The 57,671-nt window shown below is 38.6% G+C and carries 43 protein-coding genes and 1 tRNA gene (2 of these 44 cut by a window edge); 24 read left to right on the top strand and 20 right to left on the bottom strand.

Annotation, left to right across the window (positions count from 1 at the left end):
• On the bottom strand, window positions 1-1,820 hold the 5' portion of the coding sequence (locus LT090_RS06745; RefSeq protein ID WP_068545174.1) for a thrombospondin type 3 repeat-containing protein. 1,309 nt of this gene lie to the left of the window's left edge; only the first 1,820 of its 3,129 coding nucleotides appear in the window; the start codon lies at window positions 1,818-1,820; its stop codon lies beyond the left edge, outside the window.
• A 771-nt stretch (window positions 1,821-2,591) separates the two neighbouring features.
• Here LT090_RS06745 and LT090_RS06740 point away from each other — a divergent pair.
• The 3 genes from LT090_RS06740 (at window position 2,592) to LT090_RS06730 (ending at window position 8,301) form a co-directional block, all read left to right on the top strand.
• Window positions 2,592-4,262, top strand: coding sequence for a sulfatase family protein (locus tag LT090_RS06740; RefSeq protein WP_068545173.1), 1,671 nt, complete (start codon window positions 2,592-2,594; stop codon window positions 4,260-4,262).
• A 10-nt stretch (window positions 4,263-4,272) separates the two neighbouring features.
• Window positions 4,273-5,913, top strand: a complete 1,641-nt coding sequence (locus LT090_RS06735; RefSeq protein ID WP_068545172.1) for an alpha-L-fucosidase — start codon at window positions 4,273-4,275, stop codon at window positions 5,911-5,913.
• Between the two features lie 135 nt (window positions 5,914-6,048).
• Window positions 6,049-8,301, top strand: coding sequence for a right-handed parallel beta-helix repeat-containing protein (locus tag LT090_RS06730; protein WP_068545171.1), 2,253 nt, complete (start codon window positions 6,049-6,051; stop codon window positions 8,299-8,301).
• Between the two features lie 85 nt (window positions 8,302-8,386).
• Here the strand turns inward: LT090_RS06730 and LT090_RS06725 are convergent, their stop codons facing one another.
• Window positions 8,387-9,967: an alpha-L-fucosidase gene (locus tag LT090_RS06725; protein WP_226996529.1), complete on the bottom strand. Its 1,581-nt coding sequence runs from the start codon at window positions 9,965-9,967 to the stop codon at window positions 8,387-8,389.
• Window positions 9,968-10,335: 368 nt separating this feature from the next.
• On the opposite strand from LT090_RS06725, the gene LT090_RS06720 reads away from it, so the two are divergent.
• Together LT090_RS06720 and LT090_RS06715 are read left to right on the top strand one after the other, a co-directional pair.
• Entirely contained in the window at window positions 10,336-12,168 is a 1,833-nt protein-coding gene (locus LT090_RS06720) for an arylsulfatase (RefSeq protein WP_068545170.1), read from the top strand.
• 19 nt (window positions 12,169-12,187) lie between these two features.
• Complete coding sequence (locus LT090_RS06715) at window positions 12,188-16,408, top strand: CBM96 family carbohydrate-binding protein (protein WP_068545169.1); 4,221 nt, start codon at window positions 12,188-12,190, stop codon at window positions 16,406-16,408.
• Window positions 16,409-17,121: 713 nt separating this feature from the next.
• On the opposite strand, the gene LT090_RS06705 is transcribed toward LT090_RS06715, so the two are convergent.
• The 8 genes from LT090_RS06705 to LT090_RS06670 form a co-directional block, all read right to left on the bottom strand.
• A complete protein-coding gene (locus tag LT090_RS06705; protein ID WP_068545167.1) occupies window positions 17,122-17,451 on the bottom strand; it encodes a hypothetical protein in 330 nt (109 codons plus the stop codon).
• Window positions 17,452-17,461: 10 nt separating this feature from the next.
• The gene (locus LT090_RS06700) at window positions 17,462-17,806 is read right to left on the bottom strand and encodes a hypothetical protein (protein ID WP_157726593.1); all 345 of its coding nucleotides are present in this window, start codon (window positions 17,804-17,806) and stop codon (window positions 17,462-17,464) included.
• A 327-nt stretch (window positions 17,807-18,133) separates the two neighbouring features.
• Entirely contained in the window at window positions 18,134-19,171 is a 1,038-nt protein-coding gene (locus tag LT090_RS06695; RefSeq protein WP_068545165.1) for a glycoside hydrolase family 18 protein, read from the bottom strand.
• Between the two features lie 32 nt (window positions 19,172-19,203).
• Complete coding sequence (locus tag LT090_RS06690) at window positions 19,204-20,643, bottom strand: sulfatase family protein (RefSeq protein WP_089152986.1); 1,440 nt, start codon at window positions 20,641-20,643, stop codon at window positions 19,204-19,206.
• A gap of 129 nt (window positions 20,644-20,772) precedes the next feature.
• Window positions 20,773-23,124, bottom strand: a complete 2,352-nt coding sequence (locus LT090_RS06685) for a right-handed parallel beta-helix repeat-containing protein (protein WP_068545164.1) — start codon at window positions 23,122-23,124, stop codon at window positions 20,773-20,775.
• Between the two features lie 87 nt (window positions 23,125-23,211).
• Window positions 23,212-25,395: a hypothetical protein gene (locus LT090_RS06680; RefSeq protein WP_068545163.1), complete on the bottom strand. Its 2,184-nt coding sequence runs from the start codon at window positions 25,393-25,395 to the stop codon at window positions 23,212-23,214.
• Between the two features lie 30 nt (window positions 25,396-25,425).
• A complete protein-coding gene (locus tag LT090_RS06675; protein ID WP_226996528.1) occupies window positions 25,426-27,057 on the bottom strand; it encodes a sulfatase family protein in 1,632 nt (543 codons plus the stop codon).
• A 23-nt stretch (window positions 27,058-27,080) separates the two neighbouring features.
• The gene (locus tag LT090_RS06670) at window positions 27,081-28,583 is read right to left on the bottom strand and encodes a sulfatase family protein (protein ID WP_068545162.1); all 1,503 of its coding nucleotides are present in this window, start codon (window positions 28,581-28,583) and stop codon (window positions 27,081-27,083) included.
• Between the two features lie 497 nt (window positions 28,584-29,080).
• Here LT090_RS06670 and fucP point away from each other — a divergent pair, with 497 nt between their 5' ends.
• The 9 genes from fucP (at window position 29,081) to LT090_RS06625 (ending at window position 39,643) form a co-directional block, all read left to right on the top strand.
• Entirely contained in the window at window positions 29,081-30,499 is a 1,419-nt protein-coding gene (gene fucP, locus LT090_RS06665; protein WP_068545161.1) for an L-fucose:H+ symporter permease, read from the top strand.
• Window positions 30,500-30,750: 251 nt separating this feature from the next.
• On the top strand, window positions 30,751-32,295 hold the full coding sequence (locus LT090_RS06660) for a sulfatase family protein (RefSeq protein ID WP_068545160.1): 1,545 nt from the start codon (window positions 30,751-30,753) through the stop codon (window positions 32,293-32,295).
• Window positions 32,296-32,643: 348 nt separating this feature from the next.
• A complete protein-coding gene (locus LT090_RS06655) occupies window positions 32,644-33,657 on the top strand; it encodes a zinc-binding alcohol dehydrogenase family protein (RefSeq protein ID WP_068545159.1) in 1,014 nt (337 codons plus the stop codon).
• A 27-nt stretch (window positions 33,658-33,684) separates the two neighbouring features.
• Window positions 33,685-34,515 (top strand): amidohydrolase family protein, encoded by an 831-nt coding sequence (locus LT090_RS06650; protein ID WP_068545158.1) that lies wholly within the window; start codon window positions 33,685-33,687, stop codon window positions 34,513-34,515.
• A 78-nt stretch (window positions 34,516-34,593) separates the two neighbouring features.
• On the top strand, window positions 34,594-36,108 hold the full coding sequence (locus tag LT090_RS06645; RefSeq protein ID WP_068545157.1) for a UxaA family hydrolase: 1,515 nt from the start codon (window positions 34,594-34,596) through the stop codon (window positions 36,106-36,108).
• A 19-nt stretch (window positions 36,109-36,127) separates the two neighbouring features.
• A complete protein-coding gene (locus LT090_RS06640; RefSeq protein WP_068545156.1) occupies window positions 36,128-37,600 on the top strand; it encodes a mannitol dehydrogenase family protein in 1,473 nt (490 codons plus the stop codon).
• The gene (eda, locus tag LT090_RS06635) at window positions 37,594-38,244 is read left to right on the top strand and encodes a bifunctional 4-hydroxy-2-oxoglutarate aldolase/2-dehydro-3-deoxy-phosphogluconate aldolase (RefSeq protein ID WP_068545155.1); all 651 of its coding nucleotides are present in this window, start codon (window positions 37,594-37,596) and stop codon (window positions 38,242-38,244) included. The genes LT090_RS06640 and eda overlap by 7 nt, the downstream gene beginning before the upstream one ends.
• Window positions 38,241-39,197, top strand: a complete 957-nt coding sequence (locus LT090_RS06630) for a sugar kinase (protein ID WP_068545154.1) — start codon at window positions 38,241-38,243, stop codon at window positions 39,195-39,197. The genes eda and LT090_RS06630 overlap by 4 nt, the downstream gene beginning before the upstream one ends.
• A 92-nt stretch (window positions 39,198-39,289) precedes the next feature.
• On the top strand, window positions 39,290-39,643 hold the full coding sequence (locus LT090_RS06625) for an L-rhamnose mutarotase (RefSeq protein ID WP_068545153.1): 354 nt from the start codon (window positions 39,290-39,292) through the stop codon (window positions 39,641-39,643).
• Window positions 39,644-39,722: 79 nt separating this feature from the next.
• Here LT090_RS06625 and LT090_RS06620 read toward each other — a convergent pair whose 3' ends face one another.
• The 3 genes from LT090_RS06620 to LT090_RS06610 form a co-directional block, all read right to left on the bottom strand.
• Window positions 39,723-41,636, bottom strand: coding sequence for a M48 family metallopeptidase (locus LT090_RS06620; RefSeq protein WP_068545152.1), 1,914 nt, complete (start codon window positions 41,634-41,636; stop codon window positions 39,723-39,725).
• Between the two features lie 43 nt (window positions 41,637-41,679).
• Entirely contained in the window at window positions 41,680-42,276 is a 597-nt protein-coding gene (locus tag LT090_RS06615) for a LemA family protein (protein WP_068545151.1), read from the bottom strand.
• Window positions 42,277-42,543: 267 nt separating this feature from the next.
• Entirely contained in the window at window positions 42,544-42,888 is a 345-nt protein-coding gene (locus LT090_RS06610; RefSeq protein ID WP_068545150.1) for a rhodanese-like domain-containing protein, read from the bottom strand.
• Window positions 42,889-43,038: 150 nt separating this feature from the next.
• On the opposite strand from LT090_RS06610, the gene LT090_RS06605 reads away from it, so the two are divergent.
• From LT090_RS06605 to LT090_RS06595, 3 genes are all read left to right on the top strand, one after another.
• Window positions 43,039-43,671, top strand: coding sequence for a sulfotransferase (locus tag LT090_RS06605; protein ID WP_068545149.1), 633 nt, complete (start codon window positions 43,039-43,041; stop codon window positions 43,669-43,671).
• Window positions 43,672-43,838: 167 nt separating this feature from the next.
• On the top strand, window positions 43,839-44,411 hold the full coding sequence (locus LT090_RS06600) for a septation protein A (protein ID WP_068545148.1): 573 nt from the start codon (window positions 43,839-43,841) through the stop codon (window positions 44,409-44,411).
• A 5-nt stretch (window positions 44,412-44,416) separates the two neighbouring features.
• Window positions 44,417-44,719 carry a YciI family protein gene (locus LT090_RS06595; protein ID WP_068545147.1) on the top strand — a complete coding sequence of 101 codons (303 nt, stop codon included), beginning with the start codon at window positions 44,417-44,419 and terminating at the stop codon, window positions 44,717-44,719.
• Window positions 44,720-44,828: 109 nt separating this feature from the next.
• On the opposite strand, the gene LT090_RS06590 is transcribed toward LT090_RS06595, so the two are convergent.
• A complete protein-coding gene (locus LT090_RS06590; RefSeq protein WP_068545146.1) occupies window positions 44,829-45,926 on the bottom strand; it encodes an AI-2E family transporter in 1,098 nt (365 codons plus the stop codon).
• Between the two features lie 194 nt (window positions 45,927-46,120).
• Here LT090_RS06590 and LT090_RS06585 point away from each other — a divergent pair, with 194 nt between their 5' ends.
• A complete protein-coding gene (locus LT090_RS06585) occupies window positions 46,121-47,011 on the top strand; it encodes a TIGR01777 family oxidoreductase (RefSeq protein WP_068545145.1) in 891 nt (296 codons plus the stop codon).
• 59 nt (window positions 47,012-47,070) lie between these two features.
• Here the strand turns inward: LT090_RS06585 and LT090_RS06580 are convergent, their stop codons facing one another.
• Both LT090_RS06580 and LT090_RS06575 read right to left on the bottom strand, forming a co-directional pair.
• Window positions 47,071-49,569: an ABC transporter permease gene (locus LT090_RS06580; RefSeq protein WP_068545144.1), complete on the bottom strand. Its 2,499-nt coding sequence runs from the start codon at window positions 49,567-49,569 to the stop codon at window positions 47,071-47,073.
• Between the two features lie 3 nt (window positions 49,570-49,572).
• Window positions 49,573-50,304, bottom strand: a complete 732-nt coding sequence (locus LT090_RS06575; RefSeq protein ID WP_068545143.1) for an ABC transporter ATP-binding protein — start codon at window positions 50,302-50,304, stop codon at window positions 49,573-49,575.
• Between LT090_RS06575 and LT090_RS06570 the strand changes: the two genes are divergently transcribed.
• The 3 genes from LT090_RS06570 to LT090_RS06560 all read left to right on the top strand — a co-directional run bounded on the left by LT090_RS06570 (window position 50,303) and on the right by LT090_RS06560 (window position 52,268).
• Window positions 50,303-50,932: an arylesterase gene (locus LT090_RS06570; protein ID WP_068545142.1), complete on the top strand. Its 630-nt coding sequence runs from the start codon at window positions 50,303-50,305 to the stop codon at window positions 50,930-50,932. The genes LT090_RS06575 and LT090_RS06570 overlap by 2 nt on opposite strands.
• Window positions 50,932-51,198 carry a hypothetical protein gene (locus LT090_RS06565; protein WP_068545141.1) on the top strand — a complete coding sequence of 89 codons (267 nt, stop codon included), beginning with the start codon at window positions 50,932-50,934 and terminating at the stop codon, window positions 51,196-51,198. Before LT090_RS06570 ends, LT090_RS06565 begins: the two co-directional genes overlap by 1 nt.
• A 569-nt stretch (window positions 51,199-51,767) precedes the next feature.
• Window positions 51,768-52,268, top strand: coding sequence for a hypothetical protein (locus LT090_RS06560; protein ID WP_068545140.1), 501 nt, complete (start codon window positions 51,768-51,770; stop codon window positions 52,266-52,268).
• A gap of 44 nt (window positions 52,269-52,312) precedes the next feature.
• On the opposite strand, the gene LT090_RS06555 is transcribed toward LT090_RS06560, so the two are convergent.
• From LT090_RS06555 to LT090_RS06545, 3 genes are all read right to left on the bottom strand, one after another.
• Entirely contained in the window at window positions 52,313-54,412 is a 2,100-nt protein-coding gene (locus LT090_RS06555; protein ID WP_068545139.1) for a hypothetical protein, read from the bottom strand.
• Between the two features lie 205 nt (window positions 54,413-54,617).
• Complete coding sequence (locus LT090_RS06550; RefSeq protein ID WP_068545138.1) at window positions 54,618-54,884, bottom strand: MipA/OmpV family protein; 267 nt, start codon at window positions 54,882-54,884, stop codon at window positions 54,618-54,620.
• Between the two features lie 79 nt (window positions 54,885-54,963).
• The gene (locus LT090_RS06545; protein ID WP_157726592.1) at window positions 54,964-55,866 is read right to left on the bottom strand and encodes a TatD family hydrolase; all 903 of its coding nucleotides are present in this window, start codon (window positions 55,864-55,866) and stop codon (window positions 54,964-54,966) included.
• Between the two features lie 191 nt (window positions 55,867-56,057).
• On the opposite strand from LT090_RS06545, the gene LT090_RS06540 reads away from it, so the two are divergent.
• From LT090_RS06540 to LT090_RS06525, 3 genes are all read left to right on the top strand, one after another.
• A complete protein-coding gene (locus LT090_RS06540; protein WP_068545137.1) occupies window positions 56,058-56,306 on the top strand; it encodes a type II toxin-antitoxin system Phd/YefM family antitoxin in 249 nt (82 codons plus the stop codon).
• Complete coding sequence (locus LT090_RS06535; RefSeq protein WP_068545136.1) at window positions 56,296-56,583, top strand: type II toxin-antitoxin system RelE family toxin; 288 nt, start codon at window positions 56,296-56,298, stop codon at window positions 56,581-56,583. Before LT090_RS06540 ends, LT090_RS06535 begins: the two co-directional genes overlap by 11 nt.
• Before the next feature lie 360 nt (window positions 56,584-56,943).
• Window positions 56,944-57,483: a hypothetical protein gene (locus LT090_RS06525; protein WP_082897059.1), complete on the top strand. Its 540-nt coding sequence runs from the start codon at window positions 56,944-56,946 to the stop codon at window positions 57,481-57,483.
• A 122-nt stretch (window positions 57,484-57,605) separates the two neighbouring features.
• Here LT090_RS06525 and LT090_RS06520 read toward each other — a convergent pair.
• Window positions 57,606-57,671: transfer RNA gene (locus LT090_RS06520), tRNA-Glu, on the bottom strand (it continues 10 nt past the right edge of the window).

Raw genomic sequence — 57,671 nt, 5'->3', positions numbered from 1 at the left:
AACCATGCTTCAATTTCTTCATAGTTTGCAGTACCTGCTTCATCACCTTCAGGTAAGCCTACACTTGCACTAACCGGTAGACGCATGATATCTAAACGTTGACCTAATATATCGTATGCTGACCAGTAATCTCGTCCGGCTCGATTGCCATAAGAATCAGTTTTTGAAAGTTTAGAACCTGCTGGCTCTGCTGATAAGTTTGGATCATATGGGTAGTAATCTAAATCATTTTCTATACCATCACCATCGATATCTGTATCAGTCACATCAGAAATAAAATCACCATCTAAATCGGCAGGTACATCATCAACAAGTAAAGGATCTGTGCCAGCAGATATTTCATCGTCATTAGTAAATCCATCGCCATCAATATCTGTATCTGTAACATCTGAAATAAAATCGCCATCTAAGTCGGCGGGAACATCATCAATAAGCAAAGGGTCCGAACCGGCAGCTGTTTCATCTTCATCGGTAAAGCCATCATTGTCGTCATCGGTATCTTCCCAGTCATAGGTGCCATCTAAATCGGTATCTAAAGGAAAACTTGTGTCTAAAAATGGATCAGTACCTGCCGCAACTTCGTCAACATCACTAACACCATCATTATCATCATCAGTATCAGTTACATCAGAAATAAAGTCACCATCATTATCTGCTGGTGTATCTAAAGGGTCTTCAGGGTCTGATTCCGCAGCTATTTCATCACTATCAGAATAGCCATCGTCATCGAAATCATCTTTGCCAACTAATGGATCACGAGGGTCGCCATCTTCGTCATTTAGAACACCATCGCCATCAATATCAGGATCAGTCACATCAGAAACAAAATCACCATCTAAATCATCTGGAACATCACTATTATTAAGAGGGTCTGTACCCGCAGCTATCTCATCAACGTCTGTAAAACCATCATTATCATCGTCTTCATCTATGTAATCTAATTCTTCATCACCATCCGTATTTGCCGGAATACTGGTATCATCCAAAGGATCAGAGCCTGCTAATATTTCAATATCATCATTGTAAGTATCGTTATCGTCATCAGGATCACTCGCATCAGGAATAAAGTCGCCGTCAAAATCGGCAGGTTTATCTTGATCATCTAATGGGTCGGTACCCGCAGCAAGTTCATCGACATCAGAAAAACCATCATTATCATCATCAGGGTCAATTGAGTCAGGCAAACCATCTTCGTCGGTATCAACTTCAACGTCGTTACTTACAATCACGAGATCATCTAAGTAAATATTAACGTTTTTAGTGTCACCGCTACCCGCTGATTTTGGAAAGATCTTGATAGGCTTGTCTGCTGCAGCGTCTGCAGGAATATCGATTTGTAATGTATATGGAAGCCATACACCATCAGAGTCTACTTTGTCGCCATTGACCGTTGAAGTCACATAAGCATCGACGACTAAACTTTGATAAGAATAACTAATCATTACTTTAGTAGTGGTACCGTCTACAGCGTCAATTTTCACCATGCCTGTTAATGTATATGACCCACCTGGCACCAATTCAACGGCTAGTTTTGCCGCCTTTGAATGTCCATCGCGACCGCCCTCACCAAAAATTTGCAATACGAAACTTTCTTGTGCGCCTTCATAACCAGTATCCATTATTATCGAAGGAACAATATGACTATGAGTAGGCACCCAATTGACGTATTCAACAGGATCGCTATCAGGAACCGTTTCTATAACGCCAGTTTCAAAATCACCATTTGTTACATAGTTAAATGCAGCCATTGATGAAAAACTAGTCATCGATAATACCGCCCCAATGGTTACAGCAATTTTGTTATATTTAAATTTATTCATAATCTTCCCCACAGCTTAACCTAATAATTTTATAGGTAAAAAACCATTGCTTATATCTATACAAATCACTATACAATGCTTTAAATCATTGTTAAGTCCCTGCTGCCCCCTTGTTAAAAAGATGTTAAATTCACGTTAATAACAATTTGGCAAACGAAATAAAATAACTCTTAAAGTGTTTTTTTCTTATAATATTCACTTTGTAATTATATTTTTAGCACTTGGTTGATAAGTAGTCAACCCTTAATCACTCCATATGTAAGTTTTTTGTAAAGAGCCATATTTAAGCAACAACAGTAATTCCAAATCAACAGTAAATAATCAATTTATTGTTAGCTGCGGTATTTGTATACAGCCGTTGTCTATATTTCACTCTTCCCCCTTACTTTTGATTAGTTTAAAACCCAACGAAAAAACTGTTCATACGCCAAAAAAAGCACTTTATAAATGGCGTTTAACGTTTGTAAACGTCTGATTAAAGGAAGTTTGTATTCTTGATTGAGCATGGCAACAGAAACAAGGGTTCTATTAGTTAGATAAAGCGGAAGGCTAAATAATAGGCACTTGCATGCAAATTATTCTTAATACATGAACATAAATACTACGTGGTAACTCTTTTTGCAGAGATTTACAACTTATTTGCAATTGCCTTTAATAACAATTTACAAACTCTTTACAAGGAATACTATTTACAATAAACACTTATTCGTTGATTATAAGTTACATAATGAATAAATGTAATTTTAAAATATATAAGAGCAGATGAGTATTATGAAAAAGCAATACCACAAAATACAAAAGTTGTTACTCCCGTTGTTAGCAGTAAGCTCGTTCGGACTTGAAGCTGCTGAGGTCAAAACAGCTGATAAAGCTGAGCGACCAAATATCATATTATTATTAACTGATGATCAAAGTTATCATTCCGTTGGCTACTCTGGTAACCATCAAGTTAAAACACCGAATATTGACGCATTAGCAGAGCGTGGGGTTATTTTCGATAGAGCCTATGACACCACATCTATTTGTATGGCGAGTAGAGCGCAAGTTTTTACCGGCATGTATGAATATAAAACTGGTGCCAACTTTACCCATGGACCGCTAGCACCTGAAAAATGGCAGCAGTCTTATCAGGTACTTTTACGTGATGCTGGCTACTTTACTGGTTTTGTAGGTAAATTTGGTTTTGCCGTAAAGGATGTTGAAAAAGGTAGCTCTTATAAGAAGGACGACGATTTACCTATTAACGATTTTGATGTTTGGTATGGCTGGCCGTCGCAAGGAAACTACGCAACGGCGAAAAACAAGTCTGTAGCAAAGTTTGCTAAACAATATCCTCATACAACAAAAGCTGTTGGCGCAGCATCGATAGACTTTATAGAACAAGCGAAAAAAACAGATAAGCCTTTTCTTTTATCAGTAAGTTTTAAAGCACCGCATAAAGCATTTACACCGGATCCAGCATATGACCACGTCTACGCTGACACCGTTTGGGAAGAGCCAAAGAACTTTGGTGAGAATGGCGCAAAACATATACCTGAACAAGCGAAAGGTGGTCGTCAGTACCGCACTATGAAAGATTTCGTTCCTGAAAAGTTTCAGACTAATATGCGAAAATATCACCAATTAGTATATGGCGTTGATCAAGCTGTAGGTATGATCACTGAAGCACTTGAGCAACAAGGTTTATCAGATAACACCGTGATCCTATTTTTAAGTGACAATGGTTACAGTCTTGGCGCGCATAACATGAGTGGTAAAGTTCTGCCTTACGAAGAGCCATCTCGTACCCCTATGGTTGTTTACGATCCACGCTTACCTTCATTAGGAAAAAATAATAGAGTTCAAAGTGTTACCAGTAACTTAGATATGGCACCGACAATATTTGAACTTTCAGGTGTTAAAACACCGAGCAATGTTGACGGTAAAAGTTTACTGCCTCTGCTTAAGAATCCAGATCAAAAAGTTCAAGACAATGTCATGCTAATCAATGCGTGGGGAAGCTCTCCAACGCACTCACTTACCGTAGTCACTGACAAATACAAATATATCTACTGGCCTTTTTCACACGGTATGGAACCAGCTGAAGAATTGTATGACCTTAGCAAAGACCAACATGAAATGGTAAATCAATTAAATAACCCTGAGTATGCAAAGCAATTAAAAATGATGCGTGAAAAGTTTGACGCTGGTGTTGTTAAGTGGCAAACAGAAACCGTTAGTACGGGTAACTACCCAGCCTTTGGTAAAATGTTTGATCGCAGCCTAGCCTGGGAAGAAAAGTTAAGCCATTTGGATTCACGAATGCAAAGAAAATACGTTGACTGGCAAGCCTCTGAAAAGTCAGAAAAAGACAAGAGTAAAAAAAATAAAGATAAAAACAGAAAAAATAAGAAAGACAAAAAAAACAAGAACTCTAAATCAACGTCTATAGAAACCAAATAGGACAAATTGGATGAAATTATCTAAATTAACACTAGCGACTTTACTAGTATCAGCTCAACTTGCTTCATTTAATGCTAGTGCTCAAAACTATGATGCAAACTGGGATTCTTTATCTGAAAAACCATTACCAGAATGGGTAGTCGATGCTAAGTTTGGTATTTATACTCACTGGGGTGTTTACTCTGTGCCAGCTCACGGTGGCCCCGATTACGCGCCTAATTTATATAGTCATAAAAGAGACGTCAAAGGCGCGTACAGCTACCATAAAGAAAAATATGGTGACTTAGATAAAGTTGGCTATACCGATCTAATTAAAAAATTCACGGCGCCAAAATTCGATGCAAAAAATTGGGCAGCAGTTATGCACAATGCCGGCGCTAAATTTGGTGGCATAAGTGTCGTTCACCATGACGGTTTTTTACTGTGGGATTCAAAAGTAAGTCGTTGGAATTCAAAAAAAATGGGGCCTAAACGTGACGTTTACGGCGAAATTGCCGAAGCGATTCGCGAATATCCAGATATGAAATTAGTTGCAACTATGCACCATGGTCGCTCGCCAGGTTGGAAAACTAAATTCTTACCAAAAGACTCTAAAGATGAAGCTAAAAACTGGGACATGTCTAATCCGGAATACAGTGATTTTTTCTGGGACCGTAAAGATAAAGATGTATTAAAGCAATTTGATAAAGACTGGGAAAAGAAAGTTCACGAAATTGTTGACAATTACCAACCTGATCTACTTTGGTTTGACGGCTTACGTCAAGCAATGAAAAGTGATCACCCGTCGGAAAATACGGTTTTAAATAGTTTAAGTTATTTTTATAACGAAGCAGAAAAACGAAAGCAAGAAGTTGTATTAGCGAATAAACACGCCGGTAAATTTAACTTTCCTGAAAATGTAGGTCTGCGCTCTTTTGAAGGCGGTCGAGATATGCCTGAGCATATTGAAGGTTACTACCTTACAGATAGAGCAATTGGCTACCCTTGGTCATACGTAAATAATAAAACTTACCGTGACGGAGCAGATTTTCACGTTGATTTCTTAATCGATAACGTGTCTCGTGGCGGTATTTATTTAATGTCATTAACACCAAAAGGTGATGGTTCAATCCCAGAGGGCGAACTTGAAATTACCAAAGGCATTGGTCGTTGGTTAGATGCTAATGGTGAAGCAATTTACGGCACACGTCGTTACTCTGTGTTTGGTGAAGGTAAGCATTTAATCTACAAAAAGCTTAAGAAAGGAAAAACCATTTACGCTTGGGATTACCGTATTTTAGGTAGTGACGATATTCGCTTCACCCAAAAAGACAATAACCTTTATGCGATGGTGCTTGGTACGCCAGAAAGTAAAAAGTTAACGATTAAAACATTAAACAATGATTATAATATTTCAAGCAATAACAAAATAACCAATGTTAGTTTGCTTGATAGTGATAAGACTGTGAAATGGTCAAGAGATAACAATGGTTTGCACATTCAATTCCCACAAGGCTATGACGGTGAGTTTGCTCATGCTTTTAAAATTGAAGTCGCTGGCGATTTAATCGTAACGGAACCAGATAAAGAAAATATCGTTAAGTTGAAAAAACTTAAAAAGATCACATTAGAGCCAGAAGACGAAATTAAAGTCGTCAACGCTGATAAGTAAACTATCCCAATCAAAAGGCACAATGGCATTAGGCATTGTGCCTTTTTACTTTAAGTGAAACCGTATTATCAAGCACTATATTTTTAGCAGTAACGATTAACGAAAAGGTACACTCCAAAACTTGATGAAACAAAGATGAAAACCGCACTAATTTCTTCCTTTTTAACAATACCAATATGGTTATTAACAGCATGTGGCACAAACACTGATAACGCCTCTAATGGCCGCTATGCAGATTCAACCGCCTCAACAGATTCATTACAACACACAGTGATACATATAAGCCCTCACGGAACTGTAAACGGTAATGGTACGATTAAACAACCGTTAAACTCATTAAAGAGTGCCCGCGATAAAATACGCCAGTTAAAAAATCTTGGTGTTAAAGGTTCATTCGAGGTTCTAGTTGGCGCAGGTGATTATCTTCACTTAGAAGGGTTAACGCTTACAGAGCAGGATTCTGGCACGACTGACTCTCCTATAGTTTATCGTGCGCTTAAGGGGGTTAAGGCTCGCTTCTTTGGTGGTACACTACTCGACCCCAATGCATTTTATCCGCTCGCCCGCGATTCAGAGTTCGCACAACGTTTAGTCGACCCTAACGCCGCGGCTCACATTAAAGTTATCAACCTTAAACAACAAGGTGTTAATGACTTAGGAAAGCTCACTTCTCACGCTTGGGGCTTAGAGCCTGAAAACCGTGTGCCACCCGCTATGCTTACCATTGGTGGTCACCGTATGTCATTGGCTCGTTGGCCAAATCATAATGCACCAAATACGACTCTTAAAGTAACTAAACGTATGCAGGGACTCGATCTTGACAGAGATGATTTTCGCGGCTTTGCTTCTTATAACAAAGTCATTGATAAAGGCATTGGTAAACGTGCATTATCAAAAAAAGCCATTAAAAAAGGCTGGCAGCACTCGCACCAACTTATGAATGGTGGTGGTACTGTAGAGGTTGAATTTGACAGAATGAAGCATTGGTACAACACCGGTAATATATTCATTGATGGTGTTGTGTCGTCTAGTTGGGAGTGGACTTATAACCGGCTACGCAACATTGATGTAGAAAAAAAGCAGTTCACCTTAGAATTGGGGGCGGCTTTAACAGGCGTGGGCGATAAATTAAAGGCTTCACATTTTTTCTTCGATAACGTTGCAGAAGAGCTCGACCAATCGGGTGAATATTTTATTGATCGTAACACCAATCTACTCTATTTGTACCCGCCAGCTAGTTTTGAACAGCAAGCTATTGTCATTTCTTCATTAAATAAACCTGCTATAAGCGCTAAAGAAGTGAATTATGTTAGATTTGAAAATCTCACCTTTGATACTGGCCGCAACTTATTTGCCGAATTTATCAACTCCTCAGGCATTGAAATTATTAACAATACCATTACCAACTTTGTAAAAGGCGGGGTTGACGTAAAAGGTAATAATAACCTAGTCCAAGGTAACGAAATTTATAGCATTGGTGGCTATGGTGTGAGAGTTAACGGTGGTAATTTGAAAACACTTGAGCACTCTAATAATGTTGTTCATTATAATCACATTCACAATTTTGGCTGGGATCAACGCTCTCAAATTCCGGCAATTTACCTTCAAGGTGTTGGTAACCTTGTTGCCCACAATAAAATTAACGATGGCCCACACTTTGCAATTCGCATTAAAGGTGGCAACGATAATATTATTGAATACAATGAGATATTTGATGTTGTAAAATACCACAAGTTCGATGGCGGTGCGCTCTATATCTATAATACCAAGGTGCCTGAACAACGTGGCAGTATAATTCGTAAAAATTACTTCCATAACATTCCTAATAAACGTCATGGTGTCTATATAGACAATCACAGCATGGGCATACGTGTTGAGGATAATCTTTTTGTTGGTGTAGAAGCTCCAGTTAATATAAATTCAGGCCATCACAATCAAGTCAACCGCAATATCATGATTAATAGTCCATCGCCGATTCGCAACTCTAAGTTTTCATTCCAGAAAGTTTATAACGAGGCAATGAAGCAATCATGGCAAAAAATATCGAATAAATTTATAAATAAAATCGAAAGCCTTCCACACCGCAAATACCCTACGTTCATCGCGTGGCTTAACATGAGTGATGAAGAAAAACGTAAAGGCGTAAGTTATGGGCAAGATAATATATTTTATAACCCAGATGTCCCACTGGCTAAATTTGCTGCAAACGGAATTGAAGATCAAATGAAAACATTCGTGTCGAAAAATAATCTACAACTTAACCATGACCCGGGGTTTGCCAATGCCAAAACTGGGGATTACAGTATTGATGCGAAACTAAACCCTGCTGGGTTTAGTTTCGATATAAAACAAGCTGGCCTTGAAGGTAGACAAGTCGGTACACGGTAGCTTTAAGACTTTTCCGCGATACAAAAAAGCACTGCTAAGACTATTAGCAGTGCTTTAAATTTTAAAATTTATTTACTTAGACAACCTATTTAAGTGCTGTGGCCTCGCTGATTTTCAAAGTATTCATATAGACATTCGTAACATCATTAATACCAAAGCTTGATAAATCAACTTCAATATTATTGCCTTTTTGCTGCCATTCAACGGTTTTATCGCTACCTAACATTACAATTGTAGAGCCCTTTGACAACTTCACATTTTTCACCGTAAGTTTGTCACCTGGCCATTTAGGCATGAAAGCGTATAAGGTATCGTCTTTGCGAGTGAAGTATAGCTCTTTAACAGATTGACCAGGTCGAGGCATAATGCTCATTTCAAAGATTGGATCTGGAACACCGTGATGGAAATCTTTCTTGGTGTACTTAATGCGCTCGCCTTCAGTCCACTGTGCATCGACAGCCCACCGTTTGGTACCATAAATAGCTTCACCATTAACTTCTAACCATTTACCGACTTCGATTAAACGATCTTCCATAATTACCGGAATACGGCCATCGGCAGTAGGGCCAATATCTAACAGAAAGTTACCACCTCTCGATACGATATCTACTAGCATAAAAGTTAACAGCTGTGATGAGTTATAATCGTCGTAGGTTTCAATACGGTTTAAACCAAATGATTTACCAATACCGCGATTTTCTTCCCATAAAATATTTGGATCTTCAAAACCAGAGCCATACTCGGTAGTCATATAGCCGCCATGTTTGCCTCGTACTTTGCCCCAACGGTCATTGATAACCACTTCATCTTTATTTGGCGCATTATTATAAAGCCAAGCCAGCATCGGCTTAGTTTGCCATTTTTCGTCGTCCATCCACCAATCGCCGTCAGAGAAAATGACCGCTGGCTGATAATCATTCACGATTTGTTTAAACTGCGGGTACATGACTTCCTTAATGTATTTTTCTCTACTTTCATCAGGTACCCCCGCTTTGCGTTTAGCACCGGTTGTAGGTTGATCTTCTTCTGGCCAATAAGGATTGAACCAATCCCAGATAGAATAGTACAACCCCATCTTTAACCCTTCATCACGAACCGCTTTAGTTAAGTCACCGGTTAAGTCACGCTTAGGACCAGAGTCGACACTATTCCATGCCATACCGAAAGATTCACTCGCTTCTTTTGATGGGAACAAAGTGTATCCGTCGTGATGTTTCGATGTTAATACGACATACTTAGCACCAGAGCGTTTAAACACTTTTGCCCACTGAGCTGGATCAAATAATTCCGCTTTAAAATCTTTGCGAAAATCTGCGTACTCAAAATCTTCGCCATAATGCTTATTATGAAACGCCTGCACATCTGCTGAACGGCTCGTTGCTGCTGCATGCTTACCCGTTTGATCGCCATCCTTAGCGTGCCAATACCATTCTGAGTAACTACCACGGGTTGAGAATGCCGGTACTGAATAAAGCCCCCAATGGATAAAAATGCCAAATTTTGCATCACCAAACCACTGTGGTGTTTCTCTACTATCGAGAGATTCCCATGTAGGTTCATATTCTTTAGCTAAAACAGTGTTAGGCAACACACAGGTTAATAATGCTGCTGTTAAGGCTGTTACTTTGAACATGCTCTTAACACTTTGATTAACAGGATCGATCATAGTTTTTCTCACAAAATTGGCTCAAGATATTCTTGACGCTTAAGTTTTTAGTTTTTAGTTTTTAGTTTTTAGTTTTTAGTTTTCGTTCTCATGTATGCTTTATTTGATTGCAAGTTAACAAAAGTGAATATTTCGCCAACGAAACACAAGTGAACATTATTTACAAAATATACACCTAACAAGATTAAGTAAAGAATTATCTAAATATCAAATCGCAATTACCTAGAACACCAATAAACCTAAACAACAAGACATTAACATTGCTTATATTGGTATAAAATTACTTTAAAACGCACTTGACTAAGGCTTATTAACAACCTAACCTAGGTGAACATAATTTATACTAAACACTCTATAAGTAATTTACAATGAAGATAAAAAATAACTTATCCCAATTATCGGTAATGCTTATTATTGCAGTGGCTTTAACCGCTTGTGACAACAAAATTAAGGCTGGTTCTAAACAACCTGCCAATAATAAAAAACCTAATATTGTGTTGGTGTTAACAGACGACCAAGGTTATGGAGATTTGTCGATTCATGGCAATCCAATAGTCAAAACGCCAGCTATAGATACTCTTGCCAAAGAAAGTGTTAGCTTAACTAATTATCACGTTGCACCTACCTGTTCACCTACCCGAGCTGGACTATTAACCGGCAGATGGAATAATAGAACCGGTGTTTGGCACACAATTATGGGTCGTTCAATATTAAGAGCCAATGAACAAACTTTAGCTAATTTACTTAAAGACAATGGCTATCAAACCGCTATGTTTGGTAAATGGCATTTAGGTGACAATTATCCATATCGTCCTCAAGACAGAGGTTTTGATATGGCTTACTACCATGGTGCAGGCGGAGTCGGGCAAACACCTGATCATTGGGACAACGCCTACTTTGATGACGTTTTTTCAAGAAATGGTGTAAAAGAGTCAGCTACAGGCTTTGTTACCGACGTATTGTTTAATGAAGCGATTGATTATATTGAATCAGTAAAACAATCAGACACGCCATTTTTCACCTTCATTAGCGCGAACGCTCCACACGGTCCAATGCATGCGCCAGAAAAATACGCCAAGATGTACGCAGATGAAAATATCTCGATAAAAGAGCAGCACTTCTTTGGCATGATCACAAATATTGATGACAATGTGGCCAAGATACGCCGCTATTTAGATAAAGAAAACCTTACTAACAACACCATATTTATTTTCACTACAGATAACGGTACATCAACAGGGCATAAGGTATTTAATGCCAATATGCGAGGTGCTAAAAATAGTGAATATGATGGTGGTCATCGGGTACCATTTTTTATCCATTGGCCGCAAGGCAATTTAGCCCATAATACCAGCGTCGACCGTATTACTTCCATGGTCGATGTTGTACCTACCTTATTAAGCTTAAGCAATTCAAAACCTGCGAACGTTAACTTTGACGGTATCTCTATTACGCCACTATTAAAAAATCCAAACATAGAGTCATGGCCATCTCGCACGCTAATTACTGATTCACAACGAGTTCTACACCCTAAAAAATGGCGAAAGAGTGCGGTAATGACTGATAAGTGGCGGCTAATCAATGGCAAAGAACTTTATGATATAAAAGCGGATCCAAGCCAATCAAATGATATTTCAGCTAAACATGTAGAAACGGTTAATAAGTTAAGAGCTGAGTATGACAATTGGTGGCAAGACATTAGCCATAACTTTGGCGAGCCTACCGCTATACCTATAGGCAATGCTCAAGCTAATCCAGTGCAATTAACGAGTCATGATTGGTTAGGTGATAATGCGCAAGTGCCTTGGCAACAAAGTCAAATAAGGCGAGCTATTCGCGAAAAAGACGGCAAACACAAAGGCTATTGGTATATCAATGTTGAAACAGAAGGTATGTATAGCTTTGAACTTCGCCGTTGGCCGCCAGAGGTAGACTTAGAAATTATCAAAGGTATGCCTGCAGCACCTCCTTCAACGGGACAAAGAGCTTTTAGAGAAACTAAAGGTGAAGCTTTTCATGCCCTTAAAGCTAACATGATGATAGGTGGTGAATCACAGCAAACCGATGTGTCACCGACTGATAAATATGTTCGCTTTACCGTTAAACTAAACAAGGGAAAAAATAAGCTAGTTGCTACGTTTATTAATGAAAATAGCGATGAATTAGGTGCCTATTATGTATCCGTTGAAAAATTAAAATAATAAATGAAAGGATTTACCTGTGCTAAATCGTTATAAAAGTTTTCTATATAGTTTCGCTAGTGAACGCAAAGGCTGTTTACTAACTATTTTGCCTGCATTTTTCATGCTGCAATTTAGTATCAATGTTCAAGCGGCTGATATCTTTGTTGCTAATAGTGGTGATGATTCAAAGACAGGTAGCATAGAACAACCCTTAGCAACTATTCAACAGGCATTAAATATTGCAGCGCCTGGCGATACTATATATTTACGTGAAGGTCGTTATCATGAATATGTCGATTTTTCTGGTGTTAGCGGCCTACCTGGCCAACCTATTACGATTTCAAATTACAATGGCGAAATAGCTGTAATTGACGGCTCGCGCTTACTTGCGGACATTGGCGGTGAAGTTTGGACTCCTCTAACGGATGCTGGCCATCCAAATTGTGCAAATCACTGTTATAAAACGACCTTAGATAAAAGTTTAATTGATGCCTTTGACGGGGCAACCGACAGCGAAGATGGCAGTAAAGTAAAAGGTATTTGGCAATTATGGGTAAATGATAGTAATGCCGATGGCAATTACAAAATGATGATCCCTGCCCGCTGGCCAAACTACGACAGAGGCACTGGTCACCCTACCAAAGAGATTAAATTTAAATCTGATAACCGTACACCAATAGATAATTCTTGGTGGGATATGGGTGGTACTTGGGGCTTTATGAAAAATAGCTGGGTTGCACAAAAATCAGCGGATTATGATTCAAGCGTGTTAACCTCGAAAGACCTTGGTTATAACCTGCATCATCTTGAAAATAACCCTGTTTATCATGACTTAGCAGCCCTTCCCGCTCAAGACCAAGGTGGTAATGAATTAAATTTGTCAGGTGGCTCTCTCATTCTTAACTATCATTCTGAAACACAATTCTCACGACCTATTGAAGCAAACGGTCACTCAGCTGGTTCAAATACAATTACCCACCGCTCTGTTGTTGACCCACACGATCAAAACGTTGGTTACTTTTTAGTTGAACATAAAAATGCCCTAGATCAACCCGGTGAGTGGTATTTTGATGCTAACACCAACGAAGTTTGGCTCTGGCCTGAAGATGAACAAAATCCAACAGGCAAAGATATCCGTGGTAAAACTCAGTCTTGGGCAATGGATTTAAACGGCAGTGATCACATCACATTAAAGGGCTTACAATTTTTTGGCACGACAATAAAATGTGAAAACGAATGTGATTATTTAACCATTGAAAACAGTCAGTTTATGTATCCTTCTTGGTATCCTCGCATGCTTGGTTTGCATAGCTATAAAGGCGAAGATAATTTAACCAAAGGCGACAAAGCAGGCTCGGACGCAGGTGAAGGAGCAATGATCCTAGATGGTTCGCATATTCAAATTCGTAATAATGAATTTGCACACAGTGATGCGATGATTAAGCTCGATGGCAGTAGTGGTTGTTCGATGCGTGACAATCATGTGGTTAATAACTTATTTCATCATTTTAGTTACACAGGTTTAGCGCAAATGATGGTATTTATGAATAGTAACTGTGACTCAACTTTTACTCGTAATACCATGCATACCAATGGCTCTAAAGTAATGGTAAAGCATGCTTTGGTAGATATTTCTTGGAGCCACGTTTCTAGTTTTGGTTACTTTCAGCAAGATGGTACTGCCTTTCAATGTAAAGGGGGCAACTTTGAACAAGGTGCAAGTAATGGCACTGAGCGCCACCATATTTGGGCTGTTGATGCACTAAAAGGTTTAGGTCGTTGGGATGGTAATGACGGTGTCGGTGGGATAGATCATCACCAAGTGGCGATGAATGTGGCTGCTCACGGTAATATTAAGGGTGATTTCCATACGGTTAGCAATAACACTACCGTATTTCCACATCAATCAAGCAAAACTATGTTTAAAATTTCATCAACGACTTGGGTTGATAATGACGGCATAGATGGCAAGGGTGACGGCGAACCAGATGTCGATGAAAACGGTTTAATTCATCCTGAAGAAAATGAAAATAGCTATGTTTACAATAACCTTTCAAGTGGCCTCTCTTCAGATCCTCATTTAGCCGTGCCTTTATTGGTTAAGCCTGAAAACATGGCAGCTAACTGGAATGGTTTCGGTATTGTTTCGACCAAACCAAACCTAGACACAACTAAAGGCGATATTACTCGCGGCGAGTTTACCCCTCGTTCAGCAAGTGATACTGCAGCATCTAGACTTAGAGACCCTGAAAACTTTGATTTTCGACCTAAAGCAACCGCCACTGAAATTATTGACCAAGGTATACCGGTTAGCATTCCTGTTATTAATATGAATGGCACCGCAGTTCCTAATGTTGGCCTGGCGATTAATAGCCAATTAACACTTGATGATCCAATAGCAGGTGTCGCTCAAGACTTAGGTGCTTATGAATATGACAGTGCCAATGCGCTAGAATATTGGATCCCAGGTTACCGTTACCAAACTCTTGCTAGCTCACCAGTGCCTAGATTACATACGCAAAGCGCTAAAGTTGAAGCTGATTTGATGTGGTTACCTGCACAAGGTGCAGTTGGTCACATTGTTTACTTAGGCACGGATAAAAATCAACTGAGTGAAATTTGTCGTTATGAAGGTGATGATGCTGTTGCTCAAGGTAAAGATATAAATAATTTACCGGCACTCGAAGAAGGCTTTACCCATTTAAAAAATATTTGTTCACCGCCAGAGTTAGCGGCAAACAGTAATTATTTTTGGCGTGTAGATACCATTTTAACTGACAACCAAATAGAAACTGGCGCAGTGTGGGATTTTACCGTTGCTATTCCTGCCGAAGAAGTAACCACCGTGTTAGAACCTAGTGCTGACACCTACATTGATGAAGGCAGTGCTGCAAACAGTTTTGCTGACGCAGAAGGATTAAAGTTATGTACACCTGATGCTGACAGCTCGTCAAGTTTGCGTGTTGCCTACTTTAAATTTGATTTAGCAAATATTGAAGGCAGCATTAAAAAAGCGACATTACGAGTAAGACGTAACAATCAAGCAGGTACATCAAACGAAACCGGCGCATATATCGTCTCTAACACTGCTGCTATTGACTCATTAACATACAACGATGCAGTAGATGATGGTCTCATTCCTGTTGAAGGCGTTGATAACGAAATAGCCTTTGTTGATAAGATTTATGAAGGCAGCTGGGGAGACTTTGATATCACCGAAGGCTTAGTTGCGAATCAAAATGAAATTGTTATCGCCTTAAAAGCACACGCGTCTTCAGGTTGTGGTAATAAAAAGCTAATCGACTCTATGGAAGCAGAGCAAGCAGCCAATGAAGAAATAGGACCCGAGCTAATTATTGTTTCGCAAGAGCAAATCGGTGACCCTGCCCCACAATCAGTGAAAAACTTGATTGCTCGTAATGGCTTAAGAAGCGTTACCTTAAACTGGAGCGTGGTAACGGAAAACGATGTTATTGGCTATAACGTTTATCGCCGTGATCATCATGAAGATGAATATAAATTCCCGCTAAACAATGAGCCACTGGCTATTACAGATGCATGGTTCACCGATACGACTTTAACTGCAGGCCAATCCTACGAATACGTTGTACGTGCAATCGATGAAGCCGAGCAAGAGTCAAACAACACACAAATACAAGATGTTGGCTTAGCCGATAGCGACAGTGACAACATGAGCGATAGTTGGGAAGCATTTTATGGCCTAGAAGTTGGTAGCAATGATAGCAGTGACGATTTAGACACAGACACTGTTACTAACATTGCCGAGTACAATCAAGGCAGTAACCCTAATGATGACAACAGCACAGACGCAACGCCAGCAGATACCGATAATGATGGGATGAGCGACGACTGGGAAGTTACTTATGACTTAGATCCTAGAGTTAACGATGCTAACGCGGATGCTGACGAAGATAATGTCTCAAACATAGAAGAGTACTTGGCAGGAACAAATCCTAGAGCTAAAGACTCATCTAATTCAGAACCAATCGACCCAACTGATCCTACAGATTCAACAGATCCTGATGACAATACTGATGATTCAGATAACGACGGTTCAGGCGATAACTCTGACAATGATAACTCTGACAGCGACAATACCGACAACTCCGACGAACAACCTGTAGCGGAAAAAGAAGAATCAGGTTCTGGTGGTAGCGTTGGCATAACGTGTTTAATGTTTTTATTATCAATTAGGTTTTTCAAAACTTATAAAGTTACAACAGCAACGAAGCAATAATATTAGCAGAAAAGTAAAACCTTCATCCCACCCATATTAGGGTGGGATTTACTTAAGTTTAAAGGTGACTAGAACGGCAATTAAATGCCACAACCAGAAGTAGAGAAAATACGCCGTCATATAATAGAAGCTGTCTTTAAGTAATTTTTTACATAAAGACTAAACTAGGGTGAGGGTCTGAAAAGTGCCACAAGCAGTAGAAAATAAGCGCCGTCATCCCCCACGAGTCTGAGCGAGGTGAGGGACCTCCTGAAGCACGATGTGGCAAAATTATTAAGATGTTTCTACGGCTGTTTTGTGCCATTCGCCGACAGTCAGCAATGATAGAATCAGCTTGAAATATTCTTGTTGTTTTTCATCCTGTTTATTTTATAAAACCAAATGGAAAGCGTTAAAGAAATCAGTATTGCTAGAAACAAGCTGTATTGAAAAAATGCATCACTAATACTAAAAACCCAGTTATCACACGAATTGATGTCGCCATCGAAACACGCCATAAAAACTTGATGTTCAACGAATTGAGCTAACATTTGGAATGTAATAATTAGTACGGAGAAAACGGCGAGAGTAACAAGTATCTTTAATAACAGCCCCTGTCGACTTTTAATTAAAGAAGCATGAATAATTGCTGGTATAGAACACATTATTAATAAAGGAATTAAGTATAAAAGTTTATCCATTTCTTTTACTCATCTACTTCTGTTTGTCGTCTACTAAGTCTTTTTATCAACTAAATCGACTTGGTGACTATCATAAATTATCCAACCTGTTTTGTCTTCATGCTCAACTTTGATAACCATGAAATCTTTTTCGTATTGAATTCGCAATACATCAAGCGTTTGGTTAGGGGTTAATAAAAACTGCTGAGCTCTATCGGAATCACATGAATACTCACACCGCCAATCATCGTAAAAAATTACTGATGTTTTAGTAATCACTTGCTTAGTCCTATCGGAGTATACATCCACAGCCCACACACTAATAGCAATCGTTAAAACAGTGGCAATTAATAAGGCTGATTTATTCATACTGTTGTCGCTCATGTCGCCCTAATTAACTGCTTGCATTATGGCATGCAACAGCAGGGATTTTGTATTTTCCGTTGAATGACATACTTTCATTGTTAGAGAGTAATTCAATCTCAGCGGAGCAATCAATTATTTTCACCATACCACCCGATAGAGAAATGACCTCTGAATAACCTTTCTCAGACCTCATAGTCAATACAATATCATTAGAATCAAAAGTACCAATTTTGTCAGGAAGTTTCATGCGGTATCTTTCATAGATGTTTCCAAAGCCTAATCCATGCTTTGAAAATTCAAACTCACTAGTGGGTTCGTTCACGTATAAAAACCAAGTACCATTATCACCAGCCATTGATACAGTTGTACTCACTTGTACACAGCTATATAAAAACGGAAGAATTAAGATTAAAGCTACCCCTTTCAACTTACGTACTCTCCATATCTGAGTGGCTGGTTATCGCTCAAAGCGGAAGTAGAACATCCGCTTACTTAATTCTATCCTAATGAATATTAAGAAGATGTAAACCCATAATATATAGAAGCACTAGATTAGGTCATTTATCTAGTGCTTTAACAGTTCCAAGTTAGATAATCGGCTTGAAAATAGAGTCACCTTAAAACATAATGAATTCCCGTTCAAAACAGGACGCAAAGACGGTGTGTTTTTCTATTTCTGCGTGTGAACTCGCTGCTTAAATTACAACGCCCTTTCCCCTGTGACACTGCGGAAGAAGCGTATACGTGACTTAGGGTTAGATACCGATACATCGTGGTTTAATGCCCATATCATGGCTCCGCCGTAACCGTTATCTTTCAAGAACTGCATTTTTGCTTCGACGCTTTGATTGCTGTTGTTGTATTTAAAGGTCATCAAGTAGTCTGGATCATCAGGAGCAGGAACTTTAAACATATCTTCTGTATCTTTAACATCGATTATTTTAACGAGATCGCGATAATCTATTGACGCCCTTTCTGTTCCTTCACGCTTTTTAATTTCCTTGCCATAAAATGCAAAGCCACCGAAAACCTTTTCTTTAGGCACCTTATGCTTAGTAACTAAATCAGTTAAACCACTTTTAAATTGCGCAACTGTATTGGTGTAGTTCATGATATTTATTTGATCTAAAAGCGTGTGGTATTTTTCTAGAAACTTACGGGTGTGTTCGCGCTTAACACCAAAAGCACCTGAAACGTGTATGCCCTCAGGTTTTAAATATTTATTTAAGGCGATAAAAATTTTAGCTAGAAGCTCTACATCTTCATCACTACTCGGATGCTCATAATCAACGTCAACACCAATAATACCATGCTTAATGCATAGGTCACGAATGTTTTTAGCAAATTCGTCCTGCTTATTATTGCGCACAAGCTGATTAAAATACGTTTCTTTTTTACCCATGCCATTAATACCAAGGGTTGTTTTAACTTTGTATTTTTTAGCGTCAGCGACAATTGTGTTTATCATTTCAGTTGTCAGGCCAATACCGCTGCGACGTCTGTAATTCACATTCCCCGATTTTTCATCAACAGAAATGATATTTATGCCACCCGTTTCAGGTTGTGGTGCTACTGCGAAAATAATAATTTCATCTAAATACTCTAGGGCTTCTGGCTCGTAGTGCTCCCAGCCGCCATTAAACCAAAAAGCAGTAAGAGGTAAAGAGTCTTGTTTTTTTGCCTGTACGTTAAAACAAGATAATGTAAATAGTAAGACCAGTAATACTTGGGTTTTCATAAGTTTCTCATTTCGTTTTTATTATTAAAAGGTTATTTTAGCGGAATCCATTTGCCAACTGGGGTAAAGGTTTCATCAGCATAATCCCCTCCTTGCTGACTATGTTTTGCCGATTCATTGAATTTTACCAACGCTTTATACATAGCACTTACCCGCTCTGGATTAGCCGCTGCTAGGTCATTCTTTTCTTGTGGATCATTTTCAATATCAAATAGCTGAATAGTCGGTTTGGGTGTCAAAGTGCTGACTAATTTATAATTTCCGTCTATTAATGCAAAAGCTTTTTTAGTACGAAATGGGATAGGCTCATTACGCACAAATGACTTGTGCCCGGCTTGAGGTTGAAACAAGGGCAGTAAACTCGTCCCATCAATTGGTCTGTTATCTGGAATTTGATAGTCAACCAATTGTGCTATTGTTGGCAGGTAATCTAAGGTAGACGTTGGCTCAGTAATGACTGAGTTAGCTTCAATGTGACCAGGCCACAATGCCAGTGTAGGTACTCTTACGCCGCCTTCATACAAAGCGCGTTTTCGCCCTTTTAAGCCATTTGTTGATCCGGCATTACCCTGAGTCTGCTTTTTGCCTTCGGGGCCATTATCACTAGTAAAGGTGATTAAGGTATTGTCACTAACACCGAGAGCGGCAAGAGTTTCGCGCAAGCGCCCTATTTGCTCATCCATTTCAGTGACTACGCCATAGTAATGCGCCGCTCTTCCGTGGCCTTGATACATTTTTAAATATTCTGGTCCAGCAACAACTGGCTTATGCGGAGCATGAAACCAAATCACGGTAAAGAAAGGTTTGTTTTGACTGACTGACTCGTTAATGTGGGCTAGTGCTTTATCCATTACCACTTTAGAGGCTCCGCCTTGCAAAGTTGGGTCGTTAGGATCTAAAGGCTGGCCATCTAGATAAAATGGGTTATTCTTAGCACGTACACCCTTTGTTGGATCCCAGGTGGATACCGCAGACTCAGTCACAAATGAAGTATCATAACCATGCCATGACGGCGGCGAATAATTTTCTTTAGGCTTACGTTTTGGTCCTTTGGCAGAAACCGTTTCACTAAGCGTGCCTAAGTGCCATTTTCCAAAGTGTCCGGTGTTAAAGCCTTTCTCTTTTAATATTTCAGAAATAGTAATCTCTTGCTTGGGCAGGTGACCAACATTGGCGGTATAAATACCATAGCGAAAATAATGACGCCCGGTTAAGTACGTACCTCTGGTAGGCGAACAGACCGGTCCACCAGCATGGAAGTTAGTCATTACCGCGCCTTGTTTTGCCATTAAATCGAGCGACGGTGTTTTAATGATTTCATTACCGTTAAAACCGGTATCGCCATAGCCTAAATCATCGGCCATCATTAGCACGATGTTAGGCAGCATTTTTTCAGGTTGCACTTTTTCAGCCTGCGCTAAAGCCGAACTTGTCATTGCTAAAGCCGTTAGTGCCATTATTGTTTTTATCATTAAAAGTCCTGCTATTTTGCCATTATTGTTTAAGGAAAATTGCTAATTTGTTGGAAATAAAAAAGGCAGTAATCTTATTCAAGTTACCGCCTTTATTTTTACTACTAATACCGATTTATTTAGCTCATTCTAATGAACGTTTTTTTGCACATCCTCAAGACCACCGTGAAGCAATGTTTCTCCGCCCCACTGCATAGTATCTCTATCAAGCTTTAATAAATGCTCAGGATAATCTTTAGTAATACCAAAAGAGTCTAAGTTTACATCGAACGGTATAAAGCCTGATTTGAGTGCTTCTGCGTTATCTACTAAACGATAATCTTTATTAGCAACATCAACAAACTGTTGTTGTTCTGTTGTAATTGAGTTTAACTCTACGCCGTGCTTTTGATGTTTTTTCAAGAACTCATCAGCGCCCTTAAATGCGTAAGTATTATTATCTAATAAATACTCATAAGGTATTTTCTTTGTGCCTTTTTTAGTGGCGAAAAATTCAGAGGTATTCCATAAATCACGTGCTCCATAAGGCGGTCTTCTGCCCTTAGTGAAGATGTTATTTTGAATTTCAGACTCAGGCTTAAACCATTGACGCGGGAATGCACGCATACGAATCGCTTCACCATTGGTATTGATAAAGATGTTATTGGTAATATGGTTGTAATCTTTATGAACAATACCAGTTCCAGCATTTTCAATGATGTTTTGTGTCGTTATCGTACCGCGCTGCCAATCATCTGTACGGGTACCAATATAGTCAACGTCATAAATGTAGTTATGACGAATAATGTTTCCGGTACCTGCGCCAGAAATATTAATAGAGGCGCCATCATGCAAACGTAATAATGTTTTAGTAACTTTATTGTTTTCAATGACGTTATTGCGGCTGTGTAGATACGGCATAAAGTGCTCTTGTGCATCTTCTGTCCATTCAACATCTAAGTCGATTTCGTTCCAGCGGATAGTTTGTGCAGCTTCGTCAAAATCTTCATGCTTTTTCATCAAGATTTGCACACGAGTGCCGGCTACACCTATGGCTTTGCGAGGTACGTGGTGGATCCAGTTATTTGAAATCGTATTGTTACCACTTTGCCATGCAAATACCCCATGTCCATGCCAAATGATTTCGCCAACATGATGAATAATATTATTGGTAATTGTATTGCTGTGGTTAACGTCTTTAGTACCTGGACCGTAGCCCGCTAATAAAATGCCCATATGACCAACATAATCAATTAAATTATCTTTAATGGTTATGTTTTGTGCATGCAAATCTAAACGAATGGCTGAACCTGCAGAGTTGGTAAAGTGACTGCCAATTACTTGCATATTTTCAGCACCACGAAAGCGTAGCATAGCGTTACCAGTATCAAAAGAATCCCAGTCGTGTTGTATGCCCCAACCTTTATGGTCTTTATGCCACGTTGAGCGTTTACCTTGAGTAAAGGTTAAACCTTCAAATGCGATATTTTTAACCGGTTGATCAACCGGACCGTCATAATCAATGTCGCCCTCTACACGTACTAACTCTTTTAACTGTGGAATTGTTATATCGTGTGGTTTTTGGTTATCGTGTGGCCAATAGTACAATTTACCGGTATTACTGTTGTGAGCCCACTCGCCTGCTTCGTCAATAAAATCAACGGCATTCTCAATCACCGCCCATGGGCCATTTTGCGAAAACGCAGGCGCATTAGCTTCAAATTTTAACGTCAGTAATTGCTCGTCTAAATTGATAGATTCTAGTGGGATGAAGTTCATTGCCCAAGGAACAGGGTTAAAAAACACTTCGATATCGTCAAGGTTTTTCCAATCACGAATTGGTGCACCTTCCACATAACGAATTTCACGCAATAAATGACGATCTTTCTTATGCATAACGTTACGCGAATCAGCTATTTCATAACCGGTAGGTTTAATCCCATCAAAACGATCGCTTCGTGCTCGGGCTAAGCGTTTATCGCCAGCAAACACGGCAGTAAAACGGCCGTAGTCTTCACGAGTAACATCGGCAACCCAAATATTACCCTGGGCAATTTCTGGCAGACCTTCTAACTCACCTTCTAGTTTTGCCCAACCTTCAACGGCTTTACCACTTGAAATCACAGGGGTCTCACCAGGAACTGCACGGTAATTTACAAATGAATCACCTTGACCACCGTCTTGACGATTTAAGATTAGAGTTTCCGACAATGTATAAGTGCCGCCGGCTAACCAAACGACAATATCTTGACTGCGCTGAGAGTCATCTAATGCACGAATAGCATCACGGGCTTGCGCAATACTTGCAAAAGGGGCTCCTTGCGTACCGCCATTTCCTGCTAGCCCTTGTGGAGAAACATAAAATTCAAGCGTTTGACTTTGTTTCTGGCTTGATTGTTGAGCAACAGTTTGCTCGGTTTGTTGTTCACCACAAGCTGATAATGCCAAAGTGCAACATGTTGCCAGTGCTAATGCGCTTTGATTGAAATATTTTTTAATCATAAGTTTTCCAAATAGTTCTTGTTTTACGTTTTGTTTAAGAGCTTCTAGTGTTCAAAACTCTTCTTTAAGCTTTTATAATTTTCGTTATTATTTAACTGAATTCTCTTTATCTTCAACGGTAAATTGCCAAACATCACCTTTGATCGTTTTGCCTTGGCGAATAGCATCTACTCGCCAATAATATTGCTTGCCAGCTTCAAGGTTTTTAGGAGTAAAGATATTGTGCTTAAACTCGCCTTGATACTGCTTTGATTTTGTATTTGCTAAGTTGACCGCATTTTTATCTTCACCGAAATAAACATGATGAACAGACGCTTTATACGCGTTCAACCACATTAAATCGGCATCTAACTTTACATTTACACCAGCTAACGGAGGCACTGGCCTTGATGCTTTTTTATCTTGGAAGCCTGGGATCCAATAACTCTTGGCGCCAAATTCATAAGGGCCAATATCAGGTTTTTTGCCTTCATAATGAAGTGTTTTATTGTTAATAATGACGCCAGCATCTACCAAATCTGAATCTGCTTTAGGACGAAAATCTAAATTGTCAGGGTCTCTTAATTGTGAACGGATATCTTTACCTAATGTCACGCCATCCCAGTTATGATCTACGATACCTGGAACAGGATATTTGACTCGAGGTTTATGTCTGTGGCCAGAGAATTTATTGCTAATATTATTGCGGGTAATGGTTTTATGGTTATGACCTTGGATCTCTTTGTTACTACTGGTGATCAAATCATTTAAATGACTATCAAAGCTTAAGTTATTAAAGATAAAGTGGTTGTCGCCTTTAAAGTAAATTCTATCAGTACTCCAAGCAACATTATTATATACATTACCGTTATGACCATAGGGTGCATTAGGGGTGTTTTTATTATCAAAACGAATGCCCTGTTTTACACTGTCGTGCACCCAGTTGTATCGCACTATGCCGTCAGGTTGTTGCTGAACACTTAACTGGATCATCGAACCATCGTTTTGTAAATGACCAGAATCAGAAAGATCATTTAACTCAATTAGATTTCTCACGCCTGCTTTGAATAATTCCGAGCACCCCGTGGTATGGACAGTGTTGCTGCGAAACACCAACTCTTTTGCGTGAACCATATTTAAGGTGTAACCACCTTTATAAGTACAGCTGTAATCAATATCGTGCATGTAACAGTTTTCAACTAAATTTCCGGTGCCATTCATTTCAATAGCAGGACCATCTGTATATGCAATTTTACAATTTTTCAATTGGTTGTACGCAATATCATCTTTTTTCTTAACCAACATTTTAGTGACATCAATCTCCGAAATATCACCTAACATGCGTTTTGAATATGACGGGTACAGTAACTCACTATCTTCAATATTAATAAAAGAGCTGCGTTTAACATCGAACGTTGTAGCGAAAAAGTTTATGCCTTGTACATTAATAAACTGAGAGTTAGTAATATCTAATGCGTAGCTTTGAACCTTGCCTCGCACATTTAACTGCTCTGGATTCACACCATTTACTGCCCACAAATACAGTTCATTGGTATCGACATCAAAAAACCACTCATTCTCTTCATCTAGCAAGGCTAAGCTGCCTTCTAGAAAGTAGCCTTGACGATGAATCTTTCCTTCGTAGCTAAAGTGCTCTCGGGTGCCTTTAGTATCATAGGTGAAATGATCTTGACCTTTTTTATGTTCGGTTATCTTTTTCTGAAACGTTTTGAATGAACCAGAATTAACAATGACAATTGCACCGGTTAAGTCAGCATCTAACTCTGCAAGTTCTTTATTATAATGAGTACCAAATTTACCTTTGCCTTTTTCAGGCCACATCATTGACTGACTCTTATCCCACACAGAGCGGTCATACCAATTACCGTTTGGCCAGCGCGCCGAAGTCATGCTTTTATCATTAACAAACAATTGCCAAATAGGTTGTTTTATTTTGGTTTTGTAGATATTGCCACGATATTTTTGCCATTCGTTGTTAATGCTTATGGTGCCATCAAACGTAACCTTCTCATCTTGATAGGCTTTAAAGCTATAAGGCTTATCTTTACTGCCCTTAAATTTGGTGAGCTTAACTTGTTCAAAGTAGTTACCGCCGCGAATATAGGTAACATCGCCAGCACGCATCTTATCGGCTGCATATTGAATGTGCTTAAAAGGACGCTCTATAGAACCATCATTATCATCATCGCCATTCGTCGCAACATAATACTCACTAGCAACAGCCGGTGTTAACAGGCTAACGCTAATAAAAACTGCAAATAATCGGTTCATTATTTTTTATTCACTTTACTTATTCCTAATCTACTTATTCCAGTGTTCAGCTTTCACTGCCATAAGTTCAGGGTACATTTCGTCAGAATCACCAACCTCTTGTTTTAACATGTTTAGTACTTTTTTAAGTTCAGATTTTAGTGAAGCAGATGATTTTTCTGGGTACAAATTAGTCATTTCTTTAGGGTCATTTTCTAAATCATAAAGCTCCCAGTATGGCGGCGTAGCAGCTGGCATAGCGCCATTAGCGTCAAGCGCTAAGCCATAGAAAAAGGATAGTTTATGAGTTTTGGTACGAACTCCATAATGCGCAGGTACATAGTGGTGAGTCATATGAAGCCAGTAACGGTAATAAATTGCCTCTCTACCTTTTGCTTGCTCAGGATTAAGTAGTGCAGATTTAAAGCTTTGTCCTTGCATACTCTTTGGTGGTTTTATACCAGCAACATCGAGTAACGTTGGTGCAATGTCTAAATTCATAAACAGTTCATCTGTTGTTTTACCAACATTTTTAGTCTTAGTAGATTGTGCTTGTGGGTATCGTACTAAAAACGGCATTTGAATAGACTCTTCATATATCCATCGTTTATCGTAATAATCATGCTCACCCAGCATCATGCCCTGATCAGATGTATAGATAACGATTGTCTCTTCAGTTAAACCATTAGCATCTAAATAATCTAATACGCGTCCAACGTTTTCATCAATCGCTTTAATCGTACGAAGGTATTCTTTGAGGTATTTTTGATATGCAGCCGAAACTACTGTGTTCCAATCATAACTGTCTAATTTAAGAGTACCGGTTGGCCAAGTTTCATCTAACATGCGAGTAACTAAACCACGACCTTCCATGCGGCGAGAAACAGAAGAGCCAAATTGCTGCCCTGCCTTACCATCAATAATTACCGCATCAGTTGGGCCATGTTTACCGCGATTATATAAACTGTCAGGCTCTGGAATATGAACATCGGCAAGGAAGTTTTCATGGCGTTTAGCCGGCTCCCATAAGCCATGTGGCGCTTTATGATGAATCATCAACATAAACGGTTTATCTTGCTCACGTTCATTTAGCCAATCGATACTTAAATCGGTAATAACGTCAGTAACATAACCGGGGTAAACTTCCCCACCCATTTGTCCATTTTTCCATTTCTTTCCGATTTCTTTTAACTTAGGATCAAAGTAATCCCCTTGGTTGGGTAATACATTGTAATAATCAAAACCTGAAGGTTCAGTTTTTAAATGCCACTTACCGACAATTGCCGTTTGATAACCTGCATTTTTAAGCTGTTTAGCGACATTATCTTTTTTACGATCAAGTGGATCGGCTAAGGTTCTTACACCATTGGTATGGCTGTATTGCCCAGTTAATATCGCGGCGCGACTTGGGGTACAAATAGAATTATTGGCATACATACCATTAAATCTTACCCCTTCGGTTGCCAACCTATCAATATTCGGTGTTTTAAAAACTTTAGATAAGCGACTTTGATAACTAGATACCGCGTTCGCAGCATGATCATCAGACATTATAAAGATAATGTTAGGTTGCTTAGCATTAACCGTATTAGCCATGACAGAACCACACATTATTGACGCAATAACTGTAGCTTTAAGGCTTGCTTGTAACTTACTTTTTATTGTTTTATTAAATTTCATCATATTAATTCCAAGTAAACCTCAAATTAGTCCCAAGTTAATCTCAAAAAGTCGTCATAGCTTGCTTCAGGAGCATCTAAATCGAGAGGATCTGCTACAATCGTTTTCCAATTTTCAAGATCAAGCATCATAGCGGCAATACGCTCGGCATGTTCTGGCTGTGCACTTAAGTCATGCATTTCTAATGGGTCGGACTTCATATCAAATAATTGAGTGCGCTTGATCATTGGGTAATAGATAAGTTTATAGTCTTGCGAACGTAGCATTCGCTGAAAATGTCGATAAGCGCCATATACCGTATCAAAAGCGGTATCTTTTTCGCCATTAATAAGAGGTACAATACTTGGTGCGTCGACACTTTGAGGAATATCGATACCAGCTAGTTCAGCTGCTGTTGGAAACACACTATTTAGATAGAACATGCCGGTAGCAGTTTTGCCCACAGGAATATTAGGACCTTTAACAATAAAAGGAGCACGAACACTATGGTCATATTGGTTTTGCTTGCCTAATAAACCATGTTGCCCCATTGCTAACCCGTGATCAGACGTATATATAACTAAGGTATTATCGGCTTGTCCGCTTGCTTCAAGCTCTGCCAATATACGGCCTATTTGCGCATCAGTATGTTCGATCATCGCGTAGTATTTACTGATCATCGCTTTAATGTTTTTTTCAGACCTTGGAAAACCGGATAAAACTTCATCACGTAAATAATAATCACCTTGGTCAAATGGGTGATATTTTAAAAAGTTTTCAGGGACCTTCACTTTATCGCGAGGGTATTTTGCTAAATATTCATCGGGAGCATGTAATGGGTCATGTGGCGCAAGAAAACCAACATACATCATAAATGGTTTAGTAGAGTCATTTCGATTGGCTAAGAAATCTACCGCAGCATCGGCGACAACTTCACTAGTATGTTTACCACCTTTGTAATCAGTAAATGCTTTATCTGCTGGTTTCGAGGCGTCAAAGTCGGTGAAATTGCCATCCCAGTGTCCACCTTTTTCATGACGCGGCATGCCATTTTTATGTATCGCTTTGCCATGGGTAAAACTGCGCTTCCAAACTTCCATGGATAAATGCCATTTTCCCGTTTGAAAAGTATCGTAACCTGATTTCTTAAATGTTTCGCCAAACGTTGCGTGCTTGGCAACATAGCTAGGATCATTAATCCCTCGAGCATCAAGGCCAGTTCTATAAAGATGGCGACCAGTATTTATCATTTGACGACTAGGTAAACAAACTGCACCTGACCACGCCCCTTGATTGAAAACATGACTAAAGCGCATCCCCTGTTTAGCTAAAACATCCAAGTTTGGTGTGCTTATATGTTCGTTGCCAAATGCAGAAACGGTATCAGGTGCCTGATCATCAGTTAATATAAAAAGGATGTTTAATGGTTTTTGTTGTGCGACTTTGTCGTCACTACATGCACTTACAACAAAAATAGAAAGCAATATAAACGACATTATGCCTAAAGACTTTTTATTTTTAGTGATGTATAGAGATCTTAAGAAATTCATTAAACGGCCTCAATTTATATCTAATCATCCTGCTCACACCATCAAACAAGTGACTATTATTTATTTTAATCACTAGATACTAATATGAGTTTTCCCCTGGGTCAATAGTTCAATTTACTACATTGATTTTTATTTCTTCAATGCTGCTTACATCATAAATCCAACATCCCCCCCTCGAATAGCGACTTTCAGTCTAAGTAAAAACAACTATTCAACACGAAACATGCATAAAAACTGACCTAAATAACGTATAAACTCTATCATATGACTATCGAATTCTTGCTAAAAAAATAGTAAAACAGCTTCAACACTTCCTTACATCAACAGATAAATAGTGGTTTATCCCAAACCTCTATAAATAATCGTTTACTTAAGTTATTTAGGGTCAAATATTGACAGCAACGACGACAGCAGGTAGTTTGTACTTTAAATATAATATTCACAAATTGATTTTTGACTAGTCAATTTAAAGTGAAACAGTGTTCAAAGAGGTCACTATGACAACAGCAGTAAAAGATAACGTTGAGGTTGCTAATCAACCAACTAAATCAAAGGCACCGATTTTAGCAAAAGAATTTATTATTCCTTTTATTATGGTTGCTGCGCTTTTTCCATTATGGGGTTTTGCAAACGACATCACTAACCCGTTAGTAAAAGCATTTAAAGATATTTTCTTAATTTCAAACGCACAAAGTTCAATGGTGCAATTCGCCTTTTATCTCGGCTACGGGATAATGGCTATTCCAGCAGCTATATTTATTCGCCGCTATTCATATAAATCAGGTATTTTATTAGGTTTAGCTTTGTATGCTATCGGTGCATTGCTATTTTTACCGGCAAGTATGACCGCAGAGTTTAATTACTTTTTATTAGCATTGTGTGTTATCACTTGTGGCCTAGCGTTATTAGAAACAACCGCCAACCCATATGTTTTATCAATGGGTTCACCTGAAACATCGACGCAACGTTTAAATTTAGCACAGGCTTTTAACCCGATTGGTTCATTAGCAGGTATGTTTGTTGCGTCTAATTACATTTTGAGTGAATTAAAGGTAGAAGAGTTTCGTGCAGCCGAGAAGTTAGCTCATCCAGAATATAAAGAACTATTACCTTCGGTTGCAGATGGAAAGATTACACAAGCGTTAAGTGACTTTGCTGTTGCAGATCCTATTGCCCATCAAGCGATGCAAGCAGCAGATCTTGTCACCGTACGAGGTCCTTATATTGCAATCGCATCTATTGTTGCATTGTTATTCGTCATCTTTTTATTCCGTAAATTGCCAAACACGATTACCCACGATGAGCCATTAACAGTGAAAGTATTAAAAGACACGTTCGCTCGTCTTATCGCTAACGCACGTTATAGAGAAGGCGTTATTGCACAAGCATTTTATGTTGGTGCACAAATCATGTCTTGGACTTTTATTATTCATTACGGCATGACCTCGGTCGGTCTATCGGCTGCTGAAGCACAACAATATAATATGGTCGCGATGGGAATTTTCTTAGCAAGTCGCTTTATTTGTACAATTATTCTTGGTGTTATTCGCCCTGGCCAGTTGTTGTTATTGCTTGCATCCGGCGGAATTATATTATCATTTGGCACAATCTTTATCGGTGGAATGGTTGGTTTGTATTGTTTAGTGGCTACATCAGCATGTATGTCGTTAATGTTCCCTACTATCTATGGTATCGCCCTAAAAGATACAGGTAATGATGCAAGTTTAGCTTCTGCTGGTTTAGTAATGGCTATTGTTGGTGGAGCACTCATGCCGCCTCTACAGGGTAGCATGATAGATGGCGGATCAATCATCGCTGGCATTCCATCGGTACAAACGTCATTTGTTTTACCTATGATTTGTTTTGTTGTAATCGCTATATATGGTTACAGAGCCCATAAAATTCACAAAACATAAAGGTTTGCAACATATACTAACAAACGGGCCTAACATTTAGGCTCGTTTTTTTGTCTTTGAAAATGACAATGTATAAGCCAATTGGCCAGTAAATGGGATTCAAAAAAGGCTATTGACGTCGAAATATTTTGACAAAAAGATAGTTTTTTCAAACTTACACAACCTTTACAGTAATTTCACTTGCATTAAAGTGATTATTATTTACAATAAACCACTCTTCTAAATAAAAACGATAAAAGATAAGATTTATTATGAACATTCATCCTCAATTTAGTTTAGTAAAAAGACTAATAAAAAATATTTCAATCGTTACATACACTATTGCTTGTACGGCTATTTCAACAGCCTCGGCAAAAGAATCTTTGCCAGTTTCAGACAATAATACGAAACAGCCGAATATTTTATTAATCATTACCGACGACCAATCAATTGATACAATAAATGCCTTAGGCAACGACGCGATTCATACACCAAACTTAGATCGCCTTGCACATGCAGGAATGGCATTTACTCACGTTTTTAATCAAGGTTCATGGTCTGGTGCGGTTTGCGCGCCGAGTAGACAAATGATCAACACAGGTAGAAATTTACATTTTACTGGGTTTTCGCCTAAATCAAATAAAACAACTCACCCTTTAATGGGCGAAACATTTAGAAAGTCTGGTTATGAAACCTTTATTACCGGTAAATGGCATGTTGGCGAGGATGCATTGCAGCGCTCCTTTGATATTGGTCGTGCTGTACATGAAAAAGGTATGCCGCATCTTAACAAAGGCGGGCAATGGAAACCATGGTTGACTGACTTTGGTGAACAAATAAAATGGAAAACTAAACAGGTAAATCAACACACAAGTGAAGCATTTGCTGACGCTGCTATCGACTATATTGATAATAAAGGCGAAAGAAATAAAAAGCCGTTTATGATGTATGTTGCGTTTACCGCACCGCACGATCCTCGACAATCTCCGCAGTCCTATGTAGACAAGTATCCTGCTGAGAATATTGCTTTACCACCAAACTTCGTGCCGATGCCTGAAATCGACGCAGGCGACTACAATATTCGCGATGAAGCGCTAATGACTTTTCCACGCACCGAAAAACAAACCAAAGAGTTTATTGGTGAATACTATGCAATGATTGAGCATATGGATCATCAGATTGGCCGTATACTTGATACTTTAGACGCTTCACCATATGCAGATAATACTTATATTATTTTTACTTCAGATCATGGTCTTGCAGTTGGTAAACATGGATTAGCTGGCAAACAAAGTGTTTATGATCATAGTATTCGTGCGCCGTTTATTATGACAGGTAAAGGTATTCCAGCTAACAGCCAAGCAAAAGGCATGTTCTATTTAAATAGTATATTTGCAACAACTGCAGAACTTGCAGGTATCGAAGTACCAGAATCAGTTCAAGGACCAAGCATTTTGCCAATTATTCGTGGCGAAAAGGAAGTGATGAACGATTATATCTACGGCAGCTATCGCCATTTTCAACGAATGGCGCGCTCAAATCGATACAAGCTAGTTTACTACCCTCTTTTAAAACGAAATGTGCTTTTTGATTTAAAAAATGACCCTTGGGAAATGAATGATATATCAGAGCAAGAAGGCAGTGATGAAATCATTAAGCAATTAACCGCTAAATTAGAAGAGCTAAAAATTGAAGTTGGCGACACGTTAACAAACGATGATCCGGAAAATAGCTATCAGCCTTTCACCGGTAAAGTAAGAGCAGGCTTTCAAAAAGACCACATCGGTATAAAACAAACTGTTTTTACTGATCATTAGTTTGTAAATCAACTATTGAAGAGCTTTCTATGTGTTTACCCCTTTCCCAACCGTATATATGGTGGGGTAAACACGTAGCCTTTAATCATTAATGCGTCATAGCTAGTGAAACAGAAAATCAACTTAATTAATTGATTTTATTAAATATTATTAAAGTTGAAGATAATAACACAGCTGTTTATTAAAGATTTAACCTTAAGAACTTGTAGATTTTTTATAAAAACCACAAATAGTTCTTTTCAAAGCGCAACCAAAGGTGTACATTATAGTTTATGTACATTTTAGATATCTTTATATATATTTAAATGGATTGACAGCTGTAAACAATAAATTGGATTAATAAGTATTATGAAATCAATCGTATGCCAACAACCCGGCGAATTAAAATTTTTAGAAAGCGATAAACCGCAAGCTAAAGCTGGTGAAGTATTGCTTAAAATTAGAGCTATCGGGGTATGTGGCACAGATATTCATGCGTTTGGTGGTAGCCAGCCATTTTTTACATACCCTAGAATTCTAGGTCATGAGCTTTCAGGTGAAATTGAAGCGGTTGGCGAAGGTGTTGACTTACCTGTAGGGAAATCTGCCTATGTTATTCCTTATTTAGAATGTGGCGAATGTGTCGCATGTAAAAAAGGCAAGACCAATTGTTGTACCAATATTGAAGTAATTGGTGTTCATAGAGATGGCGGAATGTGTGAATACCTATGTCTTCCTGCATCACACGTTGTCGTTACTGAAGGCGTCCCTTTTGACCAACTTGCTGTTGTTGAGTGTTTAGCGATTGGCGCTCATGCAGTGCGTCGTGGTGATATCACTAAAGACGATACTGTTATGGTTCTTGGCGCAGGCCCTATTGGTTTAGGTGCTGCGCAATTTGCTAAAGTCGCAGGTGCTAAAACAATTTTAGCCGATGTTAACGAAGACAGATTAAGCTTTGCCGAGCGTGAGCTAGATATTGATGCAACCGTAGACTGCAAAGGTGATGTTTCTGCGCAACTTGATGCTTTAACAAACGGCGACTTCCCTACCGTAATTATTGATTGTACAGGTAACAAAGGTGCAATGCAGTCATCTTTTGGTTGGTTAGCACACGGCGGAACAATTGTATTTGTTAGCATCATTAAAGCTGACATTACTTTTAATGACCCGGAGTTTCATAAGCGCGAAACAACGTTAAAAGGTAGTCGAAATGCCACTAAACAAGATTTTGAACATGTTGTAGCGTGCTTAGCTAATGGCAGCGTAAGATCTACAGCTATGGTTACCCATAAGACTGATTTTAGCGAATTTCCGACGATATTCCCTGAATGGATAAAACCACAAACAGGTGTTGTAAAAGCAGTTATTGAACTGGGTTAAGCAATAAAACAAGAATAGTAAATAACTATGTATATCGACGCGCATCACCATTTATGGGCCTTTGATCCAATCGAGTATGATTGGATTGATGACTCAATGAAAGTCCTTAAAACCGATTTTCAACTTTCAGAACTTAAACAAACTTTGAGTCAAAATGGTTTTAGCGGAAGTATCGCCGTACAAGCGCGTCAGACTTTAGAAGAAACAAATTGGTTATTAAGTTTAGCCAAGCAAACGGACCTTATTAGAGGTGTAGTTGGTTGGATAGATTTAAAAAGCCCAGATCTCCAGGAGCAATTAAGTTGCTTTACTGAACAACAAAAGTTGGTCGGTTTTCGTCATGTTATACAAGGCGAAACTGATCCTGACTTTATGCGCAACCCAGATTTTATTAAAGGTTTACAAACACTTGCAGATAAAGGTTATCGCTACGATCTATTAATTTTTGCCCACCAGTTGCCGGCAGCAATAGAAATGCTAGCGAACGTACCTAGTTTACATGTGGTGATTGACCATATTGCCAAACCAAATATTAAAACTGGTGATAAATTTGAACAATGGCAGCAAAATATGAACACTTTGGCGCAAAACCCTAAAGTATTTTGTAAATTATCGGGCATGGTGACGGAAGCGGATTGGCAACATTGGAGCACTGAAGATCTACAGCCTTATATGCGAACTGTTTTAGAGTTATTCGGTGAAAAAAGAGTGATGTTTGGCTCAGATTGGCCGGTATGTTTAGTTGCTGGCGAATATCAAACCATAAAGCAGCTTGTACTTGATTTCATTAATGACAATGCCCCACAAGCAAAAGACGACATCTTTGGCAACAATGCCGGTCGTTTTTATCAGATATAAATAACCTATAGTCAATATCTAACCTTAACTATATTGACTATTTCGGCCATCGGCCGATAGATGTAGAGAGAATACGGTATGACGTTAGAGCAGCCACCTGTAAGAAGTTATATTCAAGTTCATAGCAATGATACTGTTGCTGTTGCCATAGAAGATCTTCCTAAAGGCAAAACCATTTCAATAAACAATGTTGACGTTACTTTGACTGAAGATATTTCACGCGGTCATAAAATATCCTTATGCACTTTAAAGAAAGGCCAGCAGGTATTTAAATACGGTTATTCGATTGGCCATACCACCAGTGAAATCAAAGCGGGTGACTGGGTTCATAGTCATAACCTTAAAACGCTATTGAGTGATGAAGATCAGTTCTCTTATCAGCCGACCGAAAATAAAACTGCGCGAATAAGTAATGACATGCCAACATTTATGGGTTACCCGCGAGCCAATGGTCTAGTCGGTATTCGTAATGAATTATGGATCATAAACAGCGTAGGTTGTGTTAACCACCTAGCCCAATCTTTGGTTCGTCAATGTAAATTAAAATACAGCGACAAGGCAGATGATTTTTTAGCCGTAACACACCCTTTTGGATGTTCACAACTGGGCGATGATTTGGCGCAAACCAAACAGTTGCTAGCCTCTCTATCGGCAAACCCGAATGCCGGAGCCGTATTGTTTCTAGGTTTAGGTTGTGAAAATAATCAACTCTCTGCACTAATCGATAGCCTGCCCAAAAATATGAGCGATAGAATTTCATACTTTAATGCCCAGCAAGTTGACGATGAAGAAGTAGAAGGTATGGCACATATTGAAAAACTACTTGCTAAAATGGAGAAAGACAAACGCGTCTCTTGTCCTGTGTCTCAGCTAACAGTGGCAATGAAGTGTGGTGGTTCAGATGGATTAAGTGGTTTGACAGCTAACCCACTACTCGGTCGAATCAGTGAAAAGATGGCTGCTTATGGCGCAACGGTTATTTTGACTGAAACCCCTGAAATGTTCGGTGCCGAGCAAGTATTAATGAACAACGCAGTCAATAAAGACGTTTTTGATAAAATCGTTAATTTAGTCGACGGCTTTAAACAATATTTTGTTGATAATAATCAACCAGTATATGAAAACCCATCACCCGGTAATAAAGCGGGTGGTTTAACAACGTTAGAAGATAAGTCTCTTGGCGCTATTCAAAAAGGAGGCAACGCCCCTGTCCAAGATGTAATTGAATATGGCGAACAAGCCGTTGCAAAAAATGGTATCACTTTATTGCAAGGACCAGGCAATGATGCAGTATCTTGTACGGCTCTAGCAGCTAGCGGCGCCAACATGGTGTTATTTACCACAGGTAGAGGTACGCCGTTAGGTGTGCCGGTACCAACAGTAAAGATTGCTTCAAATAGCAATTTGGCAACTCGTAAAAAGCATTGGATAGATTACGACGCCGGCCAGTTGCTTCGCCTCGATAAAACTCAAGATGAATGCATTGAAGAGTTCTTTGAGTTATTGCTAGAAATCGCATCGGGCAAAGAGACAAAAAACGAGACAAATCAATTTAAAGAAATTTCAATTTGGAAAGGCGGTGTTACCCTTTAACGGTAATGCATAAGTAATTATGAAACTATCAAATCAAACTATAAAATCTGTTGGCGAAAATTCAACAATAAAAATACCTTCATACAATCGAGAGCAGACTGAGATTGGTATTGTTCACCTAGGGCCAGGAGCTTTTCACCGCGCCCATCAAGCAGTCTATACAGAAGATGCAATGAACTTAAGCGGCGGTGACTGGGGTATTTGTGGTGTTTCATTACGCAGCGCAACGGCTCGCGACGTTTTAGCAGAACAAGACAACCTATACACATTGGCAATCCTAGATAAGCAGATTAATTATCAAGTTATCGGGGCAATTAAAGAAGTTCTAGTTGCTAGCGAGCAAACTCAGCAAGTAATGGAACGTCTCAGCGCAGCAACCACAAAATTAGTAACGTTAACAATCACTGAAAAAGGTTATTGCTTGGACGCAGATGGGCGTCTTGATTTAACTCACCAAGATATTAGCCGCGACTTAAAAAACCGAAGCACCCCAGTAAGTGCTATCGGCTATATCGTTCAAGCTCTTGGTCAAAGGCACATTAATAATATCGCACCTTTTAACGTATTAAGCTGTGATAACGTCTCAGGTAATGGCGATAAATTACGTCAAGCAGTTATTGATTATGCCATGCAATTTGACGAAGAGCTTGCAGCCTGGATAACGGTTAATGTTGCGTTTCCTAATGCTATGGTTGATAGCATTACACCTAAAACTGAAGACTATACCGTAGCAGCGGTTTCTGAAAGCATTGGTGCTAAAGATGAATGGCCTATTCAACGAGAGCAATTTACACAGTGGGTTATTGAAGATAACTGGACAGGCCCTCGCCCAGATTGGGACAAAGTTGGAGTGATATTTACGTCTGATGTAGACGGTTTTGAAAAAGCAAAATTACGACTGTTAAATTGCTTACATTCAACTTTAGCGTACGCTGGTTCACTAGCAGGTTTTGAAACTGTATTTGAAGTGACTAGTGATGACGCATTTTATGAATTTATTTGCAAACTAGCGAAAGATGAAGTTATTGGCTCTTTTTTACCACCTAAAGAGTTAGATGTTGAAAAGTACAGTAATGAAATCATTGAACGTTTTCTAAATCCTGAAATTCGTCATTTGTTAGCACAAATTGCTTGGGATGGTTCACAGAAGGTTCAAATGAGAATATTGCCAATTATTGAAGATAACCTAGCTTTAGGCCGTTCAACTAAGCTTTTATCGTTATCACTTGCTTGTTGGTTTGAATTTATTTGTCGAGCCCTTAAAGAGGGTAGAGAAATCGTTGACCCACTTGCAGCTACGTTCGCTAGCATGCCTGAGTTACTAAATGATGATACTAATGACGTTGTTGATGCATTTTTAAGCATTGAATCAGTATTTGGTGAATCATTAAAAAACAATAAGCAATTGAAACGTCAATTAGCAAGCAGCTTACAAACATTACGAGTAGGTGAAGTTAGCAATATAAACTCAATTGTGGAGAAATTATGTTAAAGCCAAGTTTTTCACAATTAGTAAAGAACAGCCCTATTCTTCCGGTATTGCACATGGAGAGTACGGATGATGCGATCAACGTTAGTCGAGCACTATACAATGGCGGTATAACCAGTGCTGAAATTGTATTACGTTCAGACGTTGCTTTTGACTGTATCACAGCAGTAAGTGAGCAAGTGCCCGAAATGAATGTGGGCGTAGGTACATTAACGACACCTCAGCAAGTTAAGGATGCAGTAAATGCTGGTGCTAAATTTTTAGTGAGTCCTTCGTTTACTAAAACCTTAAGCACTGCAATGTTGGATACTGGTTTACCGATGCTGCCAGGTGTTGTTACACCGTCTGAAATTACCCAAGCACTTGAATTAGGGATCAATGAAGTAAAGTTCTTCCCTGCGCAACAGTACGGTGGTGCAAGTACAATCAAAGCATTGTCGAGCGTATTTAGTAATGTAAAATTTTGCCCTACCGGCGGTGTAGGGCCTCATAACGTTGCAGAATACTTTGCAGTTAAAAGTATCTTTGCTGTCGGCGGCTCTTGGATGGTACCAAAAGATCTTATCGCTATAAAAGATTGGCAAGGGATCACGCAATTAAGTACGCAAGCGATTAACTTAATCAGTAAACTGGATAAATGTGCATGAGTAACATCATCGTAATGGGCGAATGCATGATTGAATTCGGCCGTGCAGCCAACACTAATAGTCCAGACAAATCAGAATTGTATAAAAAGAGCTTTGCTGGCGATGTATTTAATACCGGTATTTACATAAAACGCTGTATCAAAGATCAGGCTAAGGTAAAATTTTTAACAGCAATTGGCAATGATGAAAACAGTAATGAATTGTTAGCTATGATGTCACAAGAATCCCTTGATACTAGTTTAGTTTTTCGTTCATCTAGTGCGCAAATGGGCCTATATTTGATTAACGTCGACGCAGAAGGCGAACGCAGCTTTAGCTATTGGCGTAACGCCTCAGCGGCAAAGCAAGTGATGAGCTTTGTAGATGACAACACCTACGCAAAAAGCGCCAACACTGACTTGTTTTTCTTATCTGGAATTTCAATTGCTATTTTGTCGGCTAAAGATAGAGAAAAGCTGTGGCAGTTTATGAGTAACTTAAAGGCAAATGGCAGCAGAATTGTCTTTGATCCGAACTACCGCCCTGCTCTTTGGGATAGTATTGATGAAACTAAAGATGCTTACGATAGAGCATTTAAACTTGCCGATATTGCGTTGCCTGGTGTTGATGACCATATGGCGCTTTATAATGCTAGCTGCCCAGAAGATGTAGCAAGTCAATTAGAACAATATAACATTGCTGAAATCGTCATTAAAAATGGTTCAAAAGGTATGTTAATTAGCGAATTAGGCAAACGCAGTTACATCGACGTTGAACCGGTAAAGCATGTTGTTGATACCACGTCAGCTGGAGATGCGTTTAACGGTGGTTATTTAAGTGCAAGACTATCAGGTAAGCATGCCATACAAGCAGCTAAGTTTGCTGCTAAAGTGTCAGCTTGTGTGATTCAGCATAAAGGCGCTATTGTTGATAATGACGCATTTAATCAGCAATTACTTGATTACCCAATGTAGCAATTAACACCGCAAAAAAGTCAGCCGTTAGCCTTGGTGCTGGCACTGATCAGAAATTTAAAAACAAGAGCTTAAAATAAGAGTTTATAATAATGACAACAACACGACACTGCTTAGCCACCGATTTAAAAAACAACCCTGAATTGATAGCGCAATATAAGCACTACCATAAACCGGGCAATGGTTTTCCTGCTGTCGCTAAAAGTATCCGTGATGCTGGCATTGTTGAAATGGAAATCTATTTAATCGAAAACCGTTTGTTTATGATCATGGAAGTGGATGATTCATTCGATGCCGCTGCGAAAGCTAATGCCGATGCTGCATGCCCTGAAGTACAAAAGTGGGAAACATTAATGTGGCAATTTCAACAGGCACTACCATGGGCTAAAGACGGTGAAAAATGGTTAGAAATGGAACAGATTTTCAAATTAACTGATCAGCCTTAACTCTAGATAGATAATGTTAATTATCAAAGGAGCTAGCTTAAATATCAGTTAGCTCTTTGCTATCAACTTTAAATCTGGCTTATTGCATGCCATTTAAATGTGGTGGTACAGGACAATCAATCACATCACAAATCGCTCGTAACAACTCCATTTCTTTTACCGAAAATATCTTATCTACAGTAATGATACAAAGGCAAGCACGGATTAATTTAGGCTTGTCATTAATCGCAATATTCGCCAATCGATTTAACGCCACTTCTAAATACTCAACTTTTAAGCTTTTGCCATCCGGAAACTCTATATTGGCGACACCTGTTTCTTTGGTTAAAACCGGTTTAAGGAAAGTTATTTGCTCTTCACTGCGGTTTCCATGTTGCAATAAAAAACCAAATAGAACGCCGAGCTCTTGTTGGCATTGACTAAGCCTAGCTTGACGTTGTCTTTTGTGGTGTGTTTTTTGATAATGACTGGCAACGTGTTTCACCATCAGCTTTTGTAATATCCATTCAAATAAGTCCCATTTACCGTCGGCATCGATGAGCTGTTCCATATTCACTTCGAACAATTCGAAATGACCTTGAGACAATTGTTTTAAAGTTGGAATGGCAATATCAATTAACGGTAAGCGGTGCCTCACTTCTAAGCTATTAACGCTTTCCCGCAAGGCAAGAACATGATCTATCATATCCTTATCACCAAATTCTTTTATACGGCGCAATTGACGGTTTAACACAATTTCATCATCATCTAACAGTAAGCAATAAATGAATGCTCTTGCACCTGTAATATCGTGTATTGCAGTGAAAACATCTTCAGGAAACTCACTGATAATCTGTTTAGCGGTCGCCAATTGTTGATCGTCAACGTTACCGATATTTTTCAATACTTGCGCCGCTATCACCGCAGAGGTAATAATATTTGCTGCGTCATGTTGCTCCTGTATCGGCCTTGACTTTGCACTTTGTTGCTGTTGTTTTTCGTCTTTAGCTTTCGATTTTTCTATCTTTTCTTTAATAAAATAATACGGTGATATTGCTTTAATGCGCTTTTCTATCGGTGGATGAGTTGCAAACATTGACTCGACAAATGAGCTTACGCCGGTACTAAAATAAGCATGGCTCATTTGCGGTGCAACTGGACTTTCTAGATTTGAACCAACATTAGATATTTTGTTTAGAGCATTGGCAATGCCCTCTTTTGAGCGGGTAAATTGCACCGCAGATGCATCTGCTAGATACTCTCTTTGACGAGATACAGAAGATTTGATCATATTGCCAAAGAAATTACCGCCAAAACCTATAGCCACTAGTCCTGCGCCTAACGCTAAAATAGGCCCTGTATTTTTACTATTTCCGCGTACCGTTCTTAAAATGTAATAACCGATGTAACCTATCACCAATATGCCATGCAATATGCCTAACAAACGCATATTTAATCTCATATCACCATTAAGTACATGACTAAACTCGTGAGCAATTACACCTTGTAGTTCGTCTCTGTCTAATTGTTCAATGCAGCCTAGGGTAACACCAATTACCGCATCTGAGTTCTTAAATCCCGCGGCAAAGGCATTAATTTCAAATTCTTGATCAAGGATATATACCTGAGGAACAGGACAACCCGAGGCTATGGCCATTTCTTCTACTACATTCAATAACTTACGTTCATCAAGATCTTTTGCCTGTTGGTTAACTAGACGTCCACCTAATGCTTCAGCTACCGCTTTACCACCACCACCTAATGACATGGTTTTATATATTGAACCGGCAAAGACAACTACGCAGACACATACTGCGATAAAGATAAATAATTGCCAATCAAATGCAGGAACTTCAACTATATTGTTGACGGTATCATCAGCGGCGAAATAACCAAATACAAACATGACTAATATGTTTGTCATCACAATAAGACTGGTAACAGCTAGAACAAACATCAGCACGATACGTTTAGTGCTGCGCCTTGCATCTTGCTGAGCTTGAAAGAAATCCATAACGAATGATTACTATTGAATTATTATCTAGTTAAACTTTTGTTTAAAAAGATACTTTTGGTGCGGCTTGGATCTCAGCACTATCGGCAAACTCTAACAAGCTTGCATTAAACTTATGGCCAAAGCTAGTGGCAAAAAAGTTTTGTGGAAAACTTTGCTTATAAGTATTGTACGCCATCACTTGATCATTAAATGCCTGACGAGCAAAACCAACTTTATTTTCAGTACTAATTAACTCTTCATTAACTTGCATCATGTTTTCATTCGCCTTTAAATCAGGATAAGCTTCCATGACCACATTTAACTTATCCATGGCGCCCATAAGAGCACCTTCTGCCCCCATAAGGCCTTGCATAGCACTAGCATTTCCTGGTTGTGCAGCGGCAGCAGCTAACCCCTTTGCTGCACTGTTTCTTGCAGCGATAACCGCTTCAAGAGTTTCGCTTTCATGCTTCATGTATGCTTTCGCAGTTTCAACTAGATTAGGAATAAGGTCATAGCGACGCTTTAGTTGAACTTCAATTTGCGCAAAGGCATTTTTATATCGATTTTTCAAAGCCACAAGCTGATTAAAAATACCGATCACATAAAATACGGCAACGACAATTAAAATTGATAAAACAATACTAGTTAAATTCACAATATTTCCCTTTTCTGTGTCATCAGCAATGAAATTCAACAGTCTGGTGCGCTAAGCTAGCGAATTAAACTGCCTATTTAACCTATTGGATTAAATTACTGACTTAAAATAAGTAATCTTTGATAGATAAGTTAATAACTTAGCGGTAATTAAATAACACGGCAAGGAAAATATAGTTGCCACAGAATGGTTCACTAAGGACCGAGTCTATTCGGCCCTTAAATAATCGCGATGCAGATAGAATATATGATAGTTTTGGGTAGTTAGCTAGAACACAGCTTTTATTGCGTCAAATTTACACGAAATTGCGGTAACATTTTCATAACCTAATCGCTGAAGTTGCTCTGCCGCTAGGGTTGCTCGAACGCCAGCAGCACAGTGCACATAAATCGCTCGGGTTGCGTCTTTTTCAAGTTCAAGAATTTTCCCTTCTAAGATCCCTCGCGGAATATTAATGCTACCTTCCGCGGCTAATTTTTGATGTTCACCAGGCTCTCGAACGTCAATGAACAAAGCATTTTTTGGCGGCATTTCTGCTGCAGCTTGTTCTGCACTAATACGGCGTACTGTGGTGGATACTTCTTTGATTAGCTCTGGCATAGTTTTTAGCATGTGATTGGCTCTATAACGTTTTCAATTATGGCTATTTTATGTATGAAGACCTTGGATGTAAATTCAAAAATATAATTTATTTTAAACAATTTAAAGCGCTAAACATGCTAGCATTACGCTACTATTATGATTTATCAGCATTTGTGTACCATGAGTAAAATATTCATCATTGGCCTACCAAGAACGGCGACAACAAGCTGCTGTTTAGCACTTCTAAACCTAGGCTTTAAAGTCGCACATACCTGTTATACCAAGCAGTGTTTACAGGATGCGCAAGTCATTGCAGATACACCAATATTTAATGATTACCCTTTACTCGACAAGCGATATCCAGATGCAAAATTTATCTACTTGCAACGAGATCTTATTAATTGGTTACCGTCAATAAAACAGTTATTAAATCGAATGCAGCACAATGTACTTCGCCAAGACGGTGGTTTTAATCCGATTATAAAACGCTGCTTTACCGAAACATTTGCACCATTTACTATTGAAAATATTAACTGTGACCAGTTTCTAACCTTGTCTTATCAACATCATCAACAAGCCGCATTGGAGCACTTTAAAGACAGGCCCGAAAAACTTTTGAGCATTGATGTTAGCCGAAGTGATAGCTACCAACGCTTGTTAAAGTTTTTATCCATTGATAATGATATTGAACATGGCTCTTTCGAAAAAATAAATATCGCCGGCAAAGTTACCGCCTGGAACGATATTAAAAGTACCAATAAAATTGATTCGACCCGCAAAGGGCGTATTGATAAAGATCTGTACAGTAATTAATGGCTTACTGTTTTGCTATTTGTTGTTTTCCTGGTTAATTGCTGTGTTAAATCGAATTTATACTAAGGGAAATAATTTATTACACAACACTGCGCTATTCACTAGCAACTAAAATCATCATTGGGTAGAATGATATTTTTATTTAAATACCTAGGATTTACCCTTTTATGGCTGCATTTTTCGAGTTCATTCCTTTAATCATCTTTTTTGTTTTTTACAAAATGTTTGATGTTTTTGTTGCTACCGGCGCATTGATCGTTGCTTCATTTATACAAATAGCAATATTGAAATTTCAAAAGAAAACTGTCTCAAAGCAACAGTGGATAGTGTTAGGTATGGTTTCTGTATTTGGCGGCATGACGATATTTTTCCACAATGACGCTTTTATAAAATGGAAAGTAACTGTGATCTACGGCTTCTTCGCTGCAGGTCTTTTGTTCAGCCGTTATGTGTTAAAGAAAAACCTTCTTGAGAAGATGTTAGGCGAACAACTTAAAGCCCCGTCTGCAGCTTGGGATAAAGTGAACATTATGTGGGTGTTATTCTTCATTGCTTGTGCGGTATCGAATGTCTATGTTGCTTTTAGCTTCTCCCAAGATGTCTGGGTCAATTATAAAGTTTTCGGTTTAACCATAGCGATGTTTGTTTTTGCGATAATTTCAATGATCCCATTATTCAAATACATGCCTAAAGACGATGAACCGCAAGTTGTTGAAGATAAAACAGAAAATAAAGAGTAATTATAATGTTATATGTTATTTACAGTGAAGACGTAGAGAATAGTTTAGAAAAGCGCTTAAGTGTACGAGATAAACACCTTGCTCGATTACAAGAAATGCAAGATCAAGGGCGCTTAATTGTTGGCGGTCCTTGTCCGGCAATTGACAGTGACGTTCCCGGTTCTGCTGGCTTTACGGGCTCTTTATTGGTCCTTGAATTTGAAAGTTTAGAACAAGCTCAATCATGGGCTGATTCTGATCCATATATCGAAGCGGGTGTTTATAAAAAGGTTACTGTTAAACCTTATAAAATGGTTTTCCCCAACTAAAAGAAAGCTAAGACAAAAGCTAACAATAAAAAACCAGCAGTTAAAGTTGCTGGTTTTTTATTGTCTTTTTGTTAACAGTACTAGCTAAGTTAACGCCGAAAATTAAAGATTAACTTTCTAGTTTTTGCTCTTGCTCAACAGCTTTGGTTTGGATTTCTTTAACATCATCATCAAACTGCGATCCGTCTGATAACATTACCGAGAACCACTGGCCTTCTACCGAGTTCTCTAACCCTATCTTGATGATCATTGTCAAAGGTACCGATAACAACATACCGACCGTACCTAATAACCAGCCCCAAAATATCAATGATAAGAACACAACAAGCGTTGATAATCCAAGCCCTTTGCCTAGATACTTAGGCTCTACAATGTTACCCATTACGGTATTAATCGTCATATAACCGGCAGCAATGAAAAGCGCTGCTGCAGGGTTTAGTTGCACAAGTGCAAGCAATACCGCAGGTACTGCTGCGATAATTGAACCTATATTAGGAATGAAGTTTAATAAGAACGCGATGACTCCCCATAACAAGAAGAAATCTAAACCAATGGCCCAAAGCATTAGACTCACCAATGCCCCTGTGCCTATGCTGACAACGGTTTTTATAGCTAAATAGCGATTTACTGAAGTAACAAACTTATCAATTTTTCGCATCTTCATTTGCGGATCTTTTAACGCCATATGCAATTTTGTCGGTATGGTTGATGCTTCAAACAACATAAAAACAACGGTTAGTACGATCAAAAACAAATTCGCCATTATGTTACCAAAACCAGACAACATATCCGCAGCAAAGCCCATTACCGCTTCGGGGTTCACATACTGCATTAATAGTTCTTTCGATAACTTAATATTGTATTCGGCTAAGCCATCAATTAACGATGCTAATTGCCCTCTTAACTGATTACCATATTCAACTCGAACTAATGAAAATTCATTAAGTGAGTTACCGATTAAACCTGCTAGTGACATGCCAAGACCGACAAATATGGCAATAACAAAGACTACGGCCACAGTTTTTGGAATCTTATATTCGGCGGCTTTTTTAATCAGTGGGTTACAAACAATGGCGATAAAAATCGACAATAAGAATGGTATTAAGATATTGGTGGCGGTTTTGATACCCGCCATAATGATGACTAGCGCTGCCAGTATATATAATACTTTAATAACTGACGTGGTATTGGCGTTATTCAAGTCCATGAAAATCTCTAAGTTTTTACTATTTTTTCCAATATATCAAAAATAGTTAAAAATGCTTAGTAAAATATGAGCTAGATCCTCCCCACAAACGTATAAATACTCAATAGTCTATAATTTAGTCATCGACAAAAATTTAGAACACTAAAAAACGAACTGCAAATTTTCAACTACTTAAGTAAATATCAACCTTATAAATGAATATACTAATTACCGGTGGTACAGGTCTAATAGGCTCTGCGTTTATCAACAAGTTCAAACATAAATATAACTTTGATGTTTTATCGAGGCCAAACTCTGGCGCACTACAATTGTTGAAAAACGTTAAAATCATCAACCACTTGAGTGATATAGAAAGTCTTGATAAATATGACGCCGTCATTAACCTAGCTGGAGAGCCAATCGTAAACAAGCGTTGGTCGAAAGCTCAAAAAATAAAAATATGTCAGAGTCGTTGGCAGTTAACAAACAAATTAAGCAAAATGTTTAATGATGCTTCATCTCCTCCTCACACTTTCATATCAGGCTCTGCAATTGGTTTTTATGGACGCCAGCGTGATGAGAAAATAATTGAAGAATATACAGATGTATATCCAGAATTTAGTCATCGAATATGTAAAGTATGGGAAGATAAAGCAAAGCTTGCACAGAAAAAATCCCGTCTATGCATACTTAGGACAGGCGTCGTCTTAGATAAACACAAAGGCGCATTAGCGAAAATGTTGCCAGCGTATAAGTTTGGTTTAGGCGGTAAACTATCTAGAGGCATACAATATATGTCGTGGATCCATATCGACGATATGGTTAACGCCATTGAGTTTTTGCTGACTAATGAGCAATGCTACGGCGAGTTTAATATGACCGCTCCTAAACCTGTCACCAATAAAGAGTTCAGTCAAACTCTGGCAACACAATTACATCGTCCTAACGTTGCGACGATGCCAGCATTTGTATTACGACTGTTATTTGGTGAAATGGCCGATTTGTTACTATACGGTCAAAACGTCATTCCGAAAAATTTGTTGGATAATGATTTTAAATTTCAATATCCAACCTTAGATAAAGCGCTGAATAATTTGCTCGGCTAGCGCATTCAGGTACTAGCGCATTCAGGTACTAGCACCGAGCAATATATTAAGTACAACCTCTATAGCGTTCTCTTTATCAGCGTTAAACTCGATAACTTGAGTAATCGCCAACAGGCGATTAAACCAAGCAAGCCGACAAACACCGCTCCGCAAACCATCCCCAATATCCAGTATTGATAATGCCACGACACTTCCATTTCGAACACCTTCGATTGAATAACGTAAACGCCCACTTCCATGGCTACAGCTCCGAGGAAGCCAGCAATTAGGCCTAATAACACAAACTCCAACACAGTTGCACTGGTTAAAAGTCGTCCTTTAGCCCCCAATGTTCTAAGTATTGCAAGTTCGCGCTCTCGTTCTTCCATGCTTGCTTGAACCTGTGCAAATAACACCAATGAGCCAGCAATTAGAACCAGCGCCAGAATAAATTCAACTGCCAATGATACTTGTTCAATAACCGATTTGAGTTGGTTTATCATGGCATCAACATCAATCAATGAAATCGTAGGATACTGACTCATAAAACGTTGTAATTCTTGTTTATTTTCCTTCGGTACATGCACTGAAGCAATATAAGTACTTGGAAAGTCTTCTAATACATCAGGTGAGAAAATCATATAGAAGTTTGGTTGCATGCTCTGCCAGTCAACTTCACGAATGCTTGTTACCGGTACAGTGAATTTTTTGCTACCAATATTAAACGATAATTCATCGCCCAATTTAATATCGAGTCGTTCTGCAACCTGTGATTCGATCGATACCTGTTGCTTATCATCATTTTCATCAAACCACTGGCCAGAAACAAGGGTATTATTCTTAGGTAAGTTATTAAGCCAAGTTAAACTAAGCTCTCTACCAACCCCCTGTCGACCTTGATCAGATTTATCAGTTTCTTCTTTCGATGTTTCTTTAGCAATTTTTTCATCATTGATTGCCACTAAACGCCCGCGAACAATTGGATATAGATCACTAGCAGCCAATTTCTGAGTTTCTAGAAACGTTGCCACTGGCTCTAACTGTTGCTTATTTATGTTGATCATAAATTGGTTAGGCACATCATCAGGTAGTTGTTGCTGCCACTCGTTGATAAGGTCATTACGCACCACTAACATCAGTAATAGCAACATCACTGAAATGGTAAAACTTACCAGTTGCACGTTATTTTGTTTGCCGCGTCGTTTCAAATTAGCCATGGCTAAATGGAAACCTTGTCCAGCTTGAGAGCCGACTTTGCGACCTAAATTAACTAATACAGATGCCAACAACATGATCACACCAATAACGATTAATCCGGCAACAATAAGTCCTACCGATAAAAACCAGTCATTGGAAAACAAATAAAGTAGAGCAAATATTGCAATGAATGCAGGAATATTACTGATCACTGCATGGCCCGAACTCTGCTGTTTAAAACCTCGAATCACAGATAAAGCATTAGTTGCAATTAGATCGCGCATTGGTGCAACAGCAAAAGCGGTTGCACAAATAACGCCAGTAACGGTAGCAACGATAAACGGATGTAAACTTAATGATGTGCTTTCATCTGGCAGGTACTCCGTCATAAAGCTCATACCAATTTGCTGTAACCCATAGCCTATCAATAACCCAATAACAATGGATACGGCTGCAAGTGAACTCCAGTGTAGGAAATAAAGTTTGGTGATGTAACGTGTATTGGCACCCATTGCTTTAAATACGGCAACCATTGGCTTATGGCGTTGCCCATAGCGACGCGATGCAACAGATACCGCAACGGCAGCAAGAATAATACCGAGCATTGACGCTAACGATAAATACTTCTCTGCGCGATTTAGCGCATTAGCTAAAGGTGATTGCTGTGATTTGATATCACGCCAGCGTTCGCTATCGGTTAAGTTAGGTTTAAGCCATTCATGATAGCTATCTAATTGTTCGTTATCACCGGCAAAAAGGTATCGATAAGTCAATCGCGAACCGGGCTGAATGACTTTAGTTTTTTCAACATCGGTGATGTTTATTAACACTCTTGGACCGCGAGTAAAGACGCTAAACGATGCATCAGGTTCGTCAAGGATGACACCAGAAATCGTAAATATTGCCGCACCTAGCTCAATCGAATCACCTACTTTTACGCCCATTTTGGTCAGTAATGCCGGTGCTACCCATATATTACCAGGGGCTAATGTTGGGTTGATTAGTGACTGATTGTCTTTTTCAATGATCAATTCACCAATAAGAGGGTAATTGTTACTAACCGCTTTAACTGAACCCAATAACATCTCATCGCCAGCAAACACCATAGATGAGAATAACAATTGTTGTGCTTGTTCTAATTGGAAACTATTTGCCTGTTGTAATTTTTCATCTGATACAGGTTTCGATGACTGTAATATTCTATCGGCAGCGATAAAACTGTTCGATTTAGTTACCAGCGCCGACTCAATACGTTCGGAAAAACCAGATAATGAAAAGACGGTTGCCACGGCGAGAATAATAGCAAACGCAATAATGGTTAATTCGCCGCGTTTTAATTCATGACGAAATAAACGCAGTGACTGTTTAGCCCACATCGACATAAATTACCCCTGACTTACTTGTAACTCGACCGGTGCCGACTGTTGCACAAACTCACCTGCATCCATGGTCATTTGAACCTGACAGCGCTCAGCAAGTTTCAAGTCATGGGTTACTAATATCAAGGTAGTTCCCTGTTGTTGATTTAATTCAAATAACAACTCGGTAATGGTATTACCGGTATTGCGATCAAGATTTCCTGTCGGTTCATCGGCAAATAAGATATCAGGATTTGCAATGAATGCGCGTGCAATAGCAACGCGTTGTTGCTCACCACCAGATAATTGCGATGGATAGTGATCAATGCGATCGCCCAACCCTACTTTATCAAGCATTTCTTTGGCTTTACGTTGCGCATCGTTATCGTTGGCAAGCTCCGCCGGCAACATGACGTTTTCTAACGCAGTTAAAGAATTAATCAGTAGAAAAGACTGAAAGATAAAACCAACATGAGCTGCCCTTACTTGGCTACGCTGTTCTTCATCGTACTGATGCAGTGGTAAGCCTTTAAGGTAGATTTCGCCGTTCGTTGGCGAGTCCAGACCAGCTAAAATCGATAATAAAGTAGTTTTACCGGAACCCGAGGCACCGACGATGGCCAGGCTTTGTCCAGACTTGACTTGCAGGTCAATTGCTTTCAGGATAGTGAGCGGTTCGCTATTGTCACTTTGTGATAATGCATCAACCGATTTTCTGATATTCTTACATTCTAAAACTATTTCAGGCTGGTTATTCATGATAAAAAAACTGTCTCTCATCTTATTACTATTTATTACCAGTACGAGTCTAGCACTCGCTCAGGATCAAAAAACTATTGTTCTATTAGGTGATAGTCTCAGTGCTGGTTATGGGATGCAAGAAAAAGATGGATGGGTTGCGCTTTTAAATAAACAACTAACGCAACAAAAGTCTGACTATCAAATTCTCAATGCAAGTATCAGCGGCGAAACAACAGGCGGCGGTTTATCTAGGCTTCCAGAGATTTTAGAGAGCAATAAAGTTGACTATCTTCTCATTGAATTAGGCGGTAATGACGGCCTTCAAGGCTTTCCACCGAAGTTAATTAAAAATAACTTGTTACAAATTATTGGATTAGCTCAACAAAAAAATATCACTGTTTTTCTCAGTGAAATCAAAATACCACCAAATTATGGTCAGCGATACAATCAAATGTTTGCTGACGTTTTCGTATCAGTTGCCGATGAAACGAAGGTTGAATTATTACCTTTTTTCATAGAATCGGTCGCAGTAGATCCTGAAAAAATGCAAAATGATGGCATACACCCTAACAAAGCTGCACAAGCAGAGTTAGCTGTCATCATGAAGGGTATTATTGATAACGCGTTAACTAATACCCGCAACTAATGCCAACAAATAAAAAAAACATCAACAAAATAGCGTTATGGGCAATTATCGGCCCTATTATTGGCGCGACAACCATATTTTTAAGCTATTGGGTTTTCCACCAACCAATTATTGGTTATAAGCTTTTGGTAGGTCCTGGCATACTCGCAGCCAACTTGTTTAGTGAAGAGATAAATTTCTGGCCCAAAATCACTATCATGTTAACTGGCCAATATATCGCTTATTTATTGGTCTTTTGGACGGTTAATGTAATAAAAAAAAGTTAGTTTAAATTTATATATGGTCATTATAAAGTGAGCAGCACTGCGACTAAAGTCCGTTTAATTATTCCATTATCCCTAAGCACTAAACACCTTTCCTAAACGACACAACAATCGCTCTTATATTCTCTATAAAATGATTAAGTAGCGTTTATCTATACCGCAAGGCTACCTTTTTTCTACTTTTATTGTTTCTGTTTATTCTAAACATTTGGTCACTTAATATTTTGCTTGCAAACCAAAATGCTAACAAGAAGTTCTCAGCATTAATCAACTAAGGAAGCAAACAAGATGAAAAAGTTATTTATAATTATTACCGTTATATTAATGACCACAGGATGTACAACGACGAAGTTATGGGAAGATGATAATCGTTTTGAAACAGTTGATTCTTATAGCATTAACGATAAAAAGGCGGTGCAGTTCTCGATTTTAATAACATGGTTCTATTAAAGAAAAACTTCTCCGTAGAATTCAAAAATTGGTTTTAACAATACATAATTTGACCAAAAATTTAGACCATTAAAATGAGCCTTAATAGCTCAACACTGAGTATTATAAAAAAGGAATAAACGATGAATAGATGGAAGTTAATATTGTTATCAATTATTTCAATGACGACAATAGGCTGCTCTAACACCCCACAAAAAGCGCTTCAAAATGAAATCGGAAAAAGTTATAACGAGATAACCTCTGCTCGTAAAAACTTTACCATCTACTTTAATTACGGAGAACTGCTGACCACTCAAAGCTATGAGGATGGCTCTATACTTTATATCCATGTTTCGAAATCTGAACTTAGTAAGTCCACATATTTAGGCGTCTATGAAAGAGTTTCTTATAAATACTCAATTTATGCTTTTAAAGTTAAAGGTGACATTATAATTGACTGGGCTTACGGTTTATATGAGCCGGAAAGTTCAAGTTCATTTATAAATGTGTTTGCCTTAGAAATTGAGACATCCAATAATCAACCATATCTATTCATAGAAAATAACTATCGACAGCTATTAAAAACCTCAGATGGAAGCAGTATAGATAGTTGGATTGATAACTCACTTTCAGCATCAAATTAACATGACTGTTGCTCTAAATAATTATTGCGTAAAGATAAATTGGATTAATGGTACGCCTCTAATCGCTTCGATAAGTATGGGTACCATTTTTTATTCTGCTTATAATAATCGACCACCTTAGGATGACTGAGTAAACGCCAGTTTGAAATAGTATCTATCGCTAGATAATCCATGCCTAGCCAACTTTCATATTTGCTTTTCTCATTAAAAAGCAGCTCAACCGCGTAATCAATATCTACCGATGACATCGCGTATATACCATGGTATCCATACGGGTCAAAGTCATCACTGCGCATATCCACTATCTTATGAGCAAGTAATTTAGCACTTTCTACATCTCCTTTTGCAACCAAAGCAGTAACTTTTACGGACATCTCAAAAGGACGGTAACCTTTAGGCCAATTTAGTTTTTCAATGAGCAATAAATTTTCGATGTACTTTTCGCTACCAGAGCTCAGTTTATTTTTGTGATAGTGATTTAAAATAATGAAATTAACATCAATAAATAGAAATCTTTTTAATGTTGAATTTATATTATTTACATCTATTTCATTCTCATAATCTTTGAATACATAAATAGGTGTTTCTAGAATTGATGTAAAAGCTGACAAATGATATGGAAAATCTAAAATAGTTTCGGGGCTTTGCTTGTCATAATATTCAATAAAAATGCTTTCATCTGCTGAAGCCAAAAATTTTCGCCACAATATGCCAAGGCTATCTCCAAAAGATACACCTCCTACGCTATTTTCTAATCGCTTATAAAGCATGTCTGAAAACACGTTGTCGGCGTTACTAGTAATAAAGTTACTCAAATAAAAAATATGTGTCCCTTGCAAAATTCGCGCATTAAAAGGATCTTTTTCAACTCCTTTTCTAAATGCATCATCAGCACTTTTCAAATCGCCATTGAGCTCAAACCACCAACCTAATACATACCAAGGCATGCCTTCTTCAGGATACAAATTTATGGCTTTATCAATATATTGGCGGCGTTCTTTGCTAAATTCAGAACTTGCTTGTTCTGCGACATAATCGCTCGCTAAAGCAAGTAAAGTCTGCAAGTTATTTTGATCTAATGAAACAGCTTTTTCTAATGCCACTTTAGCATCAACGGCAAGTTGCTCCACCAGCTTTGGATCATTGCTATACCAATTAAACATCAAGTTGCTACGGATCATATGATCGCAGATTTCGTTTAATAGACCCCAAGCATCGACAAAATCAGGATCTTCTTGAACTGCCTTTTTTAATAACTCACGTGTTCTTAATAAAGACTCTTCACTCTCTCGCTCGCTTGCCTCAATGCTTTGCGCTTTAACGTAATAGTCATAAGCTTTTACACTTTGAGTAGGCATTCCTTTTAACTTACCTACTGTACTAGGCTGTATTTTTAAATGAATTGAATTACTAATTTCGCCAGCAATTGCACTTTGAATGGCAAATACATCTCGTAGTTCACGATCAAAGTTACTGGCCCAGATATGGGTATCCGTTTGTGCATCGATTAATTGCGCTGTAACACGCACGTGGTTACCCATTCTTCGCACTGAGCCCTCTACGATGTAACGCACATTAAGCTCTTCTCCAATCTGTTTAATAGAAAGCTCAGAGTCAATGTATTTAAGGGTTGAAGTGCGTGATGATACTCGCAAATTTTTTATATAAGAAAGCTTAGTCAATATTTCTTCATGTATACCCGCAGCGAAAAACTCGTTATCAGTATTAGAGCTCATATTAATTAATGGGATAACTGCTATTGACGGTATGGTATCGGTTATAGTTTCGCTGTTAGAATCTTCTAAAATATAACTATCCCAAAGGACGAAGATTAGTGCAGATAATAATAACGCTATAATTGCGAAATCAAGTTTTCTACCGGTATCAATACTTACCGATTCTCCTTGTTTCACCTGCTCAGTTTTCATTATTCCTTGCGGTGTTAACTCAAACGCCCAAGCAAAAAATATCGCAAACGGAAAACCGATTAGTCCTATAAAGAAAACTACAGAATTTAAGTTGGACGGCAAGTTTAAGGCGGGAACTGCAACTGAAGTTACTTGGATCACCAACCAAGCAAGAGCCAAGTAAGCAATGCTTACTTTTACTACGTTTCTGCGCTTAATCTCTTTCCATAAGTCCATTAATCAAGCCATTTACTTAGGAACAAAGTCAGTTGGGTTTGCATCTAGCTTCAATCTCCTTGCTAGCATTAAACTTAGCAGAGGGCTTATGATTGCGCAAACAAGGGAGCGTGATTCGAGGTATGTCAGTTTTTGACGAAAGTGGTCAATAACCATTAGCAGTGATAATGACTCTAAAACCCGCGGTTTATTGAAAACCACGGCTCTAAAAGACGTAGACAAATCCAGCCCCAACTTCAGCATCGTAATTGTTGCGTGTTATAGGACTATCTTCGATATCGCCAACGTATTGTTCATATACCGCCTCACCGAAAATTTGCCATTGTTCGTTAATATAATGACGATAGTTATAATTGAACCCAACCGAGCGAAATACTCCGCTTAAGCTTGTTTCATCTACCCCTGATGCAGCAGACTGTTCTGCATCTATACCAAAGTCTTTATTGGCAAAATCGCTATCGTGAAATACCACAGCAACAGCAATCTCATGACCACTTCCGTCATCGTTATCACCAAACCGGCAATCAACACCTAACAGACCAACTCAGCCACTAGTACTTATTCAATCTATCCATTAACGATAATACATCGTCTCTATTAGCAACTAAGCCGCGCATGTTTACCTCGATCTGCTCAATAAGCGAATCTACTGTCACCTGCTTCTGTTTCGCTAATTCGTCAATAACTAAATTGAGAACTGAAGGCATACCAACCTTATTAGTTAACCAGCTATAGCCTCCAGGATTGTCTGTTTCAGTTAATATTCTGTTTAATTGAACTGTTTTTGCAATCTCTTTGATATGGTCACTAAACATCAATTCAACACTAATAGTAAAAAAAGCACCGGCATCTAAGTAACGTTGTATTAACTCAATAGGGCCAGAATACCAATGCACGATAGCAGTGACTTGATATTGCTCAAGCAGCTCAATGACTTTAAGTTCGGCTCCCTTAGTATGGATATTGACAACTTTATCTTGCTGTTGGGCTTTTTGTAAAAAATACTCAAAAACTTGCAACTGGGCAGGATATAAAGATTCGTCTTCTATCCAATGAAAATCTAAACCAATCTCACCTATCATAGGTGATTCATCGATAAAATGGTCAAATTCTGATAACCGTTCATTGAATTTATGGGCTTGCCATGGATGAATACCAAAAGTGGGCAGAACATAATGGCAATGCTCAGCTATTTCTTTACTCTTTACATAAGATTCAGGATCCATGGCGACAGCAATTGTGAATATCTTATGCTGCTCTATCTCATTTAAAACATCTTTTATATCAACATCATAAGTGTCGATATGAACATGGCTATCTATACGCATTAGATTTGAGGAAGTCAGAGTTAGTGGTGCAGAAAGTTTATCATCAATAAAAAATCTAAGGAATATTTTAAGTTTTAATATTTGCAACCTAAAAGCATATTGAATGCTTAATCTGTTTTGGCTCACACTAGATGTTTAATTGAGATTCAATTGTCTCGAAATACTGAAATTTGACCTAACAAATTGATGCTGAAAACGCCTCCTGAGTCATTAATGACCGACTTTTTTGTGCCAGACCCAGTCATTCACCTTTATTGCCAAGCTCATTTAAAAGACCTATAATCAGAACTATTAAAAGTCTTTTAAAAGGTTTTCAAATGACTACCCGCATATTAACAGAAATAGCAGCAAGTATTACAGAATTAAAATCTAACCCTATGAAAGTCGTGTCTAGTGCACACGGTGACCCTATTGCCGTGCTAAATAGGAATGAACCAGCTTTCTATTGTATCCCAGCAAAAGCCTATGAGCTATTAATGGAAAAACTTGAAGATCTAGAGCTACTAGCTTTAGTAGATGAACGTAAAAATGAACCTTCAATAGCGGTTAGCATTGATGACTTATAAGCTTGAATTTAAAAAATCAGCTTTGAAGGAGTGGAAAAAATTAGGTGCCACACTTCAAGCTCAGTTTAAAAAGAAGCTAATTGAACGTCTATCCAATCCTCATGTTCAGCCTGATAAACTATCTGGGGCAGAAAATTTATACAAAATTAAGCTTCGCCAAGCAGGATATCGGTTAGTTTATGAAGTTGAAGACAATGTGGTGACTATTACAGTGCTAGCTGTTGGCAAAAGAGAGCGTGGAAATGTTTATGATCAAGCATTCAAGAGACTAAATTAGTCCGCTGTGAGCGATAAGGTGACATAAAGGATAACTTGATGACATGGTTGTTAATCTCAAATTTAATACTGCTGGTTGCCAGTTACGAAGTATTGAGGTTTTCTGATAAGGCTTTAGCATCAAGAGTAAGGCTTACTGATTTGGAATGGTTCACAACTCGTTCGTCTCAACTTTATATCGGTTGGCTGTTAGCTGGCAATTTTTACAAAGATTTAGATAACTACAAGCTCAAGATATTCTTTGAAGTGTGTAGATTAATTTTATCTTTTTCTATAATTTATGCTGTATATGCTCTGATGTCGTAAACGGCAAGAAAGAGCGATAAGCGGAAGTGATAATAACTTTGGAAAGGATAGAGTGATGGCAAGAATTGCGTCTAGATATATGCCTAAGTACAAAGCTGGCAAGCCAAGTTATATTGGGATGGTAATATTCTTCCTCACTCTCATTGCAGCAGCAATATACTCCACCTCTTTTTTAGTTATATTAACCACGATAATTGTTGCAGCTGTAGTTTTGGTCTACGCTAATCAGCCCAAATATGAAAAGCACTTCAAAAAGCTATTGAAAACTCGAAAAGATAAATCAATCTGTGAGTTTGCTAAAGAATTTGATCGTAAATCAGTTGATACTTGGATTATTAGAGCAACATATGAACAAGTGCAAAATGCTTTAGATTTAAAGTATGCGTTCCCCCTAATCGGCTCAGATAGATTAATCGATGACTTACTACTAGATGGTGATGATATAGATTTGGACTTGGTTGAAGAAATATCCCAACGTACAAACCGCACACTAGAGGATATAGAGTCAAATCCGTTAATGGGTAAAGTTTATACGGTAAAAGATTTAGTCTTGTTTTTTAATCATCAACCTCAATCAAAAACTCATAATATTTAGGTAGCTGACCGTCTCTGAATGGCACATAGCGGTCATAGAAGATCCCAAATTTCGCATAGACTCGCTGAATTCCAGACACAAAAAAGCCGACTTACGTCGGCTTTTTCATCACTTGAATAAAGTGGCATCCCGTAGGGGATTTGAACCCCTGTTACCGCCGTGAAAGGGCGGTGTCCTAGGCCTCTAGA

Source organism: Thalassotalea crassostreae (assembly GCF_001831495.1).
Classification (GTDB): domain Bacteria; phylum Pseudomonadota; class Gammaproteobacteria; order Enterobacterales; family Alteromonadaceae; genus Thalassotalea_A; species Thalassotalea_A crassostreae.
This window is presented reverse-complemented; position numbering and strand designations above follow the sequence as displayed.

Bases quoted from the DNA above. Each gene is read 5' to 3' on its own strand.
- LT090_RS06735 (WP_068545172.1), top strand. From the start codon at position 4,273: ATGAAATTATCTAAATTAACACTAGCGACTTTACTAGTATCAGCTCAA.
- LT090_RS06555 (WP_068545139.1), bottom strand. From the start codon at position 54,412: ATGGACTTATGGAAAGAGATTAAGCGCAGAAACGTAGTAAAAGTAAGC.
- LT090_RS06605 (WP_068545149.1), top strand. From the start codon at position 43,039: ATGAGTAAAATATTCATCATTGGCCTACCAAGAACGGCGACAACAAGC.
- LT090_RS06575 (WP_068545143.1), bottom strand. From the start codon at position 50,304: ATGAATAACCAGCCTGAAATAGTTTTAGAATGTAAGAATATCAGAAAA.
- LT090_RS06730 (WP_068545171.1), top strand. From the start codon at position 6,049: ATGAAAACCGCACTAATTTCTTCCTTTTTAACAATACCAATATGGTTA.
- LT090_RS06725 (WP_226996529.1), bottom strand. From the start codon at position 9,967: ATGATCGATCCTGTTAATCAAAGTGTTAAGAGCATGTTCAAAGTAACA.
- LT090_RS06650 (WP_068545158.1), top strand. From the start codon at position 33,685: ATGTATATCGACGCGCATCACCATTTATGGGCCTTTGATCCAATCGAG.
- LT090_RS06565 (WP_068545141.1), top strand. From the start codon at position 50,932: ATGCCAACAAATAAAAAAAACATCAACAAAATAGCGTTATGGGCAATT.
- LT090_RS06720 (WP_068545170.1), top strand. From the start codon at position 10,336: ATGAAGATAAAAAATAACTTATCCCAATTATCGGTAATGCTTATTATT.
- LT090_RS06640 (WP_068545156.1), top strand. From the start codon at position 36,128: ATGAAACTATCAAATCAAACTATAAAATCTGTTGGCGAAAATTCAACA.
- LT090_RS06695 (WP_068545165.1), bottom strand. From the start codon at position 19,171: ATGAAAACCCAAGTATTACTGGTCTTACTATTTACATTATCTTGTTTT.
- LT090_RS06570 (WP_068545142.1), top strand. From the start codon at position 50,303: ATGATAAAAAAACTGTCTCTCATCTTATTACTATTTATTACCAGTACG.
- LT090_RS06705 (WP_068545167.1), bottom strand. From the start codon at position 17,451: ATGAGCGACAACAGTATGAATAAATCAGCCTTATTAATTGCCACTGTT.
- LT090_RS06595 (WP_068545147.1), top strand. From the start codon at position 44,417: ATGTTATATGTTATTTACAGTGAAGACGTAGAGAATAGTTTAGAAAAG.
- LT090_RS06675 (WP_226996528.1), bottom strand. From the start codon at position 27,057: ATGATGAAATTTAATAAAACAATAAAAAGTAAGTTACAAGCAAGCCTT.
- LT090_RS06535 (WP_068545136.1), top strand. From the start codon at position 56,296: ATGACTTATAAGCTTGAATTTAAAAAATCAGCTTTGAAGGAGTGGAAA.
- LT090_RS06600 (WP_068545148.1), top strand. From the start codon at position 43,839: ATGGCTGCATTTTTCGAGTTCATTCCTTTAATCATCTTTTTTGTTTTT.
- LT090_RS06645 (WP_068545157.1), top strand. From the start codon at position 34,594: ATGACGTTAGAGCAGCCACCTGTAAGAAGTTATATTCAAGTTCATAGC.
- LT090_RS06690 (WP_089152986.1), bottom strand. From the start codon at position 20,643: ATGATAAAAACAATAATGGCACTAACGGCTTTAGCAATGACAAGTTCG.
- LT090_RS06630 (WP_068545154.1), top strand. From the start codon at position 38,241: ATGAGTAACATCATCGTAATGGGCGAATGCATGATTGAATTCGGCCGT.
- fucP (WP_068545161.1), top strand. From the start codon at position 29,081: ATGACAACAGCAGTAAAAGATAACGTTGAGGTTGCTAATCAACCAACT.
- LT090_RS06610 (WP_068545150.1), bottom strand. From the start codon at position 42,888: ATGCTAAAAACTATGCCAGAGCTAATCAAAGAAGTATCCACCACAGTA.
- LT090_RS06585 (WP_068545145.1), top strand. From the start codon at position 46,121: ATGAATATACTAATTACCGGTGGTACAGGTCTAATAGGCTCTGCGTTT.
- LT090_RS06525 (WP_082897059.1), top strand. From the start codon at position 56,944: ATGGCAAGAATTGCGTCTAGATATATGCCTAAGTACAAAGCTGGCAAG.
- LT090_RS06670 (WP_068545162.1), bottom strand. From the start codon at position 28,583: ATGAATTTCTTAAGATCTCTATACATCACTAAAAATAAAAAGTCTTTA.
- eda (WP_068545155.1), top strand. From the start codon at position 37,594: ATGTTAAAGCCAAGTTTTTCACAATTAGTAAAGAACAGCCCTATTCTT.
- LT090_RS06740 (WP_068545173.1), top strand. From the start codon at position 2,592: ATGAAAAAGCAATACCACAAAATACAAAAGTTGTTACTCCCGTTGTTA.
- LT090_RS06560 (WP_068545140.1), top strand. From the start codon at position 51,768: ATGAATAGATGGAAGTTAATATTGTTATCAATTATTTCAATGACGACA.
- LT090_RS06685 (WP_068545164.1), bottom strand. From the start codon at position 23,124: ATGATTAAAAAATATTTCAATCAAAGCGCATTAGCACTGGCAACATGT.
- LT090_RS06620 (WP_068545152.1), bottom strand. From the start codon at position 41,636: ATGGATTTCTTTCAAGCTCAGCAAGATGCAAGGCGCAGCACTAAACGT.
- LT090_RS06680 (WP_068545163.1), bottom strand. From the start codon at position 25,395: ATGAACCGATTATTTGCAGTTTTTATTAGCGTTAGCCTGTTAACACCG.
- LT090_RS06540 (WP_068545137.1), top strand. From the start codon at position 56,058: ATGACTACCCGCATATTAACAGAAATAGCAGCAAGTATTACAGAATTA.
- LT090_RS06580 (WP_068545144.1), bottom strand. From the start codon at position 49,569: ATGTCGATGTGGGCTAAACAGTCACTGCGTTTATTTCGTCATGAATTA.
- LT090_RS06590 (WP_068545146.1), bottom strand. From the start codon at position 45,926: ATGGACTTGAATAACGCCAATACCACGTCAGTTATTAAAGTATTATAT.
- LT090_RS06655 (WP_068545159.1), top strand. From the start codon at position 32,644: ATGAAATCAATCGTATGCCAACAACCCGGCGAATTAAAATTTTTAGAA.
- LT090_RS06625 (WP_068545153.1), top strand. From the start codon at position 39,290: ATGACAACAACACGACACTGCTTAGCCACCGATTTAAAAAACAACCCT.
- LT090_RS06660 (WP_068545160.1), top strand. From the start codon at position 30,751: ATGAACATTCATCCTCAATTTAGTTTAGTAAAAAGACTAATAAAAAAT.